This window comes from Pseudomonas sp. Yb2C2 (genome assembly GCF_052112325.1).
Lineage (GTDB): Bacteria > Pseudomonadota > Gammaproteobacteria > Pseudomonadales > Pseudomonadaceae > Aquipseudomonas > Aquipseudomonas marginalis.
The window spans coordinates 1-55249 of the sequence record NZ_JAVAJK010000031.1 but is presented as its reverse complement, the minus strand read 5'-3'; the positions used below and the strand labels follow the sequence as shown (position 1 = coordinate 55249).

Here is a 55249-nt window from a genome sequence, read left to right as displayed (position 1 = left end):
GCGGTGGGGTGTTTTTTCCACGGGGGGAAGATGGGCGATATGGCGAACCAGATCGCTTACTTCAACTTGGTAAAACCGATCTGAGCTCTGTCGTCCTGGATTGCTTTCAGTTCGCCGACCATCGACGCTTGAAAAACGGGTTTGTTCAGCTCGCACTTGAAGATCGGTGATCGGTAATGGATAGCTGTCTCGCTGCTGCAATGTTGAATAGTAGCCCCTCCCCGCCTCATATGGAGCATCTAAAACCAGCACGACAGGACCGCGACACTGCCCCTCCAACCGTGCAAACCCTTCTCCATTCAAATGGCCTTTGTACCGCTGCCCTGCGCTGTCAACAACCTCATATCTAAGCCCTCCATAGGCTTTCCCATCACCTGATTCATCCACCAGACAAAAACTCAGCCAACCTCCATGCAATGCGCAAGCAGGCATACTTTCATCAAAAAAAGGGTGCTTCCATTCTTCCATCGTCATGCCTGGATATCCTTATTCAGTACAAGTTGGATAGATGTCGCATATACGCCCATCGGGCATTGTGATGGGCTTGAAGTCGGTAGTATTCCCGTTACAGAACGCATAAAGATCATCAAAATCCGTCCCTAGACAACGCTTCCACCCACCAGGAAAACGAATCCAGTTATCGCCCATGTAAGGTCGCTCTTCGGGATTGAGTCCTACTTTTATCAGTACCTTTTGTCCTCCCAGTTCATCTCGCAGCAAACCACCTCTCGTACCAGCGTTAGATAGCGCCCCACTGTCACTCAAATATCCACATTTAAGGACCTTTATGATTACGTGCTTCCGCCCTGCAGTCCGAAACAACCACTGACACTGCCAAGACAGCTCCTTAACTCCCGACTCCGGCATTCCTGGCCGATCCCCCTCCAGAAGATCGCGAATGGAAATCCCCCCTATATCCCCCCCAACGTCCGAATCCCGCTTGCCCCACTTCGCATAAAGATCAAAATCCACACTTCGCAGCACCAACGGACCCCCCTGTACCGTCTCACTCAGAGGCAACTCATAACTCGCACGACTCGCCACCGGCTTGTACTCGGTAAAAAACACCTTCCGCTCCGGCCTCTTGCCTCGGCGCCTTGGCAAGGTGCAGGTCTCACCTGTTGCAGGCCCATAGTTGGCGGCAGTTTTAAGTTTAAACTCCGCCGGTAAATCCACCTCCAACGTAAAGCGATCAACCGGCTTCATCGCACATCCCGAAAGTCCCGCCATCGCCAGCGCAAGCAGCACGCCCCATACACGCTTACTCATCCTTGTTCTCCAACATGAGCCACTGCTGCTTAACTCGTTCAAAGTGATCCTGCGGTGTTTCTCCAACCGTCGGCTGCCAACGAATCCCACTGCTGCGAGTGGCCTCTTCCAGCCGTCGCACGACCAGAAACTCCAGCTGTTCCGGCTGGCTCCATCGCCAACTGCGAGCCTGTTCCAACACTTGGGTCAGCCAGACCCTGGGGTCTTGGAATTCAACCAATGCCGCCAGATCTTCACTGTGTTCAGCCAGCAGGTAACGCAGGATATTGGCGTGCAGGATGGCGCTGGCATTCGGGTTGGGCGTGTTCAGCCAAGGAGCTGGCTCGGGCACCGGATAGTCACCGGGGGCAGGGTTGTCACCACAGTGCCAACTGCCTTCATGCCAGTAGCACACACTGATCAGTGGGCCGAGGAATGCTGGCCAGTGTTCAAGGCCCAGATGGTTCAGTGCGCGCGCCAACGTACGATTGTCGTGAAGGCGGTACAGCGTCCGGTTATTCTCCGGTCCGACCAGCAGCCGGTCGCGCCAATGCCGGGACATGTCCGTCAGGTCCGCGTCTGGCAAGCTGCCCAGCCAGCCCCAATTCATCTCTGGTTCTTGCAGAAGATCGAGCAACGCGGGCTCCCCTACCTGATCCAGCAACAGGATCACGGGGCCAGCCGTGGCCATTTCCGCCAGTGGGGTTTGTGCGTAGAGGTGGCAGTACGCCGGAAAACCGCGTGCCGCCAACATTGGCTGGCACGCTGCGTTATTCCCCTCAAGCATCAGGCACAGCCTGTGCCCCGCCTGTTGCTGTTGGCTCATCCATCGGCTTGGAAGGTTTTCCATCAGGCTGCCCTCCCGCCGACAGTGCAGAGGCCTTCGCGGCAGTCCTCGCATAGCGGGCAGAAGTCCGCATCCAGTTGCCTGGCCAAGTGCATGATGGCGCCCTGTGTGGCGGAGATTTTCGGGCTCTGCGCAACCAACAGGGCGTTCGCAGACCCGGTCGCGGACGGGGTTCCACCGAGGGTGATGGGCCGACTGCTGAAAATGCCGCCTGCCTGGATCACCAGGTGCTCTCCGCCGGCCTTGAAACTCAGTTGTACGCCCGCGTCGATCACCAGGCTGGCGCCGGCCTTGAGATGCACCTGTTGCCCGGCTTCAATCACCAGGGTTTGCCCGACATAGGTCCGGCTGTCGCCCTGCACGTCCAGATGATCGCTGGCCTTGAGCACAACCTTGCGGTCACCGGTGACGTGACGATGCTCCTCGCTTTCCAGGTGCGCCGTACTTAACCCTCGAATGATTTCACGCCGCTCACCGGCCACTTCCAGGCGACTGTCATGCCCCACCTGCTGCTCCAGGTCCCGCTGGGCACGAAGGTAGATGAGCTCCTTGCCACGGCGGTCTTCCAGGTGCAATTCGTTGCCGCCGCCTCCGCCCGGGGTGCTGCGACTGCGCAAGACGCTGCGGGTCTTGTGTTGCGGCAAGGAATAGGTCGGCATGTGCAACGCATTGGCCAGGCAACCGTTGATCAATGGTTGGTCCGGGTCGCCCTCCAGGAATGTCACCAGCACTTCCATACCCACCCGCGGGATCATCGTTGCGCCAAACCCGTCTCCGGCCCAACCCGATGCCACCCGCACCCAACAACTGCTTGTGTCATCGCTCTTGTCCAGTCGGTCCCAGTGAAACCGTACTTTTACCCGGCCGTATGCATCGCAATGCACCTCCTCGCCGGCAGGCCCGGTCACCGTGGCGGTCTGGGTGCCGTGGATGGTCGGCTTGGGGTGCTTGAGAGGGGGTCGATACGGCGCACTCCAGGGTGTCGCGGTGAAACGGTTGCGATACCCCTGGAATGCATCCACCTCACCTGTCCCATCCTCCAGCACCTGCGGTTGATAACCCTCGTGACGGACCGAAGTGATCAACCATAAATCATTGCAGGCCGGATCCGGATGGTCGCGCAGCTCAAGAAAATGCCCACTGCGCAGCACCGCTTGGTCGCTCTTGCCCAATGCCCGGTATCGGCCGATCTGAAGGCGCTCCAACCCCCTGCGCGCCAGGCGAGCCCCCCGTGCATGGCCGGTAAACCCCGCCGGGTAGCGGTAGTCCTCAAGGGGTTGCGCTGAGGCAGAACCCGCGGTGTCTTGCAGACATAAGGACGGATGCTCGAAGTCATGATCACGACGCACCGTTTGCTGGCTGCGGGTCGCCAGGCGTACGTCGAAACGCTGGATAACCCGCGTCTCGGCCTGCGGCCCGCCGGCAGGCGAATAACGCTGCGCAGGCAGGCGGTGAAATACGGTCTGGTCGTCGCCAAACACCAGCACATGCTGGTGCTCGCTGTGACGGAAGTGGTAGTGAATGCCCTCCTCTTCACACAGCCGCTGGATGAAATGCAAGTCGGTTTCCGCGTATTGCACGCAGAACGTCCGCGGCGGGTAGACCACCGGCCCCAACTCAAAGGCATAGCGGTCGGCCAGGATGCCGTGGTGTTCGAGGACTGCCGCGATGATCTGCGGAACACTGCGCTGCTGGAAAATCCGCTGGTCGCGTCGATGGGCAAGGTAGGCGAGATGCGGCGCCAACGTCAGGTGATAACGGGTGAGCCGCCGCCCGGGATCATCGCGGCCAATCGCGTAAACCTGCCCGTGCAGGCCTTCATTGGCATCGCCAAAAACCAGGTAGGCAGGCTGGTGGAGCAGTGACTCCAGGTCCAGTGAAGGGTTTTCGCTGACCACCTGCACCTGGATGAAAAACGGCTGATCAAGCACCTCCTGACCGTTGAACGCCAGTACTTGAAAGTCAGTCTTTATGCCTGGAAGGATTAATTTGAAACGTGACGAAACAAACGCGTTAACCATCCGTTGTTACCCGCCAATATCGATAGTTATTACCGGACTGAGATACCTCCCCCGCCAAACATGAAATAAGTTGCCGAGGAAAAGCGCCTGAACGCCTTGAAGCTTAGCGTTTCCAGGAAAAAATCGGCCCCCAAAAAATAAAAAAGAAGTTTCGTACGACTGAGATTGAAGTGTCTTTTACAAAATAATAAATCAAGCCAATGAGCCACTTCTCAAACATAAGAAATGCCCTACACCAACTTTTATCTGATCAATTAATTAATAGCGAAACAGCTGACACCCACTCAGGGCGTCAACTGCTCAAAAGACTTCATGTCCGAGGCCGTGCAGTCCCGAACAGACTGACGCTCAGCAGCGTATCGACCTGGGTGTGCAAACGTACCGGCGCAGTGCCACCCGGCATCACCACCGCGACTTCACCTCCCTCAACCCAACCCGCTCGCCACGCCGCACAGGCCACGGCACTGGCGCTGGTGCCGGAGGACGCCGTGGGGCCCTCTCCCCGCTCGAACACCCGGGCAACCACCCGGTTGCCGGATTGCCTGGCGACCCATTGCAAATTGACTCCGGCCAAGCATGGCTCGCCGCTTCCTGCCGGGGGGGCGAAGGCAATCGCCTGCAACGGTTCGAACAGCGCTGGCTGTTGCATCTGCAGATTGTCCGGCAAGGCTGACATGTGTTCGACCAGGGTCACACAATGAGGATTGCCCACACGCACAAACTGACTGTGCGCCCACTGTGGGTTGATTGCCGCCAACGCCTTCACATGGCTCAGTTCAATGTCGCCTTGGAACACCTGCTCAACCCCCTGAGCACCCACGGCCGACGGCCCGAACCCGGGCAACCCCAATGCCAGCCAGAATCCAGAGCGGTGCTCATAGACGGCAGGTTCGACCCGAGTCACCAACGGCGACACCCCGTCAGGCTGGTCATGATGCACGCGCAAATCACAGGCCTCGGTCATCAAGCCCTGGTCAGTAAGCGCCTGGGCAAAAATCGTCAACCCATTGCCACTGCGCTCGGCCAGGGAGCCGTCGGTGTTCACGATCAACAGGTCAAACGGCGGCTCGGCCTGGAACGGGCCCACCAGCAAGCCATCGCAGCGGTGGGCCTTGGCATTGGCCGGGCGCGGCGTCGAGCCCCACTCGCATTCAGACCTTATGGCCGATGCAGCCCAAGCCTCGCGAGTCCTCGCGGCCTGCGCCGCGCTGTCGGGCACCTCGATACCCCGCTGTCGTAGGAACGCCGGGCTGGCGACCCCGTAAATGTTGCCACGTGCGTCATAGAACTGGGTCATGGCGCCACTTGCCTTGCAATCTTCATCGGTGCGTCCGCTCGGTTGCCTACAGGGTTGGACCAGCAGCGTATTACACAATGCAGGGTGTGTGGGAGGCGGCCTGGAAGGTGGTAATCCACCGTGAAAACCCGGGGGTTCACCAGCTCCCACAGGGATTACACACCTTCCAGAACGCCTTCCGCAAAGACACTCCGTGTGTGGTTGCCAACGCCCATGGCGTTCCAGAATTGCAAAAAAACTCATCGCCGCTGATCTCGGGGGGGAACCCGGCTCGCCCCCCAAGGCCTGATGTGCAAGGATGTCGCGCCGGACATCGTTCGCTGAACGCAAAACCAAGGATTTTTTCATGACTGCCATCCCCACCTCAGCACCCGTGGTTCCCGGGCGGCTGGAACAAATGTCGACCCGTATCGCATTTTTCATCGCCGGCTTCGGCATTGCTGCCTGGGCGCCGTTGGTGCCATACGCCAAAGCGCGCGCCGAACTGAGTGAAGGCACTCTGGGCCTGCTGCTGTTGTGCCTGGGGGTGGGGTCTATCATCGCCATGCCGGCCGCCGGTGCGCTGGCGTCTCGTTATGGCTGCCGACGCGTGCTGAGCGCCGGCACGATCATGATCTGCCTGGCCTTGCCCATGCTGGCCACGGTCAGCTCGATTCCGTTACTCATCGCCGGATTGTTCCTGTTTGGCGCGGGCCTTGGCACGGTGGACTCCACGGTGAACCTGCAAGCGGTGATTGTTGAGCGTGCCAGTGGCAAAACCATGATGTCGGGCTTCCACGGCTTGTTCAGCCTGGGAGGGATCGTCGGCGCGGCCGGGGTTGCCGGGCTGCTGGGGTTGGGTCTGTCACCTCTGCAGGCGACCCTGGTGGTGATCGTCATCATGGCACTGGCGCTGCTCAAGGCCGGGCCCCATTTGTTGCCCTATGGCAGTGAAAGTTCGGGTCCGGCATTTGCGATCCCCCACGGCGTAGTACTGTTCATCGGCTGTCTGTGCTTTATCGTGTTTTTGGCAGAAGGCGCCGTACTGGATTGGAGCGCCGTGTTCCTCAGTGCCGAACGCGGTCTGGACGAAGCTTACGCCGGCCTGGGTTACGCAGCCTTCGCCCTGACCATGACTGCCGGGCGCCTGACCGGCGATGCCATCGTGCGGCGCCTGGGCGCGACCCGTGTGATTGTGATCGGTGGTGCACTGGCCACTGCTGGCATGTTGCTGGCAACGTTATTGCCAGCCTGGGAAACCGCATTGCTGGGGTATGCGCTGGTAGGTGCCGGTTGTTCGAATATCGTACCGGTGCTGTACACCGCCGTCGGCAAGCAAACGGTGATGCCGGAACATATTGCCGTGCCTGCCATCACGACCTTGGGGTATGCCGGGATTCTTGCCGGCCCCGCAGTGATTGGCTTCATTGCCCATGGCAGCAGCCTGAGCAGTGCCTTTGTGCTGATCGCAGTGCTGCTCGCCGGTGTGTCCCTGAGCGGCAAGATCCTCAAGGTATGACCCCCGCACATCAGCGCGCTTTGCGGGCCTTGTCCTGTTCCAGCCAACGCTCGAGGCTTTTGTTACTGAGCCAGCCGTCTTTTTGCGGCGGACCAAACAATCGTGTGCCGTTCGCACGTATCAGCGAAGGCAGCAGACCTGGCCGCTCAAGAATGTTCTTCGTCGTGTAGACACAGAGCTCGCTGTACCTGGGCCGGGGCATGCCGGAGGAAGGATCCAGCACAGGCGCACCCTCTTGATCAACGGCATGCGGGTCCTGCATGACGGCCTTGAGCGTGGCGATTTCAACGTACTGGTGTTGTTCAAAGAAGAACGTCCGATCCTGCGATTTATCCCTCAATTGTTCGAACTGGCCCTGCAGGGCCAGCACCACCTGGGTATTGCCCTGGGCATGGAACGGGTCCTGGCTGAACACACTTGGCGAGCTGTTCCCCTGTAGCGTTTGGGCTGCCGCCCTGAGACTGTCCGGGGTGATATCGCCGTCGCGGCTCAAAATTGCATCGCTCAACCGCGGGCGCTTGAGAATCTCGCTGACCACTTGAATCGTCCGGTCCAACTCCTCGCTTTTCCCCATACGTTCGTCTGCAACACGCTGCAATGACGAGCAGGTCAAACCCCCGTCGTTCAGGAAGGGGTACAGCCTGCCAAAATCTTTTTCCAGGGCCAACGCCAGTTGGCTGTCGGTGGACGTTACGCCGGGCTGGGCGAGGTTCACGCGCGTAGCAGCGGGCAGGTTCTGCAGCGCTCGCTGGCGCAGCACCGACATTGTTCCGCGCAGCACCAGAGGCACCCGCGACACGCCGTCGAGGCGCGCAGGAACAGCCCCCTGTCAGGTTTTCAGAGGGCGTGAGCGGCGCTGGCACTGTAGACCGTAAAGCCGGCTCATCCAGTGCCAAGGGCAGACCATGAGGGGGTGCACCCTCGATCGTCATGGGTTTTCTCCAACGCGTTTCCGATACATACCTGCCCGGTGATCACCACCCCCAGACGGAATCAGCGAATGGATTCCACCGGCAAGCACCCCATGTGTGGTTGGACAAACACAACAGTTCCGGACAACCGATGAATACCAATGACAGCATGTAAACAACGACCAGAAGGTACGGTGATTCCCACCCTTACCGACGCAACCAGGTCGTCAGGCTATTGATCAGCCTGGAATACTTGGGGGGCTTGGCGTCGTCACTCGCCATCTGCCCGGTCGCGAGCATGCCCCGGGAAAAGTCTTCCTCGACCGGCGCCTGGAATTGGCACTGACCGGCGAAAGCCCTCATGCGCCTGGCTTCGACAGCATGCACATCGGCCAGGGCCGGGGGCTCTTGCGCAACGATGGCACCCGTGGGCACAGTCGGATCGCCATCATCCGTATTGCGAAAGAGCTCATGACAGCTGGGCTGGGGCGGGTGAAACGAGCTTGACGTCATTTGCTAGCTCTCTACACGGAATCTGAAAGCCGACCGGTTTGATCAAGGCCGGTGCCTATGAACGACTTGGTCAGTCGGCGTAAACAGTTCCTGACAAAATTGAGCCAGGCACCGTCATTCAGCGGCGGCGCCTGGCGGACGGTCAGCGGGAAAGCAGGTAAAGCGCTTGCCAGCTGATCCGGCCGTCATTATCACGACCGGCGAGATTGTCCATTTTCCTCAACACGTCACTGCGCTTGAGTATCTCCTGGGACAGCTGGATCAGATGATCCATGGGCGAATCGCCTGTCTGCTCCTGGGCCGCCAGGCTCCTCAGGTGGTTGAAGCTCAACTCCCGGTCCCAGGGATTACGTTTCAACTCGTCGAAATGCTCAAGCATTTCACCGGCCATTTCCTTGTCGGTCTTGTACTTGAAGTAGTTTTCCCCCTTGACCACGATGTTCACATTTTGCCGGTCGATCAGGCCATCCAATGCACCGGTGGAGGAGTGCCGGTCCAGGGCGCTCATCAGTTCCGGACGTCGCAGCAACTCGTTGGCCAGGCGAATGTTCGCGTTCGTGACCGGATTGGGAGACCAGGTTTTTTTCGCCATCCCATAGATACTGTCAACGCTGACATACCCAGGGTTGCTGCGGTCCCTGAAGGCATTGAAATTGTCACGTAACTGTTGCGCCAACTCGTCATTGCTTTTCAGCGAGTACGTCGGATCAGGCCAGCCCGGCGCGGGCGGATACGGCTTACCCACGGTAGGATCGGGGCGTGGCGGCGGATTGCAGTAGCCAGGACCTGGTTGTGGGCGATGCCAGGCAAACCAAGGGCTCACCCAGTGTCTGACCGTATCCATCAGGCCCTGCCTGGCCGGCTCGCTGGAGTGACGCATCACGTTGTCAGCAGCACTCTGACGGGGGGCCTGCGAAGAGGGCGCGCCGAACACGGGCCCCCTCTGGTTTTCCCGAGGCAGGAAGCTGACGTTTGCAGCCGCTTGGCCGTTGGGGGCAGTCGCTGGCCGAGGGGCTTTGACCTCAGGCCTGGAAGTGGCCTGCAAAAGGTCAGAGGTTGATGAGGTCGAGGCCTGTGTATCGGACACCAATACCGACATAGTTTTCTCCATTACAGTGGGCGCGATCTTCAGCTTGCCGCTCCAACGCAACGTCGAAGCCCTTTAGCTTTCCCATGTGTGGCACTTCTGTCGGAAACGGTTCCTGAACCAGCCGCAATATGCACTGCGAGGATGTAAGAAACAGGACAAACGATCGCAGCCTCTTGCAAGACTGCGACTTTTCCAAACCGATAAAGGTCAGAACCCGACGCTGGCCTGTACAAAAAACGTACGCGGCTCGCCCAGGTACAGCCCGGCATTGTTGTCGCTGGAGCGGGTGTAGTGCTGCTGGTCAAAGACGTTTTTCACCCCCACCCCCAGCTTCAGGTTCGACAGTTGTTCGCCAAAGTCGTAGCCACTGCGCACGTTGACCGAGACATAGCCCGGGATATCACCGTACTGCCCATCGGCGCTGCCCTGGGTAATGTAGGTGCTGGTGGTACCCGGTGCACGCTGTCCGGACTGGGCGTACACATCCAGGTTGTGGGTCCAGTGGTTGACGTCGTAGCGCAGGCCCAGGGTTGCCACTTCCCGGGAATACAGTGGCAGGTCGCGTCCTTTGAACGGTACGTCACCTTCGGCGGTAGCCTTGGTGTAGGTGAAGCCGGCGTTGGCGGTCAGGCCGTCCAGGCGAGGGTCCAGGTTCGACAAGTCATAGTGGGCCGACGCTTCGATGCCGGTGTGCTTGGTGGCGCCAAGGTTGGTCCAGCCCACGGCATTGCTGACGTATTGCAGCTCATCCGAGAAGTCGATGTAGAAATACGTGAGTTCCCCGCCCCACACACTGTCGCTGTAGCGCGTACCGACCTCATAGGTCTTGGCTTTTTCCGGGTTCAGGCCGCTGGCGGTCTGGTCGCCGCTGCCGCCTTGTCCGAGTTGGAAGTACTGCAGGCTGCCGAAGGAGGTTTCGTAGTTGGCGAACAATTTCCACGCATCGGAAAGGTGGTACATCACGCTCAGGGCCGGCAGCGGTTCCTGGCTATGGACCTCGCGGCGTTTTTCCTGGGTGCGGGGCCCCGTAAGGGGGATGACCGGACGGTCGTGCCATTCGGTGCGGATGTCTTCAAAACGGATGCCCGGGGTGACGGTCCACTTGCCGATATCGATCTTGTTGTCCACATAGAAGGCGTTGGCCTCGGTGCCACCGGTGCGATCCTGGTAGACGTGACCATCGCTGCGGCCACCCGGCGTCGGCACGTTGTTGATCAGGTTCAGACTGGTGGCCTGCTCATGCATGCCTTCCTTGAGGTAGCGGTAACCGACGCTGACTTCCTGGGTGCTGGGGCCCACGTCGAATACATGGGATACCCGCGGCTCGACGCCGAAGGTGTAGTAGGTGCGCGGGTAGGACCCGAGGGTCGCGAGGTCGCGGTTAGCGATGTTACTGCCGCGGAAACTGTCGGAATAATAAGTCAGCACTTCGGCCTGGGTCCGGTCGTCGATTTGCCGGATGTACTTGAAGGACACGTCCTTGCGGCGCCCGCTGAAATTGTCCCAATCGCGCACCGACTGGTACGGGTTGGCATCGAACTGTTTCTGGGTCAGCCCGCCGGGCATGTCGGCGCTGGCATCGTAGTAATGGAAGTTCAGCGAGAAGTCGTCCTGGTCGGTCGGCGCCCAGTGGGTCTTGAAGATCACGTCGTCGATGTCGTTGCCGTTGTTGCTGTTGCGGTAACCGTTGCCATTCACTCCGGAGTACAACAGCGCAGCGCCGATGCCGTTGTCGGCAGTGCCGCCGATAAAAGCGCTCTCGATGTGCTTCCAGCCACCATGGGCGGAAGTTTGCAGGGTGGTGCCGACTTCACCGGAGAATTTCTCGGGGATCGCGCGGGTCACGAAGTTGATCACGCCACCGACGTTCTGTGGCCCATAACGCACGGAACCGGCGCCGCGTACCACGTCGATGCTGTCCAGGTTGCCGGCGGAAATCGGCGCCATCGACAGTTGTGGCTGGCCATAGGGCGCGAATGCCGCCGGCACCCCGTCGATCAGCACGGTGGAGCGTGGCGACAGACGTGATGTCAGCCCGCGTACGCCGACATTGAGGGAAATATCGCTGCCACCTGTGCCGTTGGATTCCTGCACCTGGACCCCAGGCATACGACGCAGCACATCACCGACATTCATCGCGCCCTGCTCCACCATGGCTTCGCGGCGAATCACCGTACGCGCGCCCGGGTGGTTCTGCACCACTTCGGCATCGGCATCCCCAAGCCAGTCGCCGACCACCCTGATGTCGGTGGCACCCAGTTCCAGGGGCGAACCGGCGTCACCGGCGCCGCTGCCGAGCGGGCGCAGGGTCACGGAACCGGCGTCGATCTGATAGTCCAGGCCACTGCCTTGCAGCAATTGGCGCAGGGCCTGTTCCGCCGACAGGTTGCCATCTACTGCGGGGGCCTGCTTGCCGGCGACCAGGTCGGGGCTGAAAAACACTTGCAGGGACGTCTGCTGCCCCAGTTGGCTCAGCGCGCTCCCCAGGGGTTGGGCCTGGATATGGATAGCGTCGCCAGCATAGGCCGCCGGCACTGCGGCACTGACAGCAAGCGCAAGGGCAAGCGGCGCCCAGCGGGAGATTTTATTGTTGTGAACGGCACATTTTTTCACGTCGACCCCAGTCCTGTAATCGCAAGAGTATGCGGCTGTTAATGCAAACCAGTTGCAGCTGCTGGAGAAGACGAAGAACTCGGAAAAAACCTGAATCTCAGCGTGAAATAATTTCCTGGCTGCCATCCGGCAGGGTCCTCAGGGCCACGGGCAGGATATGGGGCAAGGCCTTGAGCAAGGCATCGGTGTCATTGGCCTTGAACACACTGGTCAGTCGCAGGTTGCCAACGGCGGGTGTGCTGACGCGCAACGGGCGCTCGCGATAACGCGACACCTCACGGGCGACTTCACCCAGGGATGCGTTGTTGAACACCAGTTTCCCGCTGCGCCAGGCCGTCAGTTCCTCGGCATTCACTGCGTAGGACGCTGCCACCAAGCCTTGGTCATTGATATGGGTTCCCAGCCCCGCCGTCAGCGTCACCCCCTCGTTCGGTGAGCGCCCTTGCACCTTCACCGTACCGGCCTCGACCACCACACGGGTCTGGTCATCATCGCGACGCACATCAAAGCGCGTGCCGGTGACCGTCACCTGCCCTGCACCGGCGGCGACCACAAAGGGACGGCTGCTGTCATGCTCGACATTGAACATGGCCTCGCCCTGCTTGAGTTCAATACTGCGGCGGCCTTTTTCGTAGTGCACCGAGACAACACTGCGGCTGTTCAAATCCATCATCGAGCCGTCGGGCAATGCCACCTGGCGATGCTCACCCAGGCGCGTGCTGAAATCGGCCCGGTAGGGCTTCGGATGATCAAGGCCGCTGAACAAGCCGAGCCCCAAGGCCACGGCGACCACACTGGCGGCGACGGCGTAACGCAACACGCCACGACGTTTTGGATGCTCGGCCGGCGCCTCGCCCAACGCCTGCAAGCGGGCCTTGGGCACCAGGTCGGCGGCGCCCCACAGGCCTTGCAGCACATCGAATTCATATTGGTGCTCGGGCTTTTCATTGCGCCACACATCGAAACGCTCGCGCTCGGTGGCGTCCAACCCAGCGTCTTGCAGGCGTACAAACCATTGCGCGGCTTCGTCGCGGGCACGGTTATCCATCATGGAAGGTCCTGTTTCAGAGCGAGCGTGTGTCATGGGGCCATCGCATCCAGGCGGTCACGCAAATGCCGCAGGGTGCGGATCATATACTTTTCCACCATGTTCTTGGACAAGCCGAGGCGCTCGGCGATCTCCTGCTGGGTCAGGCCCTCGATCTTCTGCCAGATAAAGATCCTGCGGCAGTTGAGCGGCAACTCGGCCAATGCCCGCTCGATGGAGTCCGCGAGCTGGATCGCGTGCATGAAATGCTCCGGGTCACCGCCGTGGGGCTGGCTCTGATCAAAGGCTTCCAACGCCATGGCTTCCCGCCGGTCTTCGCGTCGGTAGGCGTCCACGGCGATATTTCGCGCAGTTTGATGCAGATAAGCGCGCGGTTGCTCTACCTGGGAGGCGGTTGTCTCCAGCACTCTCACAAAGGTGTCGTGGGCCAGGTCCTCGGCCTGCTGACGGTTTCTCAGGCGGCGTGTCCAGGTGCCGATCAACTCTTCGTAGTGCTCGAAAAAGCCTGTTCTGCGGGGCGGCTGAGGGATCATCGCGGGAGCACTGGGGAGGCGGGGCGTGAATAGTAATGCTTCCTATTAAGTGGAGCAATTGCTACCCGTCGACCGCGCCACTGCCTGGAAACTAAAGCGCCTGTTTAAGGCGACTCAATTTCTCCCGGCTGCCGCACACGCTCATCTGGCACCATTTGCGCAGTTTGTTCTTGGAGATATCCAGGAATAGCCAATCACAGTCGGTGGCCGTGCAGCACTTCAGCACGCGAAGATCACCGGACACCAGCAACTGCGTGGCCTCGATCGCCAGGCGCCCGATCAACATTGCACTCAGTTCCTGAGCAGAGGTGCAGGTTTTCCACGCCCAGGCCGGTGTCCCATCAACCATGCGCAGCACCCGCCAGGCGGTGCCTTGCTGGAAATTCAGGTTGATCTGCTGCAAGGCGTCATCGGCCGCAGCCTGGCGCAAGGACAACGGGTAAAACACGGCATACAGGCATTCGCGGAACGCAATGATGGCGTCCAGATCCGGCTGGTAGGAAATAGGCGACTCAAACACCATGGCCTTGTATTCAGCGAACTCCTGGGCGGAGATCAACGAGGCGTGCAGCGCCCATTCAAAGAAAAACTGAAAACTGGTAAGCCGCTCTTCCATGACTTTGAGCGGCGACCCAGGGCGGCGGCCGTTGGTGGTATTGATGAAGTCCAACACCTGGGCCCCGCCGATCAGGCGGATGGATTTTGCAGTGCCGGTGAAATGCGTCATGCCTGCTCCTGAAAAAACGCGGTATGCCTGCGATGGCGCAGATTACCTTGTTTTCCGAAGGTGCAGGCACCGCCACCGCGGCGCAAAGACCAGCGGCTATGTGCGCTCGTCGTTGCGGGCCATCCAATCGAGAATAGTCGCGACAGACTGTTCGACAGACAGCGCCTGGGTGTCCACGTGCACTTCCGGAAAGATCGGCACGTCGTAGTCCGAATCAATCCCGGTGAAGTGTTGGATCAACCCCAGGCGGGCTTTTTTGTACAAGCCCTTAGGGTCACGTTGCTCCGCCGTTTCCAGCGGCGCATCCACATGTACCTCGACAAAATGCTCATTGCCGACAATGGCGCGCGCGTAATGCCGGCTGGCCGCCGACGGTGAGATCAGCGCCACGATCACCACCAGCCCTGCGTCCAGCATCAAGCGCGCCACTTCGGCGACCCGCCGGATATTTTCATCGCGGTCGCTGTCGGTAAAACCCAGGTCGCGGCACAGGCCGCCGCGCACCGAGTCGCCGTCAATGATGCAGGTCAAGCGCCCCTGTGCCTGCAAGGCCCTGTCCAGCGCATCGGCAATCGTCGACTTGCCGGCCGCCGAGATGCCCGTCATCCAGATGACCAAGGGCTTTTGCCCCATACGCGAGCGTTCCGCGACGAGATGGCTGAACGCAAACGCATGCAGATTCCGTTCTGGACGTTCCGCAAAATGACTCATGGCCGCTCACCCTCCGTCACCGCCACAGGCGGTTTACCCAACAGGAATACCATCACGCATTGCACGAACAGCAACAGCGCAACCACCCAGTAGACGGTCGCGAACGAGCCGGTCAGGTCCTTGGAAAAACCGCCCAGGAAGTTACCACACACACCCCCCAGGCCGATCAGCACATTGGCAATGCCGAATGCCTGGGTCAGTCGGCTGACCGGCACGATTTGCCCGATGTAGCTGGGGACAAGCCCGAAGATGGGGTAGAACGCCAGCGCAAACAAAAATGCCGCCAGGTAGAACAGCGGGATGCTGTTGAAACTGAACACCAGGGTGGCGGCCAGCCCCGCACTCAAAAAGCACATGGCCAGCGACGCCCTGACGCCCACCTTGTCGGCGATCCACCCCACCAGAAAGCCCGAGGCCATGCCCACCGCGCCAATGGTGGTCCAGACAAACCCGGCGTCCTGTACCGACACCCCCAACTCGTCCCGCAGGAACGGAGCCAGGTAAGTCTGGAACGGCAACAGCGCCATCCCATTCAAAAACGCAATGGCCCAGGTCAGGTACAGCGAGCGACTCAACCAAGGTGCATGACTCTCGAACGCCGTCGAACGCGGCCCGGAAAAACCGGCGTCCTTGTCCGCCACCAGGTTGCGCAGCAGAAACCAGGCCACCACGCACAGGGCCACCGAGATCAGGCCCGCGGTGAGCCAGATCGAGCGCCAGCCACCCTGCAGGGTAAGGAACGACACCAGCAAGCCATTGATGAACACGCCGTAGCTGGTGCCGCTGGAAATCAGCCCCATGACCCGCGAGCGATTACCCGGGCTGAAACCCTTGGTGACAATCTCCGCCAACGGGATGTACACCGAGGCCGAGCAGCCGCCGAGCAAAATCAACAGCGCCCCGGACAGCCAGATACTGTTGCTGACACTCAGCCCCAACAGCGCCAGGGAGGTCATCAGCGTCGACACCAGGCTGATCTTCCAGCCTTCGAAAAAACGACTGATGTAACTGGTGACCGATGAAAACAGCAGGAAGCCGATCTGCGCACCGCCGGTGATCAGGCCCACCGTGGTGTAGTCGAAACCGATGTCGCGGCGCATGTCCACCACCAGGTTGGCGAACAGGTAGACGCCAAACCCGTAGGTACTGGCCACGAACCCGGTCAACACCACCGCCAGCACGACGCTGTCCAACGGGCGCGCGCTACTGTGTACCAGTGTGCTCATCAGGTACTCCTTAAACGGCGCGTGCCGTGTGGATGACAAAATCACAATTCATCATGTCGTAGTCACGCTGGAAATCCCCGTAACTCTCATGGGCGCAAAATCCGGACTTGAGCACCTCCCCCTTCAACTCGCCCGGCAACAGCGGATAGACCTGCAACCGATACTGCTCGGCGTTATCGAACGAGTAGATGAACTCACACACGTGTTCATCCACCTGCCCCAGGCCGACGGATGCCTGCGTGCCGCAGTAATAGTAATGACCGCTGGATTTGAACTTGCCTGCGCGAATGGCAAAGAAGTTACGTTGATCCACAATCAGCAAGCCGCCCGGATTGAGCAATGCCCTGAATTTCTCCAGCACCTCCAGCCGTTCATGGGCTGCAAACACATGGCACAGCGAACTGCCCAGGCACACCACAGCATCGAAGCGCCCCAGTTCGGCGGGATCGAGGGCCTGCCAATCCCGGTAGTGCGATTCGATCGCCAACCCGCGTTGCCGAAAATTCTCCCGGGCCTTGGTCAACATCGTGCTGCTGCCGTCCGTGGCGACGACATCGAACCCCGCCTGCTTAAGCTGGACCGCATGAAAACCACTGCCCGTGGAGACGTCGATCACCGACTTCACGCCGTGCTGCTTCAGCAGGTTTTCAAAGAACCCGTTCTCCCCCGCCTTTCTTTTGTCCCAATCGATCAAGTCATCCCAGCGTTCGACGAATTTTTTCGAGTATTGCGTGGCGTAACTGGCGACTTCGCTGTGCTTGTGCCGCGACATTTGATTCATCACACACCTACCAGGTTGAATGTTTGAAAGACAGGTATTTGCTCGACAGCTCGTGGGCAAACTCGGCGGACTGTTCGATGGACATGGTTTTCTTCGAGTACCCCAGCATCGCCTGCATCACGGCCATGCATTGCGGGTTATAGGTGACCGAGCCATCGCAATGAATTTCATCGATGCCATCCTGGCTCTGGCAGATGGTGTTGATACGCACCGCTTCGTCCTGGGGGCAGTCGGCGCTGAACTGCACCTTGATCTGCCCCTCCTGCAACCACACCGGATAGCCGCCCGGCAACCCCAGCGGGCCGGGCGCGTGCACCCGCACCGGGGTGGGCGAAAACAACCCTTCGATCACGGTGACGGCCGAGCACGCCGTGAGGAACTGCCCATCGATACCGCCCAGGCGGCGGAACTCGGATTTAACCGTGGAAAAAATCGCTTCGGCCGGCAGGTAGGCCGCAGCCGGGCGGTCGCGCACCTCATGCAACAAGCGGTAACTGGCACGCGGGGGCAAGCCGCCGCGCGGCACGTAGTGGCTGAAATAGTGCTGGGCATACAGGCACACCTGCACATCGGCAGGCGCACACTCCAGCAGCCGCGCGATGGAAAATCGCAGCGCCGGGATCAGGTTGGCGACATTGCCCACGCCAATATCCGGCGCCAGCCCGACCCTGGCCAGGATCGGGTTGACCGCATCGGGAAAGGCCGCGTTGACCGTCCTGGCCGCGATACCGGAGGCTTTCACCGCCTGCATCAAGTGATGCATCAGCGTCAGGTGCATTGGCAGCCAGGGGCCGAACTGCGCCTGGTCGAGTTGCTCGAACGAGAGCCTGGGCAACCCGGTGATCACACGCCACGACTGCAACGACGCGCAGTTCACCACCAGGTCCGGCGCCTCTGCACGCAGCACCTGGGTGACCCGGTCGATATCGGTGAGGTCGGCGATCACCGGCTTGATCGTGATGCAGTGCCCCAACTGCGCACACGACAGGGCCACCAGGTTGCATAGCCGCACGGTCGCGTCTTCATTGCGCCCCAGCACCACGAATTCAAAGGCATTTTTCGGCCCGAGAATCTTCAGGATCTGCAGGCACAGGTTGCCTGCGCCCACCAGCAGCAGTTTCTTCTTGGAGGCTGACGGGCTCATCGTGGGTAGGCTCCGTTGTCTACCGGAATGACCTTGCCGGTGACATGCCGCATGGCATCGCTGATCACCAGCAAAATGACCTCGGCGACGCCGCCGGGCAGGATCGGTTCCTTGAGGATTTCCTGGCGCGCGTACTCGGCGCGGCGGTATTCAGGGATGGTGTCGTAGATGGCGGTGTCGTGGATCAGCGCCGGCGACACTGCGTTAACCCGCACGAACGGCGCAAAATTCCAGGCATTGGCTTTGGTCAGGCCGATCACCGCCGCCTTGGTGGCGCCGTACAAGGCATCACAGCTGCCCACTTCGCCCGCCACCGAGGCGATATTGACGATGCTGCGCGGCGCCTCGTGTTTCATCTCCCGTTCGGCGAAGTCTTTGGAGAGATAGACCAAGGCCTTGAGGTTCACAGTCAGGATTTCGTCCACTTCGGCATCGGAATAGGCGTAGATGCTTTTGCCGTGGTAAATACCGGCGTTATTGATTAATGCATGAATAGTTGCGTGGCGCTCGTACAGCGCAGGGATAAAACCCTTGATCAGCGCATTATCCGAAAAGTCCGCGACATGGGTTTCCAATACATCCGCCGTGTAAGTGCGCTGTAACGCACGCAGGCCTTCGGCATCCTTGTCGGCACCGATAACGAAATAACCTGCCTGGATAGCCTTTTCCACAGTAGCCCGGCCGATCCCATTGGCCGCACCGGTGACAATCAACTTTTTCATACAACAATCCTTATTGGCAAAATTCATTCATGCGTGCGTAGAAGGGTCGGTGGTATTCGTAAAAGGCTTTTAATTTTGGCGACTGATCGAAAGTATCCATATCGATAGCAGGTTTATCCGGCAGAGCAATGCGTTCACTGTTCTCCGCCGCCACATGCCAACTTCTCCAGGTTTTCCACTGTCGTGGACATTCACGTTTCCATGTCATGGCATGGGGCAAAAATTCAATCTGCAAGTAGTCACACAGTTTACGAATGACACGCTCCGGCTCGGCGGCGAGGTCATCGGCATTAATCACATAAGGCACTTTTCCGATGAGTTTGGTGACCACACAAAATATCTCGTACAAGGCTTTATGCCCGATGGCCTGCACGGGCATATCGGGGTGTACCCGGTGATGGGAAACAATGCTGCTGGCGGGCTCGCGAATAATAAAAACATTGTGTTGTTGCGCCAGGAAGTCCCGGTCAACTTTCAAGTCATCCAGGCAGTGGTAACACATGTCTTTGTGAAAGACATTGGTACTTTCCCGGGCCTTGAGCAGTTGCTCTTTTATACCTTGATACGTGGTGGGCAAACTGTGGTCCCATTCATCCGAAGGAATCATTGAATCTGCGGAAAATGCCATATGGGCAAACGGCTCGTGGAAAACCTCAAAATCCCCTCGCTCGATAAACACACGCTCCAACACCGTGGAACGGGAACGCGGGTGCGCCCACAACCCGACCATCTTGTTCATGCCAGCACCCCGTATTCAGCGGCCAGGATGGCGTTGAGCGAGCGTGCGAAAGGCTTCGTCACCGGGCACAGGCGCACGCAGTAGTCGGTCAGGCGCCGATGCGCACTGTTGGCTTCGTTGCAGGCGTTGATAAACGCCTCATGATTGCCAAAGTCGTAGGGCTCGATGCTGTCGATGAAATAGGCTTCGCAGAAGTACGGAATGCGGATGAGCCGGGCGAACGTCTCAGCCGGCGCCTGCTGGGGTTCACAGGCGGGTGCCACCGGTTTGCCGTGGCTTTCACGCTCGATCAGAAACTCCACCACCTCCGGCGTCAGCGTGTAGCACGTGGTGGTCAGCCCGGTCTTTTCCAGGTGCCAGCAGTGCTTGTGGCCACGTTTGTCAACGTCGACCTTGATACTGGAAAGCAGGGTCTTGACCGGCACCTTCGAGGCCGCGACCAGGGCCTGGATCTGCTGGTAAATCATCAGCTCGGCCCAGCGCATGTCCTCCGGGCCCAGCGCCAGGCCACGCTCGGCGGCCTGCAAGGCGAACTCGGGCTGGCAGGAAAAACGCCCGATCATAAAGGTGATCACATACTTGCAACAGCCGGTGTCGACGCCATTGCGGCGGGCGCAGGCGATGCCCCGCTCTATTGCCTGGATACCGGCATGGAATTGCGAAACGGTGAAGCAGAACGTGATATTGACCGAAACGCCTTGGGCCACCAGGTGTTCGATCGTCGCGAAACCCTCCAGGCTGCCCGGCACTTTGACCATCACATTCGCGGCCAGGCGATGCAGCTCCAGGCCTCGTGCGGTCATGCGTTCGCTGCACCGCACATCCGACGGGTCGACTTGGGCGCATATCCAGCCGTCGGCCTGGGCCGATTGCACCCACAGCGGCTTGAGCGTCGAAGCGCCCTCTGCAATCACTTCGTTGTAGAGTTGCTTGCGCAATTCGCCGGGAGACAGGCTGGCCAGATTAAAACGCGACGACCAGTACTCTTTCTTGTCGAGGATCGTCGCCGTCACCAGCCGGGGGTTGGTGGTCACACTGCTGAAGCCCCAGGGCTGGGAGAGATCCTGCGGCATCAACTGTTCGATATGGGCGGCGGCTGCCGGGTACTTGTCCAACAAATGCTGTTTATACGGTGCGTACACCACGGGCGACGAATCCCACCACACTTCCGAACAGGGATCATTACGTTTAAGTCGCTCTATATAACCCAGTGTGCCCACAACACTTGCTCCTTGAGTAACGTGATCAATGAGGGTCGGTAACTCACGCATATCGGCAAAAGGTAACGCGCCGGCTTCGGCCAATATTCGATGTCGAGACAACGGACCAAAACCCAGGACTTTTATAGTGGCTGCCACGGCGGCTTGAATCCCTGTGACACTGTCTTCAATCACCAGCGCATCACAGGGTTCGACGTTGTAAGTTTCACACGCCGTTAAAAACACCAGCGGATCAGGCTTCCAACGCCCCAATTCATAACAACTGAATATTCGCCCTTCGAAATAAGGCAACAACCCCACAAGGCGTAAACACTGTTCGATCTTATTGCGCGGCGCACTCGAGGCTACGCAATAGGGAATTCCCAGCACTTCCAATACGTCAAGTACCCCATCAGTCGCTTTCACATTAAGCGTCAATGCTTCCAGCGCTCGAACTCGGAAGTCCTCTTCAAACTGAGGAGTCAAACAAATACCCATTAACTGTTCTGCTTCGCGCAGACAATCGGCAATCTTTCTTCCACGAAAGTGCTCAATGAAATACGCACTATCCAGTGTCTTGCCGTCCTGTACGTGTGCATTAAGCATGCCGATCAATACAGACAGGGTGATCTCTTCGCTTTGGACGAGTACACCGTCGCAATCGAAAATAACTAACTTAGGCAACGTCGTAGCTCCCTGCTCTGGTAGTTCCCCTATAGCTGCCGATGAACACATAGGCATCTCTTATAGGTGACTCCGCATGACTTCCGAACTACCAGCGGAGCGGGTTGAGGTGTGCTTATAAGACACGGGGCAAAAAACCCTGTCAAACGCTTTTTAGCGGTTTTTTAGTATCTTATGGTTATTTTTTATTCTTCTGTTATTCCATTTTCCACCATGGTTGTAGTCGCTAATTTCACACGGCTGAACTTCCGTTATGCGCCGTCAGTCAGCTACTTGAACTCACGAATTCAAGGTCGGGTGGGCAATGCATATCTCGTTGGAGCAACAAGTGGCGCTGGTAACGGGCGCCAGTTCCGGTATCGGCGCCGGTGCGGCCAGGGCCCTGGCGCAAGCCGGCGCTGCGGTGGTGCTCAATTACAACAGCCAGGCCGCGCCCGCCGAGGCGTTGGCAGAGCAGATCAACGCCGAGGGCGGCCGGGCGATTGCCATCGGCGCCGACGTGTCGAAAGAAGCCGATGTGGAACGCCTGTTCGCAAAGACCCTCGAGGCGTTCGGCCATCTGGACATCCTGGTGGCCAACTCCGGCATGCAGAAGGACGCCGCCGTGGTCGACATGACCCTCGACGACTGGAACGCCGTGATCGGCGTCAACCTCACCGGCCAGTTCCTCTGTGCCCGGGCGGCGGTACGCCTCTTCAAGCGCCAGGGCATCCGTGAAGGCGTATCCCGCGCCGCCGGCAAAATCATCCACATGAGCTCGGTGCACCAGTTGATCCCCTGGGCCGGGCATGTGAATTACGCGGCGTCCAAGGGCGGCGTTGAGATGCTGATGCGCACCCTCGCCCAGGAGGTCAGTGAACAGCGCATCCGTATCAACGGCATTGCGCCGGGGGCGATTCGTACGGCGATCAACCGTGCCGCCACCGAAGGCGCGGCGGAACAGGAGCTGCTCAAGTTGATCCCCTATGGCCGGGTCGGCGATGTGGAGGACGTGGCCAACGCCGTGGTATGGCTGGCCAGTGACGCCTCGGATTACGTGGTCGGCAGCACCCTCTTCATTGATGGCGGCATGAGCCTTTACCCGGAGTTTCGTGACAATGGTTGATTTGAAAAACGAACCACAAAGCGCCATCGATGCCCACGGCATCATCGGCGATATGCGCAGCGCGGCGCTGGTGAACGATAAAGGCAGCATCGATTTCTTCTGCTGGCCGGAGTTCGACAGCCCGTCGATCTTCTGCTCACTGCTGGACACCCCCGATGCCGGCACGTTCCAACTCACCCCGGACCTGCCCAACGCCCGCCGCGAACAGATCTACCTGCCCGACACCAATGTGCTGCAAACCCGTTGGCTCAGCGATGAAGCCGTGGTGGAAATCACCGACCTGCTGGTCATCAGCGAAGAAATCGACGACTTGCCCCTGCTGATTCGCCGCGTACGCGTGGTCAGCGGCACGGCCACCCTCCATCTGCGCTGCGCCGTGCGCCATGACTATGCGCGCGCCACCACCGAGGCGAGCCTGGATAACGCCAGCATCTGTTTCAACGCCGATGGCCAGCCGGGCATGCGCCTGTGCGGCAGCCATCCGTTGCAGATCGAAGATAACGCCGCCGTGGCCCGCTTCACCCTGGATCAGGAAGAAGGCGCCGAGTTCGTACTCGGCGGCCAGGACGATGAGCGTGTGGCGAGTGTCTGCACCGACCTGGCCCTGGCCCACACCTTGAAGTTCTGGCGCGGCTGGATCGCGCAGTCGAACTACCGCGGGCGCTGGCGCGAAATGGTCAACCGCTCGGCCCTGGCCCTCAAGCTGCTGACCTCGCGCAAACACGGCGCAATCATCGCCGCCGCCACCTTCGGCTTGCCGGAAACGCCTGCGGGCGAACGCAACTGGGACTACCGCTACACCTGGATCCGCGACGCCTCGTTTACCGTCTACGCCTTTATGCGCCTGGGCTTTGTCGACGAGGCCAACGCCTATATGCGCTGGCTCAAGGGCCGGGTCAGCGACTGCTGTGGCCAGCCGACCAAGATCAATATCCTGTACGGCATCGACGGCCGCCAGGAGCTGCCCGAAACCACGCTGGAGCACCTCAGCGGCCACGGCGGCGCCAAGCCGGTGCGCATCGGCAATGGCGCGGTCGACCAGGTCCAGCTGGATATTTATGGCGAGTTGATGGACGCGGTGTACCTGGTCAACAAGTACGGCGAAGCCATCTCCCACGAGGGCTGGAAACACACGGTGGAAGTCGCTGACCAGGTGTGTGAAATCTGGAACCGCAAAGACGTGGGCATCTGGGAAATGCGCGGCGAGCAGCATCACTTCCTGCATTCGCGGCTGATGTGCTGGGTGGCCCTGGACCGTGCGATCCGCCTGGCCTCCAAGCGCTCGTTGCCGGCGCCGTTTGCACGTTGGGACCAGACCCGCCAGGCGATCTATGCCGATATCTGGAGCAACTTCTGGAACGAAGAACACGGGCATTTTGTGCAGCACATCGGCAGCACCGCCCTGGACGGTTCGATGCTGCTGATGCCGCTGGTGCGTTTTGTCGCCGCCACCGACCCGCGCTGGCTGAGCACGTTGCAGGCGATCCAGAAAAGCCTGGTGCGCGACGGCATGGTCTACCGCTACCGCAACGACGACAACGCGATCGACGGCTTGCAAGGCACCGAAGGCGCATTCGCCGCCTGCTCGTTCTGGTACGTCGAATGCCTGGCCCGCGCCGGGCAAGTGGAGAAGGCCCACCTGGAATTCGAACAACTGCTGCGCTACGCCAACCCGCTGGGCCTGTATGCCGAAGAGTTCGACAGCCAGGCCCGCCACCTGGGCAATACGCCCCAGGCGTTGAGCCATCTGGCGTTGATCAGCGCGGCGACGTTCCTGGACCGCAAGCTCAGTGGCGAGAAGACGACCTGGCAGCCCTGAGGCGCCCTGCCTTTACAGGCAGGGCATCCCGTCATGTCTTTCGACTAGAGTTTCAACACCTGACAGGAGTCCACCATGACCATCACCGCCCCACTCCTCTACGTGCGCACCTCCATGCTCGATGTGGCGTATGAAACCCACGGTCCCATTGACGGCGAGCCTGTGATCCTGCTGCATGGTTTCCCTTATGACCCTCGCGGCTATGACGAGATTGCGCCGGTGCTGGCCGAACGCGGCTACCGGGTGCTGGTGCCGTACCTGCGCGGTTATGGCCCTACGCGGTTTATCAACGCGCAGGTGATGCGCTCCGGCCAACAGGCGGCGCTGGGCAAGGATCTGCTGGATTTCATGGATGCGCTGTCGATCCCGCGCGCCACCCTGGCCGGGTATGACTGGGGCGGGCGTGCCGCGTGTATCGTCGCGGCCCTGTGGCCGGAACGGGTACGCGGGCTGGTAACGGGCGATGGCTATAACATCCAGGACATTGCCAGGTCGCGCCAGCCACGGGCGCCGGTGACGGAACATCGGTTGTGGTACCAGTTCTACTTTCACACCCAGCGCGGTGTGGACGGGCTGACGGCCAATCGCCGCGAACTCTGTGAGTTGCTGTGGTCGCTGTGGTCGCCGTCCTGGGCCGACGGGCCAGGGCTGTATGGGCAGACGGCGCCGTCATTCGATAACCCGGACTTTGTCGAGGTGGTGATTCATTCCTATCGCCATCGTTTCATGTATGCGCCTGGCGATCCGGCGCTGGAAGCCATCGAGCAGGCCCTGGCGCGGCAACCGGCGATTGCGGTGCCGAGTATTTCGCTGTGCGGCGCCGATGACGGCGTGGGCCCGCCGTCGCAAGAGGATGACGACGTGGAGCATTTCAGCGCTTTTTACCGGCGGGAGGTGTTGCCCGGTGTGGGCCACAATATTCCCCAGGAAGCACCGCGGGCCACCCTCGACGCCCTGTTTGAATTGCTCGCCTAGGCCACCGGCGAGAACCGCTCGCGGTAGGCCTGGGGCGTCACCGACAAGGCCCGCATAAAGCTGCGGCGCAAGGTTTCTTCGCAGCCGAAACCACACTGCACGGCGATGCGCTTGATCGACGCCGTGCTGTCCGCCAGTTGCCGACGGGCGCTTTCGACGCGGATCAGTTCGACGGCGCGCGCGGGCGTCTGGCCGGTTTCAGCGCGGTAGTGGCGCACGAAGCTGCGCTCGCTCATGCCGGCCTGGGCGGCCAGGGTCGGGATACTCAGGTCGAGGGTCAGATGCTCGGCTATCCAGGCATGCAGCTCGGTGAAACGGCTGCCGCCCTTTTGCAGGGACAGGGTCACGCTGAATTGCGACTGGCCGCCGGGGCGCTTCAGGAACACCACCAGGTGCCGCGCCACTTCCAGGGCCACGGCGCGGCCCAGGTCTTCTTCCACCAGAGCCAGGCACAGGTCGATACCGGCGGTGACACCGGCGGAGGTCCACACCGCGCCCTGCTGGATAAAGATCGGGTTGGGCTCCACGGTCAACGCCGGAAACTTGCGCGCCAGTTCTTCGCAACGGGTCCAGTGGGTGGCGACGCGACAACCATCGAGCAAGCCACTGGCCGCCAGCAAAAACGCACCGGTACACACCGACGCCATGCGCCGAGTGTGCCGGGCTTTTTCGCGCACCCAATCCACCAGCGCAGGCTTTTCAGCGGCGCCGTACACGCCCCAGCCGCCCGCGATCACCAGGGTGTCGCAGGGCTGGTCGACCGCAGGCAACGGCTCGGCCACCAGCGCCAGGCCGGCGGAGGTCATCACCGGTCCGGCCTGGTCGGCGATCACCGTGACCGCATAAGGCAACGGCACGCCACGCTGGCGCGCCAGGTCATTGGCCGATGCAAACACCTGCAGCGGCCCGGTGACGTCGAGCACCTGGGCATTCTCGAAAGTGAGTACGTGAACAATTCTGGGCATGGTTGGCGTGATTCGTGGGTTCAATGGCGTATTCGCCAAAGCCTAGGCCGCTAGAGTGAGGTCGTCTACCCCTTTCTCGGAGCTTCATTCATGACCTTGCAGATCGGCTTTCTGTTGTTCCCCGGCATTCAGCAACTGGACCTGACCGGCCCCTACGACGTATTGGGTTCGCTGCCGGACGTGAAACTGCACCTGATATGGAAGGACCTGGCGCCGGTCACCTCGAGCACGGGCCTGGTGTTCACGCCGACCATGACCTATGCCGACTGCCCGACGCTGGATGTGATCTGCGTGCCCGGTGGTTCCGGCGTGGGCCCATTGATGGAAGACCCGCAGACCCTGGACTTCCTCAAGGCCCAGGCGCAGACCGCGTGCTACGTGACCTCGGTGTGCACCGGCTCGCTGGTGCTCGGCGCGGCGGGGTTGCTGCGCGGGCGCAAGGCGACGACGCACTGGGCCTACCACGACATGCTCGCCCCCCTCGGCGCCATCCCGGTACAGGAGCGCGTGGTGCGTGACGGCAACCTGTTCACCGGGGGTGGCATTACCGCCGGTATCGACTTTGCCCTGGTGCTGGCGGCGGAGTTGTACAGCGAAGCGGCGGCGCAACTGGTGCAGTTGCAGATCGAATACGCGCCAGCACCGCCGTTCGATTCGGGTCGCCCTGACACAGCGCCTGCGCATGTGCGGGAAGAAGCCAACAAACGCACCGCCGAATCGCGCAGGGCGCGCGGTGAAATCGTCGCGCGCGCAGCAGCACGGCTGGGCTGAGCCTGTACCTGTGGTGAGCGAGCTTGCTCGCGCTGGGGCGCGAAGCGGCCCCAAGCTTTGGAGGGGCTGCTGCGCAGCCCAGCGCGAGCAAGCTCGCTCACCACAACAAGCTCGTTTGGCCACAGACCGCTTGCTCGCCGCACAATCCCTTCACCTCATGGGGTCAGGCTGGGCGCGACATCACCGCCAGGCGCACCGCCAACACGCTCAGCACCGTCGCCAAGCCCCATTTCTGTAGCCAGGCGGCTCTTGGGCGCCTGGCGAAGAAGCGGCTCAGCACCCCGCCGAATATGCCCAGCAGCAGGTGAAACACCCCAGCGATCAAAGTCAGCACGCCCCCCAACAGCATCAACTGCACGGCGATGGAGCCGGCCTGCGGCCGTACGAACTGCGGCAAAAACACCACAAAAAACAGCAACGCCTTGGGGTTGAGCAGGCTGTTGAGCATCGCCTGTAGAAACACCCGGCCAAGGGGCACACGGTGCAGGTGGGCAGTATCTGGCCCAGGTTTTTTCTGCAGCGTCTTGAACACCAGCCACAGCAGGTAGACCACACCCGCACAGCGGATCACGTCAAAGGATGGCGGCCAACTGGCGACCAACGCCGTTACCCCGCTGGCGGTCAATGCGCTCAGCAGTATGTCGGCGACACCGATGCCCAGGGCCGAGGCCACTCCCCCGCGCCAGCCGTGGGTGACGCCATGGCTGATCACAAAGGCCATGTTCGGCCCCGGGGATAACAGCAACAACAGCACAGCACCTGAAAAAACTGCCAGGGTCGCAAAGTCGATCATGCTCAAGCCGTCCACCGGGAAAAGCCTGCAGATTAGTGCGTGGGCCTGGGGCGAACAAAAAATTGTGCTGGATACATTGTTCATCGGCAATTGCGAATGGCCACGACCAGCGTCTAGAATGCGAAACATTATCAATTAAGACTGCTGCGCCAGGATGCCCATGTCGAGCGATCACCCACTGGACCATGCCGCTATCGGCCAGCTTTACCACACCCATCACTCCTGGCTGCGCGGCTGGTTGAGCCGGCGCACCGGTTGCCGTGAACGTGCCGCCGACCTGGCGCAGGAAACCTTTGTGCGCCTGCTCAACGCACGCAAACAGCAGGCCGTACTGCAGCCGCGCGCGTACCTGAGCAGCATCGCCCGCAGCTTGATGATCGACCAGTACCGGCGCCGCGAACTGGAGCGCGCCTACCTCGAAAGCCTTGCGCATTTCCCCCAGGCCGACGTGCCGTCGGAAGAAACCCGCCTGCTGATTCTCGACAGTCTGGAACGCATCGACCGCCTGCTCGACCAGCTCAAGCCGCGGGTGCGTGAAGCATTCCTGTTGGCGCAACTGGACGGCCTGACCTGTGCGCAGATCGCCCTGCGCCTCGGGGTGTCCAAGGCTACGGTGGAGCGTGACCTGTCCAAGGCGCTGCACGCCTGCTATCGGTTGCGCTATGCCGACCTCTGACCCGCGCCTGGTCGACCAGGCCATCCAGTGGATGATCAAGCTGCGCTTCAACGTCGCCGACGACGCGAGCACCGCTGCGTTCGAGCGCTGGCTGCACACCAGCGCCGAACACCAGCAGGTCTGGCAACGGGTGGCGACGATGAATGATGAGTTCAGCCACCTGCCCGCGCAGGTCGGCCGCCACGCCCTGCACGGGGCGCGTCGACGTATCAGCCGCCGTGAAGGGTTGAAGCTGCTCGGCCTGGTGGCCGGTACGGCCGGCCTGACCTGGTTCGGCCGCGACTACACCCCGCTGCCCGCCTTGATGGCCGACTACCGCACTGCCACCGGCGAACGGCGTTGGGTGGCGTTGAACGACGGCAGCCGCATCCAACTGAACAGCGCCAGCGCATTCGACGCGGTATTGACTCAGGAGCGGCGCCTGGTGCAGTTGCGCCAGGGTGAAATACTGGTCAATACCGGTGCCGACACGCGGCCCTTCTGGGTACAGACCCGTGACGGTTACCTGCGCGCCCTCGGCACGCGCTTCCTGGTGCGCGAAGACGCCCAAGGCACCATGCTCGCCGTGCAGCAGGGCACGGTGGCGGTGTTTGCCGACAACCACGCCGCCGGCGCGCGCCAAGTGATCAACCCCGGCGAACAGGTGCTGTTCGACCGCAGTGGCATTCGTTCTCTGGTCGCCAATGGCCTGGACCCTTGGGCCTGGAGCGAAGGCGTGATCAGCGCCCGGGACATGCGCCTGGATGCTTTCCTCGCCGAACTGGGCCGCTACCGCAACGGCCTGCTGCGCTGCAGCGAAGCGGTGGCCGGGTTGCGGGTGTCGGGCACTTATCAGTTGGACGACACCGATCAAGTGCTGGGCCTGGTAGCGCAATCACTCAAGCTCGATGTCACTTACCGCAGCCGCTACTGGGTGACCGTCAGCGCCCGCGTTTAACATTCTCGAAAATAAATGAGGTGAATTCTCATTGCCGCTCGACCTGTAAGGAAAGGCCGATCAACAGGCCGGTTCTGTTCACTTCCTTCAGGAGCATCCCGCGGTCATGCAAGCGTTCCCCTCCCCACGTTCCCCCCTCAAGCACGCGGTGCACGCCGCCTTGCTCGGCGCCTGCCTGAGCTGCGCCGCCGCGCCGCCGTTCGCATGGGCCGAAACGCCGGCCAGCGACACCCAGGCCCGCGACTGGAACATTGCAGCCGGTTCCCTGGCCACGGCACTGGACCAGTTCGCCCGTCAGGCCGGCATCAGCCTGTCGTACGACGCCACCAGCGTCGCCGGCAAGACCAGCCCGGGCCTGAGTGGTCGCCTGGACCGCGAGCAGGCGCTCGACCGGTTGCTGCGTGGCCAGGGCCTGCAAGCCCAGCGCCAGGGCAACAGTACCTGGCTGCTGTTGCCGCAAGTGGCCGACAGCGGCGCGCTGAACCTGGGCGCCACCACAGTCACTGGTGAGCGGTTGGGCGCCACCACCGATGGCACCGGGGCCTACACCACGGGCGCGGTGACGATCGGCAAGGGCGAACACAGCCTGCGGGAAACGCCGCAATCAGTGAGTGTGATGACCCGCCAATTGATGGATGACCAGAACCTCACCACCATCGATGACGTCATGGAACGCACGCCCGGGATCACCACCTACGAATCGCCCATGGGTGGCAAATATTTTTATTCCCGTGGTTTCAAGATGCTCGGCCAGTACCAGTACGACGGCGTGCCCCTGGACATGGGCAAGGACTACGTGCAGGCCGACAGCTTCAGCGCGAACATGGCGATCTACGACCGCGTCGAAGTGCTCAAGGGCGCGGCCGGCATGCTCAAGGGCGCCGGCACCGCCAGCGGCGCGGTGAACTTCGTGCGCAAGCGGCCCCAGGCCAAGCCCACCACCAGCCTGTCGCTGTCCGCCGGCACCTGGGACAACTACCGCGCCGACGTCGACACCGGCGGCCCGCTGAATGACAGCGGTACGGTGCGCGGCCGCGCGGCGATCAGCCAACAGAATCGCGGTTCCTACATGGACATTTCCAAGCGCCAGGACCACGCGTTCTATGGCGCCCTGGATGTCGATCTCAGCGCCGACACCACCCTGGGCTTCGGCGCCAGCCATGAAGACGTCGACGCCACACCGTGCTGGGGCGGCCTGCCGCGCTATGCCGACGGCAAAAGCGCCCACCTCAGCCGCTCCACCTGCCTGGGCCAATCCTGGAACGACTGGCAAAGCCGGCGCACCACCTTCTTCGCCGATCTCACCCACTCCTTCAACGATGACTGGAAACTCAAGGTTGCGGCCGTGCACAGCCGCAACCTGCAAGACACCAAATACGCCGCCAGCGAAGGCACCATTGCCTACGGCAACCCGACGCCTACGGCCAACTCCTATGCGGCGCTGATGGACTACGACCACAAGGACTTCGGCCTCGACGCCTATGTGGACGGCAAGTTCGAAGCCTTCGGGCTGGAACACGAACTGATCCTCGGTGCCAATGGCAGCCGTGGTACCCAGGACGATGTGTACGCGATCCAGAACCTGCCCAGGCGCCAGGGCATCTACCAACCCGACCACCATTTCCCGGAGCCGGCCAACAGCACTTTCTGGCCGAACATGTATCGCGGCGGCACGGTGAAGGAAACCGCGACCCAGTACGGCGCCTACACCACCTTGCGCCTGCGCCTGGCCGAGCCGCTGATGTTTATCGTAGGCAGCCGCGTGAGCTGGTACGAGAACCGTCGCCAGTCCAACAACCTGGCCTGGGGCGAGTGGGCCTTGCAGGATGCCCGCACCCGGGAAACCGGTGAAGTGACGCCGTTTGCCGCACTGATCTACGACCTCAATGAGCACCTGTCGGTATACGCCAGCTACGCGGATATCTTCCAGCCGCAAAGTTCCTATGCCACGCTCGATGGCGCCGCGCTCAAGCCGAAGATCGGTGACAACTACGAGCTGGGTATCAAGGGCGAATGGTTCGACGGGCGCCTGAACAGCTCCCTGGCGCTGTTCCGCGCCGTCGAGAAAAACGCGGCCGAATCCGATTACATCGCCCAGTGCCCGACCTCCGCCGACGGCTATTGCTACACCGACAGCGGCAAGGTGCGCGCCCAGGGCGTGGAGGCGGAAATCAGCGGTGAAGTCCTCGAGCGCCTGCAGGTATCCGGCGGCTACACCTACACCCAGACCAAGTCCCTGAAGAACATCGATACCGCCCTGGAAGGCGGCACGTCCAACACCTACGTACCTCGACACATGCTGCGCATGTGGGGCGACTACCAGCTCGACGGCGCCCTGTCGAAATGGAGCGTGGGCACCGGCGTCAACGCCCAGAGCAGCAATTTCCGCGTGCAGACCATCAAGCTCGAACAGGCCGGTTACGCAACCTGGAGTGCCCGTGTGGCGTACCGTATCGACGACACTTGGACCGTCGCACTCAACGGCAACAATCTGTTCGATAAAAGTTACTACAACACGGTGGGTACAGCCTCCTGGGGTAACTTTTATGGCGAGCCGCGAAATTTTACGGTGAGTTTGAAAGGCAACTTCTGATCTGGCGAAAGTCCCGCAGGCAGGGCACTTCGTGCGCCCTGCCACCCCCTCTTTGTCCCCCCTTCCTACCGCCTTTGAAAAAAGGTTTTTCCTTTATGCAGGAAAAATCCTGCATTTGTTTCTACACTCAAAAACACACCCAATCACCGCGTACCCGGACAAGGAATGTCAATAAAATGCCGAACAAAACACTGATAAACCTGTCTGCCCTGCCACCTCCGCACCATCGTCAATTCATTGACAAGTTGATTAAGGGAACACTCCTGTAGTCACTACCCCCGCAAATTCCCTTCAAATGGATAGCTGCATTTGAATTGATAGTTGCGTATTACCCAGAGTAGCCGTAGTTGGAAGTGCCCTCTAAAGCAGTTCGCTGCTTTATTGAACAAACATCCAAACAATAGCTCTGGCGTGCAATGAGGGATGTTTTATGCGAGAGAAGTCGTCCGTCGACAGCCTGTTTTTAACGCGCGCCGGTTTTGTTGAGTTCTTTGTTGTTTTCGTCAAGTTCATACATGGCCTGAGTGCCATTTTGCCCCCGCTGATCCTGGTGATGTTCATCGACCCGATGGACCCTGAACTGCGCGGGCACTTCCTCGGCCTGCTGGTATTTTTCGCGGTCCTGACGATCATTCTGTTCCAGGCCCTGGGCATCTATTCCGAAGAACTGTTCAGCAACCGACTGCGCCTGAAAACCAAGGTGAAAGCATGGTCGGCGGCGTTTTGCATCCTGTTGTTCATGTACCAGATCCTGCAGTTTTTCCCGCAATTGACCCCGCGCAACCTGGTGGCCTGGTACTTCGCCAGCCTCGGGTTGTTCTGCCTTGAGCGCCTGCTGATGCTGCGCCTGTACCGCAGCCTGATGCGCAAGGGCAAATACCTGCAACGTACGGTGATCCTGGGCTTTACCGACACCGCCATGCACGTCGCCGACCACCTGCAACGCAACGGTGATATCCGCTCCGGCCTGATCGGCTTTATCGACGATCGCACCGAGCGGATCCCCAAGGAATTGAGCAACCTGCCCCTGCTGGGCAACACCCGTGAGCTGGAAAAACTCATCCGCGCCGAGCAGGTCAACCAAGTGATGATCTGCCTGCCCTGGGCCGCCGAGCAGCGCATCCATGGGTTGGTCAACCGCCTGCGGCAGATGTCGGTGAACGTGATGCTGGTGCCCGACATGGCCGCGCTGCGCTACGGCCATAGCCGCATCACCGACGTGGGCGGGATCCTGATGTTCAACACCTCGCAATTGCCGTTGCGTGGCTGGTCGCCGGTGATCAAGCGCCTGGAGGATGTGCTGCTGGCCAGCCTGGCCCTGGTGGCGCTGTCCCCTGTGATGGTGGCGACGGCGATTGCGATCAAGCTCGACTCCAAAGGGCCGATCCTGTTTCGCCAGAACCGCTTTGGCTACAACGACAACGAAATCCGCGTGTTCAAGTTCCGCTCGATGTACACCGACCAGAGCGACTTCACCGCCGAACGCCAGACCACCCGCGCAGACCCGCGCATTACCCGGGTGGGGCGCATCATCCGCAAGACCAGCATCGACGAGCTGCCGCAGTTGTTCAACGTGCTGCTGGGCAACATGTCCATGGTCGGCCCGCGCCCCCATGCCACGGCGACCAAGGCCGCCGGCATACCCTTCGAAGTGGCGGTGAGCGAGTACAGCTCGCGCCACCGCGTGAAACCGGGGATCACCGGCTGGGCGCAGATCAACGGTTACCGGGGTGAGACCGACACCCTGTTCAAGATCCAGAAACGTGTCGAGTACGACTTGGAGTACATCTCCAAGTGGTCGGTGTGGTTTGACCTGTACATCGTTTTCATGACGGTCCCGGCCGTCCTTTCCACCAAGGAAGTCTATTGATGAAGACCCTCAACGGATTAATTCCCTGCATCGTTTCCGGTGGTTCGGGCACTCGACTGTGGCCGGTGTCGCGGCAGAACATGCCCAAGCCCTTCATGCGCATGCGCGATGGTCAGAGCCTGCTGCAAAAAACCTTCCTGCGCGCGGCCAAACTGCCCGGCGTGGAAAGCGTGCTCACGGTGACCAACCGCGACCTGTTGTTTCGTACCCTCGATGACTACCGCGGAGTGAACAACGCCCGCCTGCCCCTGGACCTGCTGCTGGAACCGTTCGGGCGCAACACGGCGGCGGCCATCGCCGTGGCGGCCCTGCATGTGCAGGAGCATTTCGGCGGCGACGCACAGTTGCTCGTGATGCCCGCCGACCACCTGATCCTCAATGAAGTGGCGTTCGCCGAGGCCGTGACCCAGGCCCGCGACCTGGCCGAAGCCGGCTACCTGGTGACGTTCGGCATCCAGCCCGACCACGCGGAAACCGGTTTTGGCTATATCGAGCAAGGCGAGGCGCTGAGCCAGGGCTACCGGGTCAAACGCTTCGTCGAGAAACCCGACCTGGCCACCGCCCAGGCCTATCTGGACGGCGGCAAGCACCTGTGGAACGCCGGCATGTTCTGCTTCAAGGCCAGCACCCTGGTGGATGAGCTCGCCACCCATGCACCTGACGTGCTGGAGGCCGCACGCGCCGCGCTGGAGCACAGCCAGAGCCTGCAGAACATAACCTCGCGCCAACGTGAACTGGATGCGGATGCGTTCGGCAGTGCGCCGGATATTTCCATCGACGTGGCCTTGATGGAAAAGTCCCGGCAAGTGGCCGTGGTGCCCTGTGACATTGGCTGGAGCGACATCGGGTCCTGGGAAGCGCTGCGCCAGCTCACCCCCAGCGATGCCCATGGCAACCAGGTCAATGGCGAAGCGATTTTGCATGACGTGCACAACTGCTACATCGACTCGCCCAAGCGCGTGTTGGGCGCCGTTGGGGTGCGCGACCTGATCATCGTCGACACCCCCGACGCGCTGCTGATCGCCGACGCCCACCGCAGCCAGGATGTGCGCTACATCGTCGCCGAGCTCAAGCGCCAGAATCATCCGGCGTACAGCCTGCACCGCACGGTGACCCGGCCGTGGGGCACCTACACCGTGCTGGAGGAAAGCAGTCGCTTCAAGATCAAGCGCATCGTGGTCAAGCCCCTGGCCTCGCTGTCGTTGCAGATGCACCACCACCGCAGCGAACACTGGGTGGTGGTCAGCGGCGCGGCACAGATCACCAATGGCGACCGCGAATTCCTGATCAACGCCAACGAGTCCACCTACATTCCCGCCGGGCACAAACACCGGCTGACCAACCCCGGCATCATCGACCTGGTGATGATCGAAGTGCAGAGCGGCGAGTACCTGGGCGAAGACGACATCGTGCGCTTCGACGACATCTACGGCCGCGCGCCTGCCGAGGCGAAAAAATGACATGCGCACTTCATTGATCATCCCCACCCGTAACGCCTCCAGCCACCTGGCACGCCTGCTGCCCGCGCTGAAGATGCAAACCCTGCAACCTGACGAGATGCTGGTGGTGGACAGCGCCTCCAGCGATGACACCGTGGCGCGCTTTCGAGCGTTCGGCGCGCGGGTCGAGGTGATCGACGCCCGTGACTTCAACCACGGCGGCACCCGCCGCTGGGCCAGCGAACAGGTGGGTGGCGACGCACTGATCGTGATGACCCAGGACGCCATCCCCGCCACCCCCGAGACCTTTGCCAACCTGCTCGATGAATTGCAGCAGGACCCGCTCAACGGCGTCGCCTACGGGCGGCAATTGCCCCATCCCGATGCGGGCGTGCTGGGCGCGCAATCGCGGCACTTCAACTACCCGGAACACAGCCGCAGCAAAAGCCTGGCCGATGCACCGGAGCTTGGGATCAAGACCTGCTTCAGCTCCGACTCGTTTTCGGTATACCGGCGCAGTGTGTTGCAGGCCGTCGGTGGCTTCCCTGCCGACGTGATCGGCAGCGAAGACGCCTTTGTGGCCGCACGCATGCTGCTCGACGGCTACAAGGTGCGCTACGCCGCCACCGCGCTGGTGCATCACTCCCACGATTACAAACTCATGGACGAGTTTCACCGCTACTTCGACATTGGCGTGTTCTACGGCCGCGAGCCGTGGATCAAGCAGGCCTTTGGCGACGCGGGTGGCGAGGGCAAACGCTATGTGCTGGCCGAACTCGCGGCGCTGCGCAAAGCCGGCGCCTTGCACCGCGTGCCCGAGGTGCTGGTGCGCAGCGTGTTCAAACTGCTCGGTTACCGCCTGGGCCATCTTGAACGCCGCCTGCCGCTCGCCCTCAAGCGGCGCATCAGCATGTTTCCCGGTTATTGGAGGTGAGCAGCATGACCCACAGGAAGTCCCCCTTGATGAAGCGAAGCGTGCTCGCCCTGGCCATGCTGGCCCTGGCCGCCTGCAACACCCCGGCGCGTATCGAGCCACCGGACAGCAAGACCGTCGAGGACGGCAAGCGCGCCCTCGACCAACTGGCCCAGCTGCCACCGGCGGTGGAACGCATCCGTATCGGCGACCAGTTGCGCATCGTCCGCGATGCCGGCGAGATGCCGACGCTGTCGGCGTTCAACGTCAGCACCATCTACGAGCTGACGCTGTACACGGTGCAGACCGACGGCAAGATCAACTACCCGTTCCTGGGGCCGATCCAGGTTGCCGGGCGCCAGCCATCGGAGCTGGCCACCCAGTTGACCCACGAGCTCGCGGCGACCTACCGCGAACCCCGGGTGACGGTGAACATCAACCAGGCGCCGAGCAACTCGGTGATCGTCGGCGGCGCGGTGAATAACCCCACGGCGGTGCAGATCGCCACGGCCAACACCCTGGAACAGGCGATTGTCGGCGCCGGCGGGGTCAGCCCGGCGGGCAACGCGAGCATGGTCGCGCTGCTGCGCGAAGATGCCCAGGGCGCCTATCGTGCTTACTTCCTGGACTTCAGCCAGCTCCTCAAGACCGGCGCCAACGGACGCAAGCCGGTGCGCCTGCAACGCGGCGATGTGGTGTTCGTGCCCAAGTCCAACGTCGGCGAGCGCATCCAGGGCGTGGACACCTACATGAACCAACTGATCCCGTTCACCAAGTCCATCGGGGTCGGCTACAACTACACGCGAACCAGCGGCGGCAGCAATTAAAGGAGCGACATCCCATGATCGAGATCCGTTCTTTTCGTGATCTGCTACGCCTGTTCTTCATCTTCCGCCACGAGTTCAAACTGGCCGCCATTGCGGCGCTGGTGATCATTCTGCTGGGGGCTTTCCTGCTGCCGGCCAAGTACGAATCCACGGCGCGCCTGCTGGTCAAGCCGGGGCGTGATTCGACCTTGCCCATCGAGATCAGCAATCGCCAGGCGCTGGTGATGCCCAGCACCCAGCGCGACCCGATTGTCGACGAAGAGCGCCTGCTCACCGGGCGCCCGATTGTGCGGGCGGTGGCCGAGCACTACCTGGAAGTGATCAGTAACGCACCGCCACCGGAAGGCTTCTGGAAGCGCACCAAGTACTACGTCAAGAGTGGCATAGGCGCGGTGTTCGATGGCATCCGCGTGGTACTGGAAACTGTCGGCGTGGTGGAAAAAACCACGCCGGTGGAACGCCTGGCGGCGGGCCTGGAAAAGAACTTCGAGGTAAGCCACGCGGCCGGTTCCACGGTGATGGACATCACTTTTACCTGGGGCGACCCGGAGATAGCCCAGGCGGTGGTCAAGGATTGGGTCGAGACCTATGTCAACGAACGCACCCAGGCCCTGGGGCGCAAGAGCCTGTACGTCTTCTATGAAGGCCAGGTCGCCACCAGCGCCACCGAGATCCAGAGCTACAAGCAACAGATCCTCACGCACCTGAACCAGATCGGCGCGGCGAGCATCACCGATCGCCTGGAGGACTTGTCCGAGCGCATCAACGTACTGCGGGGCGAAACGTTCAACACCACGCGCCTGATCGCCTCCTCCGACAGCGCCATCCAGAGCACCCGCACCCAGCTCAAGAGCCAGCCCAAGGAAGTCACCACGGTGCGCCAGATCGCACTGAACCCCCAGCAGCAGGACCTGCGCCGCCTGCTGAACCAGAAGCTGCTGGAAAAGGCCGACATGATGCGCACCTACACGGACAACGCGCCGCCGGTCAAAGCCCTGGATGCATCGATCCGCGCAATGCAGGCCCATGTCGCGAGTGAAAGCAACACCGTGCAAAGCTCGGAAAACCGCGCGCCCAATACCCTGGAAATCCACTTGCAGCGAGTACTGCTGGATGAGTCGAGCAACAACCTCGCGCTGCGTACCCAACTGACACAACAACAGAAACAACTGGCCAACCTCGAAGCCCAGCGCAAGCAAGCCCTGGAGATCGAACCGGAACTGACACGCCTCGCCCGGGAGCTGGGCGCCGCCGAACGCAACTACGCGTTGTATGTGGACAACCTGGAAAAATCACGCATTGACCGCGAACTGGATAACAGCCAGATCAGCAACATCGCGGTGATCGAAGAGGCCACCCTGAACCCCGGCCGTATCTTCCCCAAAACCCTGGTGATGCTGGTGCTGGCGGTCCCATTCGCCCTCGTCGTCGGCCTGCTGGTGATCTACCTGTGCTACCTGCTCGACCAGCGCATCCACGATGGCGGCCTGGCGGAACGCAAGTTCGGCCTCCCGCTGTGGACCACCTTGCCCGAGCTGGACACCAGCACCGCCCAAAGCACCAACGCATTCAATGCGAGCATCTACCGGCTGTACGGGTTGCTGCAGTTGGAGCGCATCGCCGAGCAGGGCCTGACCCTGGGGCTGACCTCGGCACGGCACGGCGAAGGGGTGACCTTTGTGGTGGAACAACTGCGTCAGTTGCTGCAGGAAAACGGTATCAACGTGCGTGTGGGCGGCGCCGAACCGGCGGCGCCAGGTGAAGTGGTGCTGCTGGACGCCTCGGCGCTGCTGGATAACCGCGATGCGTTTATCAACCTGCGTCGGGCCGACCTGATCGGGCTGGTGGTGGAAGCGCAGAAGAGCACGGTGCCGGTGGTGGAGCACGCGCTGTCGATCCTCAACACCGCGTTCGGCAAGGTCGACGGCATCATCATCAACCGGCGCAAATTCGAAGTGCCGGCCAAGGTGCTGAAAACCATCGCCAAGTACCGGGGGGCGTTCTGATGCGCGTCGCCCTGCTCGCCCCGTTGCCACCGGAGAAAAATGGCATCGCCGACTACGCGAACCATTTCCGCACGGCACTGGAACAACTGGAGGTGACGGTGCTGACGCCGTTGGCCGGGGTGGCGGGCAACAGCGAGGCAATCAAACAGGCCATCGGTGGGTTCGACTGGCACAGCGTGGACCTGGTCCACGCCGAGCTGGGCGGTGGACGGCTGGGGGAGTTCCTGGCCCTGCGCGAATTGCGCAAGGCCTACCCGGCACTGCCCTTGACCGCCACGGTGCATGATCCGGAACGCATCGTCTGGCGGCGTGAGCGGTTGCCATTCCCGTTGAACCTGCTGGAGCGCTTGCCCAGCCCGATGCCACAGGCGGCAGTGGTGCTGGCGGATCCGCTGACCTTGCGTGAAGAGCGCCAGGTCGCCGCCGGGTTGACCCGTTTGATCACCCTCACCCGCCTGGGCGCCGAGTGCCTGGGCCAACGCATGCAACTGCCGACGGGGAAAGTCGCGGTGATCAACCATGCAAACCTGGCGATTCCATCGGCGCCGTTGCCGCCCCTGGATACGCTGCGCCTGCTGTACTTCGGGTTTATCTACCGGGGTAAAGGCATCGAAGACCTGTTAGAGGCCCTGGCCGGCGTATTCAAGCAGGCCCCCGAATTGCGTGAGCGTGTGCGCCTGACCCTGGCCGGTGGCACCGCCGCCGAAATGGCGTTTGGCGCAGGCGGCAACTACCTGGAGCAGTTGAACCGCCAGATCGCTGAACTCGGCCTGGCGGATGCCATCGACTGGCGGCTGAACCTGCCGGCTGAAGAGATTGCCCAGACCATCCAGGCCCACCATGTGATGGTGCTGCCCTATCGCGAATCGAAAAAACTCGGCCTGCTCGGGCGCCAGCGCGGGACCAGTGGCGCGCTGTCCTGGGCTGCCGCCTGCGGGCGCGGGGCGATTACCTCCGACGCTCGCGCGTTTGCCGAGGAAGTCGCCAGCGGCAACGGTGCCATCTACCCCGAAGGCGATGTGGATGCCCTCAGCGAGCAACTGCTGCGCCTGGCACGCACGCCGCTGCTGGCCCGGGACTGGGCCGAACGCGCCGGCGAAATCGGCCGCGAACGCTTGTGGCCGTTGACCGCGCAGAAGTTCAAGGCGCTGTTTGAGCAAGCCATCGAGGGCAGCCACCATGGCGCGTAAACGCACCTACGTCGCCACCCTGGTCGTGGTCGCCGCCCTGGGCCTGACCGCGTTTTTGTGGGGGCGCCAGGCCGATGCCGAGAGCCATGTGCTCAAGGGCAACAAAACCGTGGTGTGGAAGGATTTCCTCGGGGTGAACGCGCAGTTCCTGTGGTTCGCCCCTGAGCGCTATCAGAAGCAGATAGACCGTCTCAAGGCGCTGGGCCTGGAGTGGGTACGCCTGGATTTGCATTGGGACCAGCTGGAGCCGGTCCCAGGGCAATACCAGGTTGCGACGCTGGATCAGTTGGTAGGCAAACTGCAGGACAACCAGCTCAAGTCGGTGTTCTACCTGGTCGGGTCGGCGCCGTTCGCCACCACTGCGCCGGTGGGTGCGCCCTATCAGGACCAGTACCCGCCGAAAGACCCGAACGTGTTCGCCAACCGCATGGCGCTGTTGGCCCAACGCTACCCCAGTGTCGACGCCTGGCAGGTGTGGAACGAACCGAACCTGCTGGGCTTCTGGCGCCCGGCAGCCGACCCGGCCGGCTACGCCGCACTGCTGACCACCACCGCCGCCGCGTTGCGCGCAATGAGCCCGAGCAAACCGGTGGTGGCCGCCGGCATGGCATTCTTCAGCGAAATGCCCAACGGCCAGAGCATGTTCGATGCCCTCGGCGCCCTGGGCGTGGCCAGCCTCAATACCGTCGTCTCGTACCACCCTTATACCCAATTGCCCGAAGGCAACGACCCGGCCAACCTGGACTTTATCGCCAGGACCACCGCGCTCAACCAGGCCCTGCGCAACGGCGGCGTGCAGACCCTGTGGAGCACCGAGTGGGGCTGGTCGACCTACACAGGTCCCAAAGACGCCCAGGACATCATCACCCCACAGGCCCAGGCCGATTACGTGGTGCGCCGCCTGGCGCTGATGAGTGCGCTGGATTACGACCGGATCTTCCTGTTTACCCTCAGTGATCTGGACCAGCGCGCCAGTGTGCGTGATCAGTCTTACGGTTTGCTCGACATCGACGCCAACCCCAAGCCGGTCTACACCGCGCTGAAAAATTTCCTCGACGTCAGCGGTCCGACGCTCACCCCCGGCGACCCGCCCAGCGCCGATCAGTTGCCCGACGGCCTGTTCAGCATCGGCTGGACCCGCGCCGACGGGCGCAAGCTATGGTTCTTCTGGGCGGCCGGGGGCGGCAACGCACACCTGCCCAACCTGGCCAGCGCCACCCTGTATGACCCGCTGCGCGGTACGCAAACCCCGGTAAGCGGCACCCACGGGCTGACCGTCATGGTCAAGCCGAACCTGCAAATTCTGTTATGGGAGTGAGGCCCGCCATGCGCATTTTATGGATCCTGCCCTACTCGCCCTGGCCCGCCACCAGCGGCGGCAAGACGCGCCAGTTCCACCTGCTGCGCAGCCTGGCCGCGCGCGGGCATCGGATCACCTTGCTGCTGCATGACAAGCACCCGGTATCCCTCGCCGACCGCCAGGTGCTGGAGGCGTTTGTCGAACAGTTGATCATCCTGCCGCGCCGCCCGTTGCGCAGCCTCAAGACCCTGGTGGCGGGGCTGTTTGCACCCTACCCGCTGCTGGCCAGTGTGAATGGGCTGGCGGGCGAGTTGCAGGACACCTTCAACTGGTTGCTGGGTGAGCAGTGGGACGTGGTGCAGATCGAGCACAGCTACAGTTTCCAGCCTTACGAAGATGCGCTGGCGCGTAAATCACAGCCCTTTGTGCTGACCGAACACAATGTGGAGTCGGCCCTGGGCGCGGCCACCTACGACCGTTTGCCGCGTTGGTCGCTGCCGTTCATTCGCTACGATCAATGGCGCTATGCCCGCTGGGAACGCCGGGTGATGCGCCAGGCCGCGCAGGTGGTGGCGGTCACTCAAAACGATGCGCACGTCCTGGAAAAAATCGCCGGCAAACCCGTACCGGTGGTGGTCAATGGCGTGGACTGCGATCACTTCGCCGCCGCCCATCCCGACCCGTCGACACGCCGCGTGCTGTTCCTCGGCAACTATGAATACGCGCCGAACGTGGACGCCATCGAATGGGCCCTGGATGAAATATTGCCCAAGGTCTGGGCGCGCTGTGCGGATGCGCGCATGAGCGTGTGCGGCTTCGGCATGCCCGGCAACTGGCGCGAGCGTTGGAAAGACCCGCGTATCGAGTGGCAAGGCTTCGTGCCCAACCTGCTCGACCTGCAATCGAGCTGTTCGGTGTTCCTGGCGCCGTTGCGCCACGGCGGCGGCTCCAAGCTCAAGGTGCTCGAAGCCCTGGCCGCCGGCCTGCCGCTGGCCAGCACCGAACAAGGCGTGTCGGGGTTGGACCTGGTGGAAGGCCTGGACTACCTCGGTGGGCAAAGCGCCGACGACCTGGCCGATGCCGTGGTGCGCCTGCTGCAATGCCCTGAAGCCGCCGCGCCCATGGGTGAGGCGGGCCGCGCCTACGTACGCCGCGCCCATGACTGGAGCGTCGCCGCCAGCCAATTGGAGCAGGTGTACGCCACCCTCGTGCCGCTGAGCCAGAGGGAGCCCGCATGCGTATAGGCCTGGATTACCGCACCGTCGGCACCTCGCCGCAATCGGGCATCAGCCGCCAGGTGTATGCACTGGAAAGCGCCCTGCACACCTTGCCGGGCATCGAGCTTGAACGGTTTACCGTGGCACCACTGGGCGATGAAACGCGCCTGCAGGCCCACTGCCCGGCGTGGGGCTGTGCCAAGACCGCCATGCACCAGCCGCAGAATCGTCTGCGCTTTGAGGCCGGTTTTCTGCCCCGCGCCTTGCGCGAGGAGCGTATCGACCTGTACATCAGCACCTTCAATATGGGCCTGCCCTTGCCGCCCAAACCGAAAGGCTTGCGCACCGTGGTACTCCTGCATGACCTGTTCCAGATCACCCTGGACAACTACCATGCCAACCGCTTGAAGGCGCTGATCTACAAGACCAGCGATCGCCTGTCGATTGCCTACGCGGTGCACAGCGCCGACCGCGTGTGGACGCCGTCGCAGTACAGCGCCGATGAAACCGCGCGGCTGTTTCCCAAGGCGGTGGGCAAGATTCGTGTGCTGCCCAATCAGGTCGATGGCTTTGCCGGGCTGGTGGCGGACCTGAGCCGGCATCAATTGCCCGAGCGCTACTGGCTGCTGGTGGGCACCCGTGAGTTGCGCAAGAACGTGCCGTTTTTGGTGGACGCCTGGCAGCAGGCGCGGCGCCAATCCCCTTCGGTGCCGGAGTTGGTGCTGGTGGGCAGTTTGGAACACTTGCCCGAAGCCCAGCGCACATTGCCGGGGATTCGTGCGCTGAGCGGCGTGTCGGACGCCGAGTTGCAGGCGCTTTACCGCCAGGCGTCACGCCTGTGGCAGCCGTCCTATGCCGAAGGCTTTGGCCTGCCGGTGATCGAGGCCCTGAGCGTCGGTACGCCGGTGGCGGTGGCGAGCGGCACTTCGCTGGATGAAATCACCCCGCCGTCGGCCCCGCGCTTTTCGCCCATCGATGGCCCGGCGCTGGTGCAATTGATGCTCAGCCTGGGCGCGCGGCCGGATGAAGACTGCGCCGAGCAACGGCGCCTGTGGGCGCAACGTTTCAACCATCATGCCTATCGCCAGCGCCTGACCGAACTGATCGAGGAACTTCAGTGAGAGTGAACCTGGCAAGCCTCGTCGCGATCCTCTTCGGCCTGCTGTTTGGCGCCCTCGCCCTGTTGCTGTCGCCGGCCAAGGCGTTCCTGGCCGTGGTCGGCCTGGCGGGGGCAGTGACCATCCTGCGCTTTCCGTTGTGGGGGCTGTTGTTGTTCGCCATGATCGCCACGTTCATGCCGTACTCGACTATCAACCTGGGAATCCGCAGCACCGTCAGCGAAGCGATCCTGGCCCTGACCTGGGGCGCGGTGCTGTGGCACAACTTCCTGGCCCGCCTGCCCGATACGCCCAGCCTGACCCGCCGTCCCACCGACCAGATGCTGCTGTGGCTGATGCTGTTCAGCGTGTTCCCGTTCATCGTCGGCCAGGTCACCGTCCACGCCGACAGCAGCGGCGTGGCCAACTGGCTGCGCTGGTTGCTGAGCCTGTCGGCAGTGTTTCTCTGCGCCAGGTTGCTGGTGGACCGCAAGCAGCGTGAATCCTTGGTCATCGCCCTGTTGCTGGGCAGCCTGGCGATGCTGGTGCTGTCGATTGCGGTGTTCGTGCGCACGCGCTCCGGGGCTGGCATTGCGCCGATTCTGGCGTTGTTCAACTACGGCAACTTCGACATGTTGAAATTCGGCCTGGAGGCCATGTCTTCGCGCATGGGTTCGCCGTGGATGCACCCGAATGCCATCGGCGGGATCATGGCATTGCTGCTGCCCCTGGCCTTCTGCTTCGGCGTGACCGAACAGGGCTGGAAACGTGCGCTGGGCCTGGGCGTCGCCTGCCTGGGCGCGGCCGCGTTGCTGTTGGCCAGCAGCCGCGGCGCGATGGTCAGCCTGGCGTTGGTGCTGGTGTGGATGGCTACGCGCCGCGTGCCCTACACCGGGCGCCTGCTGATGATCGGCGCGGCGCTGACCGTGGCACTGGTAATGGCCTACCCACCGTTACAGGAACGCCTGGCGACGATTTTCTCGTCGGACAACGCCAGTACCGAAGTGCGGTTCGACGAGTACCGCATGTTCCCGCAGGCGGTGGTGTCCTATCCGTTCGGGATCGGCTTCAAGGTTGACCCGCCGGTACCGGGTACCCACCTGCTGGGGATCTCCAACCTGTGGCTGAACTTCATCTACAAGACCGGCATCGTCGGCATGCTGTTCTTTGTGGCGGTGACCGTGCGCTGGTGGCGTGAGGCGCGTCCGCAAAAAAGCCCGATCCGCCTGACCAAGGACAATGCCCTGTGGCTGGGCACCACCGGCGGGATTCTGTCGGCGCTGGTCAGCGGCCTGTTCGACCACTACTTCAGTTTTGCGGTGGTGATGGTGGCGTTGTTCTGGCTGATGGTGGGCATCAATGTACTGGAGGCGCGGCGGTTGTTTCCGGCGCGGCTGCCGCAAGTGAAGACCGTGGCCTACCGCAAACACTTGCCTGATGGGGCACGGCCCTGATGCTCGGCTCCGCCGCCTGGCTGACCCTGGCGACCCTGGTGGGCCTGTGCCTGGGATTTGCCCGTGAATGGCTGCTGGTGGCGGCCTGGGGCGCCGGAGAGCGCAGCGATGCCTTCCTGATCGCGCTGTTTTTGCCGGAAGCGCTGCGCATGTCGTTGGCCGGCGGTGTGCTGAGCGCCGCCGCGCTGCCGTTGTACCTGCAACGCAAGCATGGCGAACGCCTGGAGTGGCTGGCGGTGCTGTTCCCGGCGTTGCTGCTGATCGCGCTGGTCATCAGCCTGCTGCTGACGCTGTTGGCACCGTGGCTGGTGCAAATGCTCGGCCCGGGGTTGGCCGACACCGCCACAGTCTTGGCCAGCAGCAACCTGCAGATCGTCGCCTGGTGTGTGCCGGGCTTGATGTTGCATGGGCTGTTCAGCATTCCCTTGCAGGCCAGCGAACGCTTTGTCCTCGCGGGGCTGGGCTCGTTGCTGTTCAACCTGCCGCCGGTGACGTACCTCGCCCTCGCGGGCACTACCAGCCAACCGCACGCGCTGGCCCTGGCCTGCCTGGCCGGCAGCCTGTTGATGCCGCTGGCGCTGTTGCCGTCGGTGTGGCGCCAAGGCTGGCGGCCATGGCGCTGGCAACTGAGCGTCGCACCCTTGCGGGAGCTGGGCCAGCGCATCGGACCGCTGTTGCTGAGCAATGGCGCCAGCCAGGGGTTGGCGCTGATCGAGCGGCTGGTGGCATCGCTGCTGGGCGAAGGCGCGGTGACCTGGGTCAACCTGGCGCGCAAGCTGATGAACCTGCCGCTGATTGCGCTGATGAGTCTCAACCAGGTACTGCTGGGCATGATGAGCCGCCGTCAGGGCGATGAGCGCCTGGCCCTGCTCAAGCGCGGCCTGGAAACCGCCAGCGTACTGACCCTGCCTGCCGGTGTCGGCCTGGTGGCGGCAGCCCCGAGCCTGGTGGCGCTGCTGCTGCCCAGGCAATCGGCGGATTCGCCATTGCCGCTGCTGCTGGCCTGGTTTGCCGTGCCGTTGGTGTTCGGCGCCTGGAACGCCTTGCTCGCGCGCTATGCCTACGCCGCCGGCGATACGCGCCAGCCGCTGCGCTGCGAGTTGCTCGGCAGCCTGGTCAACGTGTTGTTGCTGGGAGCGCTGCCCTGGGTGTTCGGCCTGGCCGGCATCCCCTTGGCCGCACTGGCCGGCGTGCTCTGCACCGCACTGTTGCTGATGCAGCGCCAGGCCTTGCTCGACGCCCTGCCCTGGGCCCGGCACTGGCTGCTCAGTGCACTGCTGATGGGGCTGGCGGCGCTGATGCTGTTTGGTATTGAGGGCGTGTGGCTGCAACTGGGGCTGAGCACCCTGGCGGGCGCCGTGGTGCTGCTCGGCATGGGGCTGTGGCTCAAGCCGTGGCGCAAGGCATGACGCTTATTGTAGGAGCTGGCTTGCCAGCGAAAATCGTCAACGATAACGCGGGCATTCTGGATGCACGTGGTGCCCTTGCGTTCTTCGCTGGCAAGCCAGCTCCTACAGGGGCGGTGGAGTTTATAGATCGGGAGCACTCAGGTGAAAAATCGCTGGATTCAAATGGATATCGCCAAGGGCATCGGCATCCTGGTGATCGTGTACGCCCACAGTTGGTTTGTCGCCACGTCGCCGGACTTGATGTACCCGATCCTGGCGTCGTTCGTACTGCCGTTGTTCTTCTTTCTGTCGGGGGTGTTTTTCAAACCTGAGCAGCCGTTTGTCGAGATGGCGGTGCGTAAGGCCGACGGCCTGCTCAAGCCGTTTTTCTTCACCATGCTGGTGTATGTGATCGTGCGCGATGTGCTGCGCGGCCAACCGCTGCTGCCGGATATCGGCGGCGTGCTGTACGCCTCGGTGGACACCATCCCCTGGCAGGCGCTGTGGTTTTTGCCGCACTTCTGGGTGGCGATCCTCTTCAGTTGGGCGGTACTGCGGCTGATTCAGCGCCTGCCGCTGGCGGTGAGCTGTGCAGTGATGCTGGTGCCGCTGCTGATCGGCATCTGGATGCTGCCGTGGTTCTGGCAACTGCCGGTGACTCTCGGCGGGCAAACCTGGGTGCTGCCCGGCTTGCCCTTCAGCCTGGATATCACCCTGATCAGCAGCGCGTGTTTCGTCTACGGCTACCTGCTGCGTGACTGGCTGCGTACCCATGCGGGGTCAATGCTGACCCTGCTGGTGTCGGTGGCGCTGTTCGCGGCGGTGTTCCTCTACCGGGGCGATACCATGGACCTGGCGCAGCGTCGCTACGACCACTGGCTGTGGACCAGCCTGCTGGCGGTGATTGGGGTGTACCTGTGCTGGGCGTTGGCGCGGGTGCTGATGGCGTCGGCCCTGATCACCCGGGTCATGACCTACATCGGCCAGTCGACCCTGATCCTGCTGATCTTCCATGGGGAGATCCAGCACAAGACATTCGATTTGATGGAGCGTCTGGGGCTGCACGCGTTTGTCGCGGCCTGCATCGGTTTTGTGGTGGCGGTAGTGGTGCCGTTGTTGATCGGGGAAGTGATCAAGCGGGTGGCATTCCTGCGGTTTTTCTACTTTCCATTTCCGCTGCGCAAGGCTGCCAGATAACGGTAGGAGCGAGCGTGCTCCTACCGGGTATCGGGTTCAGTCATCCAGTTGTTGCGCGGCGGGCTTGCCGGCGTGTTTCGCCGGCTTGGCGCCCTTGGCCGGAGCCGGTGCAACGGGCTCGGGTTCCGGGGCGGCGGCGGTTTCTTTCTCGGCCATCGGCATCTGGTCGATGGCGCTGAAAAACTCTTTCAAATCGAGGGTATCCGGTGGCACGGTCTTCTCGACTTTCTTCTCGCCATCCTTGCCCACCAGGATCACTTTGGTGCCGCTGCCGGCACCCAGTTTGAGGGCGCGGATCAGCGCATTGGTCTCGGGCGGCGTGAGCTTCTTGTTGTCCTTGGGGTCCTTGGCGAACTTCTCCCCTTCGGCACCGATGCTGCCAAACTTCACGGTGTAGAACACCATGCTGCGCTCTTCAAAGGACTGCTTGGTGGCAGGCTCGTCCAGTTGTTTCTTGAGGGTCGCCAGTGTGTCGTTGCCGGAATCAAGCTCCACCACCACCAGTGGCCGGGCTTTGCCCAGGTCCTGCTTGAGCGGGTTGATATCATCAGCAGCCAACAGCGGCCCCGTAAAAGCCATCAAGGTAGCCAGGGTCAGCGACCGGATGAGCATGCGCACCTCCTTTGAATTCCATGCAGGGTTCTTGAGTTTCATGTCTGCGACAGTCAAATTCAAGGATGATTCCTACACCGCGTTCAGAAAGCGTAGGTCAGGACGCCCGCTCCGCAAGGGCTTGGCGGCGACATGCGGCATTGTTTCCTTTGATTGCACAAACATTACGAGACCTTCCAGCCCGGCCAATGGCGGGCAAAGACAGGCGCCACGATCGGGTCGGCATCCACCTGCGCCAGGGTCTGGGCAAAGCCTGGCGCCAGGGCAGTCAAGGCCTCACGCGCCTCATCCCAGCGCGACACCGCCGCCGCCATGATGCCCAGCGCATTCGGTTCGCCGTTGGACGCGAACAGTTGGCCGGCAAACTGTTCGGCAAACACCACCCAGGCCTGATGCAGATAGCGACGCGTGCCCGCGACCAATTGCGCCTGCACCGCTTCATCGGCATTGCCCACCCAGCGTTGCGGGTAGTCAATGATGCCAATCGCCGAATAGCAATTGGCCGCGATGTACACCAGGCCGCGGATGATCTGGTCACGGTCGCCGCCCAGCAGATGCGCATCGGGAAACGCCAGGCCCAGGTGGATCAGGATCGCGGCACTTTCCGTCAGCACCTGTCCATCGGGGATAACCAGGGTGGGCACCTGTTTGAGCGGGTTGATACGGGCAAGCTCATCACTGCCCTCGCCGTCGGCCCAGGAGGCGGCGTCCACCCGTCGCCATGGTACCGCGCACCGTTGCAGGGCGATTTCAATCATGCAGGAGCCGGATTCGTCGATGCCATAGAGTGTGTACATAGCCTTTCCTCCATTGGATGAATCAAGAATTTTAGAACAAGCCCATTTGCCCGCCGACCAGGGTGCTGAAATCGTCACTCACGAACGGCAGGATGGCATCTGCGACCGGTTGCAATTGCCGGGTGACGTAGTGGTCGTAATCAATCGGCGCCTGGCGTACTTCCAGCGGTTCGGGGCCGTTGACGCTGATCACATAGCGGATCCAGCCGCCGCGCTGGTACTGGCGCGGGCGCCCCAGGCGGTCGTTGTATTCATCGGCCAGGCGCGCCGCGCGTACATGGGGCGGCACGTTGCGCTCGTAGTCATCCAGTTGACGGCGCAGACGTTTGCGGTAGATCAGCAGTTCATCGAACTCGCCGCTCAAGGTGCGGCGCACGTAGTCGCGTATGTAGTCCTGATGGGGCTGGCGGTGGAAGATGCGCTGGTAGAGTTCCTGCTGGAACCGGCGGGCCAGGGGCGACCAGTCGCTGCGTACGGTCTCCAGGCCTTTGTAGATCATCTCTTCGCTGCCGTCGGCACGTACCACCAGGCCGGCGTAGCGCTTCTTGCTGCCCTCCTCCGCGCCGCGAATGGTCGGCATCAGGAAGCGGCTGAAGTGGGTTTCGTATTGCAGCTCCAGGGCACTTTGCAGGCCGAACGCGCTGTGCAGGTGCTCACGCCACCAGGTGTTGACGTGCTTGACCAGCGCCTGGCCGATACGGCTGGCGTCGTCCTGGGAATGCGCGCTGCCGAGCCACACGAAGGTGGAGTCGGTGTCGCCGTAGATCACCTCATACCCCTGGGCTTCAACCAGTTCGCGGGTCTGGCGCATGATCTGGTGGCCGCGCATCGTGATCGACGAAGCCAGTCGTGTATCGAAAAAGCGGCAACCGCTGGAACCGAGTACGCCGTAGAACGCATTCATGATGATTTTCAGCGCCTGGGACAGCGGCGCGTTGTGCTCACGCTTGGCCTCTTCGCGACCTTCGGAGACACGCGCAACGATGGCCGGCAGGCAGTGCCGGGTGCGAGAAAAGCGTGCACCGCGAAAGCCTTCGACGGAGTCGCTGTCGTCGGGGTGCTTGAGGCCTTCGATCAGGCCCACCGGGTCGATCAGGAAGCTGCGGATGATCGACGGGTAAAGGCTTTTGTAATCGAGCACCAGCACCGATTCGTAGAGGCCAGGACGCGAATCCATGACAAACCCGCCGGGGCTGGCCTGGGGTGGTTTGTCGCCCAGGTTCGGCGCGACGAAGCCCTGGCGGTGCATCAGCGGCATGTACAGGTGGGTAAACGCCGCCACCGAGCCGCCGTTGCGGTCGGCCGGCAACCCGGTGACGCTGGCGCGTTCGAGCAGGAACTTGAGCAGTTCGGTCTTCTCGAAAATCCGCGTGACCAGCTCGCAGTCCTTGAGGTTGTAACGCGCCAGGGCGGGCTTGTCCTCGGCGAACATGCGGTTGATTTCGTCCATGCGTTGATACGGTGTGGAGATGTCCTTGCCCTCGCCGAGCAGGGTTTGCGCGACGTTTTCCAGGCTGAAGGATTCGAAACTCCAGGTGGCCGAACGCAGGGCCTCGATACCGTCGATGATCAGACGCCCCGCCGCTGCGGCGAAGTAATGGTTGCGGCTGCCGTGTTCGCGCCAGGCCATGGGCTCATCGCCGCGACCGAGCATCAACGGTACGTTGAGGCGCTGGGCATGTTCGTGGAGTACGCGCAGGTCGAACTGCACCACATTCCAGCCGATGATTGCATCGGGGTCATGGGTGGCGAGCCATTGGTTGAGGCATTCGAGCAGTTGAGCGCGGGTGTCGCAGTAGTCGAGCTTGAAATCCACCGCGTCAGTCTTGTTCGGCGGGCCGAGCATGTACACCTGGCGTTCGCCGCAGCCTTCGAGGGCGATGGAATAGAGGTCGCCCTGGGCGGTGGTCTCGATGTCCAGGGACACCAGCTTGAGCGGCGGGCGGTAGTCGGGCGCGGGCTTCATCTGCGCATCGCACAGGGCACCACTGGCATCCGGTGTCCCACCGAACCAGACCGGAGCGGTGATGAAACGCTCCATCATGTAGCGTTCCGGCGGGCGCACATCGGCTTCGTAGACATCGACACCGGCGGCGCGCAGGCGTTTTTCCATGTCCATCAACTGGCGATGCTGGCGCGTGTAGAGGCCCAGGACCGGGCGGTGATGGAAATCGCAGAGTTGCAGCGGGCGCAATTCGATATCGCGTTCGCCTTTGAGCAACCAATCCAGCGGCTTGCGATGGGCCTCGGGAATGAACATCACCGAGGTCTGCACGGGTAGGCGGATAAACCGTGGCCCCTGGTCTGTGGCCAGCCAGAAACTGACCTCCGTGCCCGCCGGGGTATCGCGCCAATGCCGGGTCAGGACAAAACCCTGCTGTAAATCCACCGTACCGCACCTCAGGAATAGCTTTCAGGCGTTGATTCTACGCGGCATCTGCGCAAACGCGGCAGGTAAACGCGCACGCAAGCGGTGGACTTCTAAAGGCGGCGAAAGCGGGCACCGCAATGGTGCCATTTCTCCAGCTCACGCCCGACGTGTTTTGCTCAAATAGTTTTCGATATTGCCCATCTGCTCGTCCCAGCCACGGGAATTCATCTTGAAGGCTTTTTGCCGACGAGCCTCCGGCACCGCGTCGAAACCGGATTCAACCACCCGCAGCAAAATGCCCGGCGCCCGATCCTCAATGGTGAATTCAACCAGTGTCGGGGTTTCCTTGTCGTAGTCGACGCCCTTTTCTACCGCGAAGGGGTGCCACCAGAAAGAGAACAACGTTTGCGGCAGGATGCGTTCGATTTTGGCTTTCCAGATCACGTGTTCGTAACCTGGGTAGGTAATCGGCGCCTCTATGGTTTCCCCTGCCACAAAGGCTTTGCCCTTGAGGGCGATGCCAAACCAATTACCGAATTGCTCGGCATTGGTGAGCGCTTCCCAGACCTGTTTACGTGAAGCGTTCAGCAGAACTTTTCGCTCAATGCGATCTAATACGTGCATAAGTCACCTCCTCCATTGACAGTAGGCGACACCAAATAATGCGCAACCTCAGGTTGTAAGCAATCATGATGACCCCGTCCTTGAACCGGCAATACGTTTATGACTGACCCATTGAATGGAAGTTGCTTCTGCAAAGGTGTCCGCTATCAGGTGGACCAGTTGGACATGCCTATCAGCCACTGCCACTGCGCAAGCTGCCGCAAAATACATGCGGCACCGTTTGTCGCCACCGCAGGAGTAATGCGCGAGCATTTTCGCTGGACGCTGGGGGCAGAACTGTTGGCGTCCTTTGAATCTTCGCCGGGCAAGCTCAGGCATTTCTGCTCGCGCTGTGGCTCACATCTGATAGCAGAACGTGGGCATCAGCCCCATGTGATCGTGCGGGTGGCGACGCTGGACGATGATCCGGGCGTCAGGCCCACCTCGCACATCTGGATGGCCCATGATGTGCCCTGGCTTGACCATGAAGGCATAGAGCAATGGGACGAGTGGAAGGCATGATTTAGACGTGGGGGTCACCTGGCGCTTTTGCCGGCGTCGCATATTGCGGCTTCAGGTGACCGTCCTGGTCGAGTAGCCACGCATCCATGATTTGCCGCACCACCGGACCCGCGACGCGACCACCGGCCTCACCGTTTTCGATCATCACCGAAATCACGATCTTCGGATGTTCGGCCGGAGCGAAGCCAACGAACAACGCGTTGTCGCGATGGCGCTCCAGGGTTTTTTCGCGGTTGTAACGCTCACCTTGCTTGATCGCAACCACTTGCGCAGTACCGCTCTTGCCGGCAATGCGGTATTGCGCCCCTTGTGCGGCGGCCCGGGCGATACCTCGCGGGTCATGCATCACCAACTGCATACCGTGATTGACCTGCTCCCAATCACGCGGATCCTTGAGGACGACGTTGGGCATTGGATTCTGGTCCACCGGCGGCTCACCATTGATCGTCTTGGCCAGGTGCGGGCGATTCCACACACCCTTGTTGGCGATCAACGCCGTGGCCTGGGCCAATTGCAGCGGAGTGACTTGCATATACCCCTGGCCAATGCCGAGGATCACGGTTTCGCCCGGGAACCAGGGTTGGCGCCGCGTGGCGCGCTTCCAAGCCTGGGATGGCATCAAGCCAGCGGACTCTTCGAACATGTCCAGGGAGACTTTCTGGCCCAGGCCAAACTCCGCCAGGTAGTCGTGCAGACGGTCGATGCCGAGTTTGTGAGCAAGGTCGTAAAAGTAAGTGTCGTTGGAACGCATGATGGCAGCGTCCATGTCTACCCAGCCGTCGCCGCTGTGGTTCCAATTGCGGTATTTGTGGTCAAAGTCGGGGAGCTGGTAGTAACCGGGGTCGAATACACGGGTCTGTGGGGTGACGACACCGCTGTCGAGGCCAGCGATGGCCACTTCCGGCTTGATGGTCGAGCCCGGCGCATAGAGCCCCCGGAGGACACGGTTGAAGAGCGGCCGGTCAATGGAGTCGTGCAGGGCGGCATATTCCTTGAAACTGATGCCGGTGACGAACAGGTTCGGATCAAAACTCGGCTTACTGACCATGGCCAGTACTTCGCCGGTTTGCGGATCGAGGGCAACCACTGAGCCACGGCGATCACCCAGGGCTTCTTCCGCAGCTTCCTGGAGCTTCACGTCGAGGCTCAGGACGATATTTTTGCCAGGAATCGGGTCGGTGTGCTTGAGCACACGGAGTACGCGGCCTTGGGCATTGGTCTCGACCTCTTCGTAGCCGACATGACCATGCAGTTCGGATTCGTAGAAACGCTCGATACCGGTTTTGCCGATGGACTGCGTGCCACGGTACTCCACCGAGTCGAGGGCTTTGGATTCTTTCTCATTGATCCGCCCCACATAGCCGATGGAGTGGGCAAAATGCGCACCCAGCGGGTAGTGACGGACGAATTGCGGCTCTACATCTACTCCTGGCAGGCGGAACTCATTCACCGCCAGCAATGCGACTTGCTCTTCGGTCAACTCGTAAAACAACGTCACGGGGACGAAGGGGTGCCGTGCCTGCTTCAGGGCCTTGTCGAACAACGCACGGTCTTCGACAGGCAGGTGCAGCAAGTTGACGATGGCGTCGAGTTCGCCCTTGAGGTCAGTGGTGCGCTCGCGGGTGATGGTCAGGTTGTAGCTGGGTCGGTTATCGGCCAGCACCACGCCATTACGGTCATAGATAAGGCCGCGCGTCGGAGTGATGGGCAGCACGTGGACGCGGTTGTTTTCAGAAATCGTGGAGTGGTAGTCGAACTGTACGACTTGAAGGAAATACATACGCCCCACCAGGGCACACGTAATGCCTATCACCAACAACGCACAAGCGAGCAGGCGCTTGTTGACCAGGCGGTTTTCTTTTTCGTGATCTTTAATCGGTATCGGTTCAGGCATTTCTACAGCATCTCGTTGAAGAAGGTCGACGCCGCATCCTGCGATGAAAGATCAGTCCTTGGGAAATGTGCTGCACCATACCAAAAATGCAGAAACACTTTGCATTGAATTCCCCAACGGCACTCTGAAGTGAGTTCCCTCTCGACGGGTACGGTGATACGGCAGCTGCCCTTGAAGATACTCAACAGCTCATCCGCCTAGGCGTACCCACTTTTCGAGCGCCCAAAACAAAACCCCACCTGCTTTCGCAAATGGGGTTTCGGAATTTAATCTTGACGATGACCTACTCTCACATGGGGAAACCCCACACTACCATCGGCGATGCATCGTTTCACTGCTGAGTTCGGGATGGGATCAGGTGGTTCC

46 protein-coding genes, 1 rRNA gene and 2 pseudogenes are annotated in these 55249 nt (G+C 61.6%); 21 read left to right on the top strand and 28 right to left on the bottom strand.

Annotated elements, in window-relative coordinates; genetic code table 11:
* The 5 genes and pseudogenes from Q8X51_RS29465 to Q8X51_RS29445 all read right to left on the bottom strand — a co-directional run.
* Positions 1-474, bottom strand: a pseudogene (locus tag Q8X51_RS29465) (lipase family protein); the annotation flags it as partial.
* Between the two features lie 12 nt (positions 475-486).
* Positions 487-1269 (bottom strand): hypothetical protein, encoded by a 783-nt coding sequence (locus Q8X51_RS29460; protein WP_407694751.1) that lies wholly within the window; start codon positions 1267-1269, stop codon positions 487-489.
* Positions 1262-2098 (bottom strand): DUF4123 domain-containing protein, encoded by an 837-nt coding sequence (locus Q8X51_RS29455; protein WP_074845278.1) that lies wholly within the window; start codon positions 2096-2098, stop codon positions 1262-1264. Before Q8X51_RS29455 ends, Q8X51_RS29460 begins: the two co-directional genes overlap by 8 nt.
* Positions 2098-4116, bottom strand: coding sequence for a type VI secretion system Vgr family protein (locus Q8X51_RS29450; RefSeq protein ID WP_407694752.1), 2019 nt, complete (start codon positions 4114-4116; stop codon positions 2098-2100). The genes Q8X51_RS29455 and Q8X51_RS29450 overlap by 1 nt, the downstream gene beginning before the upstream one ends.
* Positions 4117-4426: 310 nt before the next feature.
* A complete protein-coding gene (locus Q8X51_RS29445) occupies positions 4427-5413 on the bottom strand; it encodes a diaminopimelate epimerase (protein WP_065926927.1) in 987 nt (328 codons plus the stop codon).
* A 346-nt stretch (positions 5414-5759) separates the two neighbouring features.
* Between Q8X51_RS29445 and Q8X51_RS29440 the strand changes: the two genes are divergently transcribed.
* Entirely contained in the window at positions 5760-6911 is a 1152-nt protein-coding gene (locus tag Q8X51_RS29440; protein ID WP_407694753.1) for an MFS transporter, read from the top strand.
* Positions 6912-6921: 10 nt separating this feature from the next.
* On the opposite strand, the gene Q8X51_RS29435 is transcribed toward Q8X51_RS29440, so the two are convergent.
* The 15 genes and pseudogenes from Q8X51_RS29435 to Q8X51_RS29365 all read right to left on the bottom strand — a co-directional run.
* The gene (locus Q8X51_RS29435) at positions 6922-7701 is read right to left on the bottom strand and encodes a type III secretion effector protein (RefSeq protein ID WP_407694754.1); all 780 of its coding nucleotides are present in this window, start codon (positions 7699-7701) and stop codon (positions 6922-6924) included.
* Between the two features lie 328 nt (positions 7702-8029).
* Entirely contained in the window at positions 8030-8257 is a 228-nt protein-coding gene (locus Q8X51_RS29430; RefSeq protein ID WP_323147232.1) for a type III secretion effector protein, read from the bottom strand.
* Between the two features lie 220 nt (positions 8258-8477).
* The gene (locus Q8X51_RS29425; RefSeq protein ID WP_407694991.1) at positions 8478-9269 is read right to left on the bottom strand and encodes a type III secretion effector protein; all 792 of its coding nucleotides are present in this window, start codon (positions 9267-9269) and stop codon (positions 8478-8480) included.
* 363 nt (positions 9270-9632) lie between these two features.
* The gene (locus Q8X51_RS29420; RefSeq protein ID WP_407694755.1) at positions 9633-12038 is read right to left on the bottom strand and encodes a TonB-dependent siderophore receptor; all 2406 of its coding nucleotides are present in this window, start codon (positions 12036-12038) and stop codon (positions 9633-9635) included.
* 97 nt (positions 12039-12135) lie between these two features.
* Entirely contained in the window at positions 12136-13089 is a 954-nt protein-coding gene (locus Q8X51_RS29415) for a FecR family protein (protein ID WP_407694756.1), read from the bottom strand.
* A 29-nt stretch (positions 13090-13118) separates the two neighbouring features.
* Positions 13119-13619, bottom strand: coding sequence for a sigma-70 family RNA polymerase sigma factor (locus tag Q8X51_RS29410; RefSeq protein WP_065926921.1), 501 nt, complete (start codon positions 13617-13619; stop codon positions 13119-13121).
* A 91-nt stretch (positions 13620-13710) separates the two neighbouring features.
* Positions 13711-14346 (bottom strand): CGNR zinc finger domain-containing protein, encoded by a 636-nt coding sequence (locus tag Q8X51_RS29405; RefSeq protein ID WP_330215167.1) that lies wholly within the window; start codon positions 14344-14346, stop codon positions 13711-13713.
* Between the two features lie 96 nt (positions 14347-14442).
* A complete protein-coding gene (cysC, locus tag Q8X51_RS29400) occupies positions 14443-15057 on the bottom strand; it encodes an adenylyl-sulfate kinase (RefSeq protein WP_065947061.1) in 615 nt (204 codons plus the stop codon).
* Positions 15054-16283, bottom strand: a complete 1230-nt coding sequence (locus Q8X51_RS29395; RefSeq protein ID WP_407694757.1) for an MFS transporter — start codon at positions 16281-16283, stop codon at positions 15054-15056. Before Q8X51_RS29395 ends, cysC begins: the two co-directional genes overlap by 4 nt.
* A gap of 10 nt (positions 16284-16293) precedes the next feature.
* Positions 16294-17064, bottom strand: coding sequence for a class I SAM-dependent methyltransferase (locus Q8X51_RS29390; RefSeq protein WP_407694758.1), 771 nt, complete (start codon positions 17062-17064; stop codon positions 16294-16296).
* A 7-nt stretch (positions 17065-17071) separates the two neighbouring features.
* On the bottom strand, positions 17072-18208 hold the full coding sequence (locus Q8X51_RS29385) for a hypothetical protein (protein ID WP_407694759.1): 1137 nt from the start codon (positions 18206-18208) through the stop codon (positions 17072-17074).
* Positions 18205-18930 (bottom strand): SDR family oxidoreductase, encoded by a 726-nt coding sequence (locus Q8X51_RS29380; protein WP_027603118.1) that lies wholly within the window; start codon positions 18928-18930, stop codon positions 18205-18207. Before Q8X51_RS29380 ends, Q8X51_RS29385 begins: the two co-directional genes overlap by 4 nt.
* Before the next feature lie 10 nt (positions 18931-18940).
* Entirely contained in the window at positions 18941-19669 is a 729-nt protein-coding gene (locus Q8X51_RS29375; RefSeq protein ID WP_407694760.1) for a sulfotransferase family protein, read from the bottom strand.
* Positions 19666-20889 carry a transaldolase family protein gene (locus Q8X51_RS29370; protein WP_407694769.1) on the bottom strand — a complete coding sequence of 408 codons (1224 nt, stop codon included), beginning with the start codon at positions 20887-20889 and terminating at the stop codon, positions 19666-19668. The genes Q8X51_RS29375 and Q8X51_RS29370 overlap by 4 nt, the downstream gene beginning before the upstream one ends.
* A 123-nt stretch (positions 20890-21012) precedes the next feature.
* Positions 21013-21603 (bottom strand): annotated as a pseudogene (locus tag Q8X51_RS29365) (HAD family hydrolase); the annotation flags it as partial.
* A 253-nt stretch (positions 21604-21856) separates the two neighbouring features.
* Here Q8X51_RS29365 and Q8X51_RS29360 point away from each other — a divergent pair.
* From Q8X51_RS29360 to Q8X51_RS29350, 3 genes are all read left to right on the top strand, one after another.
* Positions 21857-22657 (top strand): glucose 1-dehydrogenase, encoded by an 801-nt coding sequence (locus Q8X51_RS29360; RefSeq protein WP_074845258.1) that lies wholly within the window; start codon positions 21857-21859, stop codon positions 22655-22657.
* Entirely contained in the window at positions 22650-24476 is a 1827-nt protein-coding gene (locus Q8X51_RS29355) for a glycoside hydrolase family 15 protein (RefSeq protein ID WP_330215165.1), read from the top strand. Before Q8X51_RS29360 ends, Q8X51_RS29355 begins: the two co-directional genes overlap by 8 nt.
* Before the next feature lie 75 nt (positions 24477-24551).
* A complete protein-coding gene (locus Q8X51_RS29350; protein WP_065926910.1) occupies positions 24552-25451 on the top strand; it encodes an alpha/beta fold hydrolase in 900 nt (299 codons plus the stop codon).
* Here Q8X51_RS29350 and Q8X51_RS29345 read toward each other — a convergent pair.
* The gene (locus Q8X51_RS29345; RefSeq protein WP_407694761.1) at positions 25448-26416 is read right to left on the bottom strand and encodes a GlxA family transcriptional regulator; all 969 of its coding nucleotides are present in this window, start codon (positions 26414-26416) and stop codon (positions 25448-25450) included. The genes Q8X51_RS29350 and Q8X51_RS29345 overlap by 4 nt on opposite strands.
* A gap of 90 nt (positions 26417-26506) precedes the next feature.
* On the opposite strand from Q8X51_RS29345, the gene inhA reads away from it, so the two are divergent.
* Positions 26507-27187, top strand: coding sequence for an isonitrile hydratase (inhA, locus tag Q8X51_RS29340; RefSeq protein WP_407694762.1), 681 nt, complete (start codon positions 26507-26509; stop codon positions 27185-27187).
* Positions 27188-27350: 163 nt separating this feature from the next.
* Here inhA and Q8X51_RS29335 read toward each other — a convergent pair whose 3' ends face one another.
* Positions 27351-27980, bottom strand: a complete 630-nt coding sequence (locus Q8X51_RS29335; RefSeq protein ID WP_323147241.1) for a LysE family translocator — start codon at positions 27978-27980, stop codon at positions 27351-27353.
* Between the two features lie 160 nt (positions 27981-28140).
* Here Q8X51_RS29335 and Q8X51_RS29330 point away from each other — a divergent pair, with 160 nt between their 5' ends.
* From Q8X51_RS29330 to Q8X51_RS29260, 15 genes are all read left to right on the top strand, one after another.
* A complete protein-coding gene (locus Q8X51_RS29330) occupies positions 28141-28656 on the top strand; it encodes a sigma-70 family RNA polymerase sigma factor (protein ID WP_053132260.1) in 516 nt (171 codons plus the stop codon).
* A complete protein-coding gene (locus tag Q8X51_RS29325; protein ID WP_407694763.1) occupies positions 28643-29593 on the top strand; it encodes a FecR domain-containing protein in 951 nt (316 codons plus the stop codon). Before Q8X51_RS29330 ends, Q8X51_RS29325 begins: the two co-directional genes overlap by 14 nt.
* 106 nt (positions 29594-29699) lie before the next feature.
* Positions 29700-32186 (top strand): TonB-dependent siderophore receptor, encoded by a 2487-nt coding sequence (locus tag Q8X51_RS29320; protein ID WP_407694764.1) that lies wholly within the window; start codon positions 29700-29702, stop codon positions 32184-32186.
* 430 nt (positions 32187-32616) lie between these two features.
* Positions 32617-34056 carry an undecaprenyl-phosphate glucose phosphotransferase gene (locus tag Q8X51_RS29315; protein ID WP_065926905.1) on the top strand — a complete coding sequence of 480 codons (1440 nt, stop codon included), beginning with the start codon at positions 32617-32619 and terminating at the stop codon, positions 34054-34056.
* Positions 34056-35516 carry a mannose-1-phosphate guanylyltransferase/mannose-6-phosphate isomerase gene (locus tag Q8X51_RS29310; protein WP_065947051.1) on the top strand — a complete coding sequence of 487 codons (1461 nt, stop codon included), beginning with the start codon at positions 34056-34058 and terminating at the stop codon, positions 35514-35516. The genes Q8X51_RS29315 and Q8X51_RS29310 overlap by 1 nt, the downstream gene beginning before the upstream one ends.
* Position 35517: 1 nt before the next feature.
* Positions 35518-36429, top strand: a complete 912-nt coding sequence (locus Q8X51_RS29305; protein WP_065926903.1) for a glycosyltransferase family 2 protein — start codon at positions 35518-35520, stop codon at positions 36427-36429.
* 29 nt (positions 36430-36458) lie between these two features.
* Entirely contained in the window at positions 36459-37235 is a 777-nt protein-coding gene (locus Q8X51_RS29300; RefSeq protein WP_027603103.1) for a polysaccharide biosynthesis/export family protein, read from the top strand.
* A 14-nt stretch (positions 37236-37249) separates the two neighbouring features.
* Entirely contained in the window at positions 37250-39241 is a 1992-nt protein-coding gene (locus tag Q8X51_RS29295) for a GumC family protein (RefSeq protein ID WP_065926901.1), read from the top strand.
* Entirely contained in the window at positions 39241-40431 is a 1191-nt protein-coding gene (locus tag Q8X51_RS29290; protein WP_407694765.1) for a glycosyltransferase, read from the top strand. The genes Q8X51_RS29295 and Q8X51_RS29290 overlap by 1 nt, the downstream gene beginning before the upstream one ends.
* Positions 40421-41749, top strand: a complete 1329-nt coding sequence (locus Q8X51_RS29285) for a GH39 family glycosyl hydrolase (RefSeq protein WP_315871861.1) — start codon at positions 40421-40423, stop codon at positions 41747-41749. Before Q8X51_RS29290 ends, Q8X51_RS29285 begins: the two co-directional genes overlap by 11 nt.
* Before the next feature lie 8 nt (positions 41750-41757).
* On the top strand, positions 41758-42975 hold the full coding sequence (locus Q8X51_RS29280) for a glycosyltransferase family 4 protein (protein ID WP_065926898.1): 1218 nt from the start codon (positions 41758-41760) through the stop codon (positions 42973-42975).
* On the top strand, positions 42966-44069 hold the full coding sequence (locus Q8X51_RS29275) for a glycosyltransferase family 4 protein (RefSeq protein ID WP_407694766.1): 1104 nt from the start codon (positions 42966-42968) through the stop codon (positions 44067-44069). Before Q8X51_RS29280 ends, Q8X51_RS29275 begins: the two co-directional genes overlap by 10 nt.
* A gap of 2 nt (positions 44070-44071) precedes the next feature.
* Positions 44072-45499 carry an O-antigen ligase family protein gene (locus Q8X51_RS29270; protein ID WP_407694767.1) on the top strand — a complete coding sequence of 476 codons (1428 nt, stop codon included), beginning with the start codon at positions 44072-44074 and terminating at the stop codon, positions 45497-45499.
* A complete protein-coding gene (locus tag Q8X51_RS29265) occupies positions 45499-46908 on the top strand; it encodes a lipid II flippase MurJ (RefSeq protein WP_065947046.1) in 1410 nt (469 codons plus the stop codon). Before Q8X51_RS29270 ends, Q8X51_RS29265 begins: the two co-directional genes overlap by 1 nt.
* Before the next feature lie 141 nt (positions 46909-47049).
* Positions 47050-48084, top strand: a complete 1035-nt coding sequence (locus Q8X51_RS29260) for an acyltransferase family protein (RefSeq protein ID WP_074845226.1) — start codon at positions 47050-47052, stop codon at positions 48082-48084.
* Between the two features lie 36 nt (positions 48085-48120).
* Here Q8X51_RS29260 and Q8X51_RS29255 read toward each other — a convergent pair whose 3' ends face one another.
* From Q8X51_RS29255 to Q8X51_RS29240, 4 genes are all read right to left on the bottom strand, one after another.
* Complete coding sequence (locus Q8X51_RS29255; protein ID WP_065926894.1) at positions 48121-48696, bottom strand: DUF4174 domain-containing protein; 576 nt, start codon at positions 48694-48696, stop codon at positions 48121-48123.
* Positions 48697-48860: 164 nt separating this feature from the next.
* A complete protein-coding gene (locus tag Q8X51_RS29250; RefSeq protein WP_065926893.1) occupies positions 48861-49493 on the bottom strand; it encodes a glutathione S-transferase family protein in 633 nt (210 codons plus the stop codon).
* A 31-nt stretch (positions 49494-49524) separates the two neighbouring features.
* On the bottom strand, positions 49525-51882 hold the full coding sequence (locus Q8X51_RS29245) for a DNA polymerase II (protein WP_074845223.1): 2358 nt from the start codon (positions 51880-51882) through the stop codon (positions 49525-49527).
* A gap of 138 nt (positions 51883-52020) precedes the next feature.
* Entirely contained in the window at positions 52021-52488 is a 468-nt protein-coding gene (locus Q8X51_RS29240; RefSeq protein ID WP_323147250.1) for an SRPBCC family protein, read from the bottom strand.
* Between the two features lie 99 nt (positions 52489-52587).
* Between Q8X51_RS29240 and Q8X51_RS29235 the strand changes: the two genes are divergently transcribed.
* Positions 52588-52989: a GFA family protein gene (locus Q8X51_RS29235; RefSeq protein WP_330215157.1), complete on the top strand. Its 402-nt coding sequence runs from the start codon at positions 52588-52590 to the stop codon at positions 52987-52989.
* Between the two features lies 1 nt (position 52990).
* Here the strand turns inward: Q8X51_RS29235 and mrdA are convergent, their stop codons facing one another.
* Both mrdA and rrf read right to left on the bottom strand, forming a co-directional pair.
* Positions 52991-54883 (bottom strand): penicillin-binding protein 2, encoded by a 1893-nt coding sequence (mrdA, locus tag Q8X51_RS29230; protein WP_065926889.1) that lies wholly within the window; start codon positions 54881-54883, stop codon positions 52991-52993.
* A gap of 270 nt (positions 54884-55153) precedes the next feature.
* Positions 55154-55249, bottom strand: a 5S ribosomal RNA gene (gene rrf, locus Q8X51_RS29225); the annotation flags it as partial.

What these genes read in the sequence shown, in the direction of transcription:
- Q8X51_RS29255 (WP_065926894.1), bottom strand. Translation starts at nt 48,696, where the DNA reads ATGCTCATCCGGTCGCTGACCCTGGCTACCTTGATGGCTTTTACGGGG.
- Q8X51_RS29460 (WP_407694751.1), bottom strand. Translation starts at nt 1,269, where the DNA reads ATGAGTAAGCGTGTATGGGGCGTGCTGCTTGCGCTGGCGATGGCGGGA.
- Q8X51_RS29235 (WP_330215157.1), top strand. Translation starts at nt 52,588, where the DNA reads ATGACTGACCCATTGAATGGAAGTTGCTTCTGCAAAGGTGTCCGCTAT.
- Q8X51_RS29415 (WP_407694756.1), bottom strand. Translation starts at nt 13,089, where the DNA reads ATGATGGATAACCGTGCCCGCGACGAAGCCGCGCAATGGTTTGTACGC.
- Q8X51_RS29345 (WP_407694761.1), bottom strand. Translation starts at nt 26,416, where the DNA reads ATGCCCAGAATTGTTCACGTACTCACTTTCGAGAATGCCCAGGTGCTC.
- Q8X51_RS29390 (WP_407694758.1), bottom strand. Translation starts at nt 17,064, where the DNA reads ATGAATCAAATGTCGCGGCACAAGCACAGCGAAGTCGCCAGTTACGCC.
- Q8X51_RS29320 (WP_407694764.1), top strand. Translation starts at nt 29,700, where the DNA reads ATGCAAGCGTTCCCCTCCCCACGTTCCCCCCTCAAGCACGCGGTGCAC.
- Q8X51_RS29375 (WP_407694760.1), bottom strand. Translation starts at nt 19,669, where the DNA reads ATGAACAAGATGGTCGGGTTGTGGGCGCACCCGCGTTCCCGTTCCACG.
- Q8X51_RS29385 (WP_407694759.1), bottom strand. Translation starts at nt 18,208, where the DNA reads ATGAGCCCGTCAGCCTCCAAGAAGAAACTGCTGCTGGTGGGCGCAGGC.
- Q8X51_RS29265 (WP_065947046.1), top strand. Translation starts at nt 45,499, where the DNA reads ATGCTCGGCTCCGCCGCCTGGCTGACCCTGGCGACCCTGGTGGGCCTG.
- Q8X51_RS29275 (WP_407694766.1), top strand. Translation starts at nt 42,966, where the DNA reads ATGCGTATAGGCCTGGATTACCGCACCGTCGGCACCTCGCCGCAATCG.
- Q8X51_RS29240 (WP_323147250.1), bottom strand. Translation starts at nt 52,488, where the DNA reads ATGCACGTATTAGATCGCATTGAGCGAAAAGTTCTGCTGAACGCTTCA.
- cysC (WP_065947061.1), bottom strand. Translation starts at nt 15,057, where the DNA reads ATGAGTCATTTTGCGGAACGTCCAGAACGGAATCTGCATGCGTTTGCG.
- Q8X51_RS29410 (WP_065926921.1), bottom strand. Translation starts at nt 13,619, where the DNA reads ATGATCCCTCAGCCGCCCCGCAGAACAGGCTTTTTCGAGCACTACGAA.
- Q8X51_RS29290 (WP_407694765.1), top strand. Translation starts at nt 39,241, where the DNA reads ATGCGCGTCGCCCTGCTCGCCCCGTTGCCACCGGAGAAAAATGGCATC.
- Q8X51_RS29305 (WP_065926903.1), top strand. Translation starts at nt 35,518, where the DNA reads ATGCGCACTTCATTGATCATCCCCACCCGTAACGCCTCCAGCCACCTG.
- Q8X51_RS29380 (WP_027603118.1), bottom strand. Translation starts at nt 18,930, where the DNA reads ATGAAAAAGTTGATTGTCACCGGTGCGGCCAATGGGATCGGCCGGGCT.
- Q8X51_RS29405 (WP_330215167.1), bottom strand. Translation starts at nt 14,346, where the DNA reads ATGACGCATTTCACCGGCACTGCAAAATCCATCCGCCTGATCGGCGGG.
- Q8X51_RS29450 (WP_407694752.1), bottom strand. Translation starts at nt 4,116, where the DNA reads ATGGTTAACGCGTTTGTTTCGTCACGTTTCAAATTAATCCTTCCAGGC.
- Q8X51_RS29280 (WP_065926898.1), top strand. Translation starts at nt 41,758, where the DNA reads ATGCGCATTTTATGGATCCTGCCCTACTCGCCCTGGCCCGCCACCAGC.
- Q8X51_RS29330 (WP_053132260.1), top strand. Translation starts at nt 28,141, where the DNA reads ATGTCGAGCGATCACCCACTGGACCATGCCGCTATCGGCCAGCTTTAC.
- Q8X51_RS29310 (WP_065947051.1), top strand. Translation starts at nt 34,056, where the DNA reads ATGAAGACCCTCAACGGATTAATTCCCTGCATCGTTTCCGGTGGTTCG.
- Q8X51_RS29250 (WP_065926893.1), bottom strand. Translation starts at nt 49,493, where the DNA reads ATGTACACACTCTATGGCATCGACGAATCCGGCTCCTGCATGATTGAA.
- Q8X51_RS29335 (WP_323147241.1), bottom strand. Translation starts at nt 27,980, where the DNA reads ATGATCGACTTTGCGACCCTGGCAGTTTTTTCAGGTGCTGTGCTGTTG.
- Q8X51_RS29350 (WP_065926910.1), top strand. Translation starts at nt 24,552, where the DNA reads ATGACCATCACCGCCCCACTCCTCTACGTGCGCACCTCCATGCTCGAT.
- Q8X51_RS29285 (WP_315871861.1), top strand. Translation starts at nt 40,421, where the DNA reads ATGGCGCGTAAACGCACCTACGTCGCCACCCTGGTCGTGGTCGCCGCC.
- Q8X51_RS29315 (WP_065926905.1), top strand. Translation starts at nt 32,617, where the DNA reads ATGCGAGAGAAGTCGTCCGTCGACAGCCTGTTTTTAACGCGCGCCGGT.
- mrdA (WP_065926889.1), bottom strand. Translation starts at nt 54,883, where the DNA reads ATGCCTGAACCGATACCGATTAAAGATCACGAAAAAGAAAACCGCCTG.
- Q8X51_RS29295 (WP_065926901.1), top strand. Translation starts at nt 37,250, where the DNA reads ATGATCGAGATCCGTTCTTTTCGTGATCTGCTACGCCTGTTCTTCATC.
- Q8X51_RS29395 (WP_407694757.1), bottom strand. Translation starts at nt 16,283, where the DNA reads ATGAGCACACTGGTACACAGTAGCGCGCGCCCGTTGGACAGCGTCGTG.
- Q8X51_RS29355 (WP_330215165.1), top strand. Translation starts at nt 22,650, where the DNA reads ATGGTTGATTTGAAAAACGAACCACAAAGCGCCATCGATGCCCACGGC.
- Q8X51_RS29300 (WP_027603103.1), top strand. Translation starts at nt 36,459, where the DNA reads ATGAAGCGAAGCGTGCTCGCCCTGGCCATGCTGGCCCTGGCCGCCTGC.
- Q8X51_RS29360 (WP_074845258.1), top strand. Translation starts at nt 21,857, where the DNA reads ATGCATATCTCGTTGGAGCAACAAGTGGCGCTGGTAACGGGCGCCAGT.
- Q8X51_RS29440 (WP_407694753.1), top strand. Translation starts at nt 5,760, where the DNA reads ATGACTGCCATCCCCACCTCAGCACCCGTGGTTCCCGGGCGGCTGGAA.
- Q8X51_RS29455 (WP_074845278.1), bottom strand. Translation starts at nt 2,098, where the DNA reads ATGGAAAACCTTCCAAGCCGATGGATGAGCCAACAGCAACAGGCGGGG.
- inhA (WP_407694762.1), top strand. Translation starts at nt 26,507, where the DNA reads ATGACCTTGCAGATCGGCTTTCTGTTGTTCCCCGGCATTCAGCAACTG.
- Q8X51_RS29325 (WP_407694763.1), top strand. Translation starts at nt 28,643, where the DNA reads ATGCCGACCTCTGACCCGCGCCTGGTCGACCAGGCCATCCAGTGGATG.
- Q8X51_RS29445 (WP_065926927.1), bottom strand. Translation starts at nt 5,413, where the DNA reads ATGACCCAGTTCTATGACGCACGTGGCAACATTTACGGGGTCGCCAGC.